This window comes from Streptomyces sp. NPDC001889 (genome assembly GCF_053594535.1).
On the sequence record NZ_JBSFER010000005.1, the window covers coordinates 185,269 to 242,347 of the forward strand.

50 protein-coding genes and 1 tRNA gene (2 of these 51 running past the window's edge) are annotated in these 57,079 nt (G+C 71.7%); 14 read left to right on the forward strand and 37 right to left on the reverse strand.

Going from position 1 to position 57,079, the window contains the following annotated elements:
- The 4 genes from ACWCRA_RS07445 to ACWCRA_RS07460 form a co-directional block, all read left to right on the forward strand.
- Positions 1-733, forward strand: the 3' portion of a protein-coding gene (locus ACWCRA_RS07445) for an ABC transporter ATP-binding protein (RefSeq protein WP_351550182.1). Its footprint begins 251 nt before the window's first position; 733 of the gene's 984 nt are visible here — the last part of the coding sequence; its start codon lies off the left edge, out of view; it ends in the stop codon at positions 731-733.
- A 3-nt stretch (positions 734-736) separates the two neighbouring features.
- A complete protein-coding gene (locus ACWCRA_RS07450; RefSeq protein WP_351550185.1) occupies positions 737-1,516 on the forward strand; it encodes an ABC transporter permease subunit in 780 nt (259 codons plus the stop codon).
- A 157-nt stretch (positions 1,517-1,673) separates the two neighbouring features.
- Positions 1,674-2,822 carry an ABC transporter ATP-binding protein gene (locus tag ACWCRA_RS07455; protein ID WP_351550188.1) on the forward strand — a complete coding sequence of 383 codons (1,149 nt, stop codon included), beginning with the start codon at positions 1,674-1,676 and terminating at the stop codon, positions 2,820-2,822.
- Entirely contained in the window at positions 2,819-3,649 is an 831-nt protein-coding gene (locus tag ACWCRA_RS07460; protein WP_351550191.1) for an ABC transporter permease subunit, read from the forward strand. Before ACWCRA_RS07455 ends, ACWCRA_RS07460 begins: the two co-directional genes overlap by 4 nt.
- Before the next feature lie 40 nt (positions 3,650-3,689).
- On the opposite strand, the gene ACWCRA_RS07465 is transcribed toward ACWCRA_RS07460, so the two are convergent.
- Positions 3,690-4,019, reverse strand: a complete 330-nt coding sequence (locus tag ACWCRA_RS07465; RefSeq protein ID WP_351550293.1) for an ATP/GTP-binding protein — start codon at positions 4,017-4,019, stop codon at positions 3,690-3,692.
- Between the two features lie 221 nt (positions 4,020-4,240).
- On the opposite strand from ACWCRA_RS07465, the gene ACWCRA_RS07470 reads away from it, so the two are divergent.
- Complete coding sequence (locus tag ACWCRA_RS07470; protein ID WP_351550193.1) at positions 4,241-5,272, forward strand: LLM class flavin-dependent oxidoreductase; 1,032 nt, start codon at positions 4,241-4,243, stop codon at positions 5,270-5,272.
- A gap of 155 nt (positions 5,273-5,427) precedes the next feature.
- Here ACWCRA_RS07470 and ACWCRA_RS07475 read toward each other — a convergent pair whose 3' ends face one another.
- A complete protein-coding gene (locus ACWCRA_RS07475) occupies positions 5,428-5,820 on the reverse strand; it encodes an SCO5389 family protein (RefSeq protein ID WP_351550196.1) in 393 nt (130 codons plus the stop codon).
- Positions 5,821-6,114: 294 nt separating this feature from the next.
- On the opposite strand from ACWCRA_RS07475, the gene nucS reads away from it, so the two are divergent.
- The gene (gene nucS, locus ACWCRA_RS07480) at positions 6,115-6,777 is read left to right on the forward strand and encodes an endonuclease NucS (protein WP_351550199.1); all 663 of its coding nucleotides are present in this window, start codon (positions 6,115-6,117) and stop codon (positions 6,775-6,777) included.
- A gap of 233 nt (positions 6,778-7,010) precedes the next feature.
- On the opposite strand, the gene ACWCRA_RS07485 is transcribed toward nucS, so the two are convergent.
- The 3 genes from ACWCRA_RS07485 to ACWCRA_RS07495 form a co-directional block, all read right to left on the reverse strand.
- Entirely contained in the window at positions 7,011-9,530 is a 2,520-nt protein-coding gene (locus tag ACWCRA_RS07485) for an ATP-binding protein (protein WP_451067011.1), read from the reverse strand.
- A 322-nt stretch (positions 9,531-9,852) separates the two neighbouring features.
- Positions 9,853-10,176 (reverse strand): STAS domain-containing protein, encoded by a 324-nt coding sequence (locus tag ACWCRA_RS07490; protein ID WP_351550205.1) that lies wholly within the window; start codon positions 10,174-10,176, stop codon positions 9,853-9,855.
- A 197-nt stretch (positions 10,177-10,373) separates the two neighbouring features.
- A complete protein-coding gene (locus ACWCRA_RS07495; protein ID WP_351550207.1) occupies positions 10,374-11,222 on the reverse strand; it encodes a 3-hydroxyacyl-CoA dehydrogenase family protein in 849 nt (282 codons plus the stop codon).
- Between the two features lie 199 nt (positions 11,223-11,421).
- On the opposite strand from ACWCRA_RS07495, the gene ACWCRA_RS07500 reads away from it, so the two are divergent.
- Positions 11,422-11,994, forward strand: coding sequence for a cob(I)yrinic acid a,c-diamide adenosyltransferase (locus tag ACWCRA_RS07500; RefSeq protein ID WP_451067012.1), 573 nt, complete (start codon positions 11,422-11,424; stop codon positions 11,992-11,994).
- Between the two features lie 27 nt (positions 11,995-12,021).
- Here ACWCRA_RS07500 and ACWCRA_RS07505 read toward each other — a convergent pair whose 3' ends face one another.
- Positions 12,022-12,621, reverse strand: coding sequence for a hypothetical protein (locus ACWCRA_RS07505; protein WP_351550213.1), 600 nt, complete (start codon positions 12,619-12,621; stop codon positions 12,022-12,024).
- A gap of 149 nt (positions 12,622-12,770) precedes the next feature.
- On the opposite strand from ACWCRA_RS07505, the gene ACWCRA_RS07510 reads away from it, so the two are divergent.
- The 3 genes from ACWCRA_RS07510 to ACWCRA_RS07520 all read left to right on the forward strand — a co-directional run bounded on the left by ACWCRA_RS07510 (position 12,771) and on the right by ACWCRA_RS07520 (position 16,729).
- On the forward strand, positions 12,771-13,976 hold the full coding sequence (locus ACWCRA_RS07510) for a sensor histidine kinase (protein WP_351550216.1): 1,206 nt from the start codon (positions 12,771-12,773) through the stop codon (positions 13,974-13,976).
- Positions 13,977-14,044: 68 nt separating this feature from the next.
- Entirely contained in the window at positions 14,045-14,689 is a 645-nt protein-coding gene (locus tag ACWCRA_RS07515) for a response regulator transcription factor (RefSeq protein ID WP_351550296.1), read from the forward strand.
- 165 nt (positions 14,690-14,854) lie between these two features.
- Entirely contained in the window at positions 14,855-16,729 is a 1,875-nt protein-coding gene (locus ACWCRA_RS07520; RefSeq protein ID WP_451067013.1) for a glycosyl hydrolase family 18 protein, read from the forward strand.
- 98 nt (positions 16,730-16,827) lie between these two features.
- Here ACWCRA_RS07520 and ACWCRA_RS07525 read toward each other — a convergent pair whose 3' ends face one another.
- From ACWCRA_RS07525 to ACWCRA_RS07650, 26 genes are all read right to left on the reverse strand, one after another.
- A complete protein-coding gene (locus ACWCRA_RS07525; RefSeq protein WP_351550302.1) occupies positions 16,828-17,295 on the reverse strand; it encodes a DUF2550 domain-containing protein in 468 nt (155 codons plus the stop codon).
- A gap of 125 nt (positions 17,296-17,420) precedes the next feature.
- On the reverse strand, positions 17,421-17,804 hold the full coding sequence (locus tag ACWCRA_RS07530) for a F0F1 ATP synthase subunit epsilon (RefSeq protein WP_351550219.1): 384 nt from the start codon (positions 17,802-17,804) through the stop codon (positions 17,421-17,423).
- 173 nt (positions 17,805-17,977) lie between these two features.
- On the reverse strand, positions 17,978-19,420 hold the full coding sequence (gene atpD / locus ACWCRA_RS07535) for a F0F1 ATP synthase subunit beta (protein ID WP_351550222.1): 1,443 nt from the start codon (positions 19,418-19,420) through the stop codon (positions 17,978-17,980).
- Positions 19,420-20,337 carry a F0F1 ATP synthase subunit gamma gene (locus ACWCRA_RS07540; RefSeq protein ID WP_351550225.1) on the reverse strand — a complete coding sequence of 306 codons (918 nt, stop codon included), beginning with the start codon at positions 20,335-20,337 and terminating at the stop codon, positions 19,420-19,422. Before ACWCRA_RS07540 ends, atpD begins: the two co-directional genes overlap by 1 nt.
- 20 nt (positions 20,338-20,357) lie before the next feature.
- On the reverse strand, positions 20,358-21,950 hold the full coding sequence (atpA, locus tag ACWCRA_RS07545; protein WP_351550228.1) for a F0F1 ATP synthase subunit alpha: 1,593 nt from the start codon (positions 21,948-21,950) through the stop codon (positions 20,358-20,360).
- A 145-nt stretch (positions 21,951-22,095) separates the two neighbouring features.
- The gene (locus ACWCRA_RS07550) at positions 22,096-22,911 is read right to left on the reverse strand and encodes a F0F1 ATP synthase subunit delta (RefSeq protein WP_351550231.1); all 816 of its coding nucleotides are present in this window, start codon (positions 22,909-22,911) and stop codon (positions 22,096-22,098) included.
- On the reverse strand, positions 22,908-23,462 hold the full coding sequence (locus ACWCRA_RS07555) for a F0F1 ATP synthase subunit B (protein ID WP_351550234.1): 555 nt from the start codon (positions 23,460-23,462) through the stop codon (positions 22,908-22,910). Before ACWCRA_RS07555 ends, ACWCRA_RS07550 begins: the two co-directional genes overlap by 4 nt.
- A gap of 41 nt (positions 23,463-23,503) precedes the next feature.
- On the reverse strand, positions 23,504-23,746 hold the full coding sequence (atpE, locus tag ACWCRA_RS07560; RefSeq protein WP_344472436.1) for an ATP synthase F0 subunit C: 243 nt from the start codon (positions 23,744-23,746) through the stop codon (positions 23,504-23,506).
- Positions 23,747-23,826: 80 nt separating this feature from the next.
- Entirely contained in the window at positions 23,827-24,639 is an 813-nt protein-coding gene (atpB, locus tag ACWCRA_RS07565; RefSeq protein WP_351550238.1) for a F0F1 ATP synthase subunit A, read from the reverse strand.
- A 228-nt stretch (positions 24,640-24,867) separates the two neighbouring features.
- Positions 24,868-25,305, reverse strand: coding sequence for a hypothetical protein (locus ACWCRA_RS07570; RefSeq protein ID WP_351550241.1), 438 nt, complete (start codon positions 25,303-25,305; stop codon positions 24,868-24,870).
- Positions 25,306-25,574: 269 nt separating this feature from the next.
- Entirely contained in the window at positions 25,575-26,975 is a 1,401-nt protein-coding gene (locus ACWCRA_RS07575; RefSeq protein ID WP_451067014.1) for an undecaprenyl/decaprenyl-phosphate alpha-N-acetylglucosaminyl 1-phosphate transferase, read from the reverse strand.
- A gap of 107 nt (positions 26,976-27,082) precedes the next feature.
- Positions 27,083-28,333 carry a serine hydroxymethyltransferase gene (locus ACWCRA_RS07580; protein WP_351550246.1) on the reverse strand — a complete coding sequence of 417 codons (1,251 nt, stop codon included), beginning with the start codon at positions 28,331-28,333 and terminating at the stop codon, positions 27,083-27,085.
- Positions 28,334-28,853: 520 nt separating this feature from the next.
- On the reverse strand, positions 28,854-29,498 hold the full coding sequence (locus ACWCRA_RS07585) for an arsenate reductase/protein-tyrosine-phosphatase family protein (RefSeq protein ID WP_351550248.1): 645 nt from the start codon (positions 29,496-29,498) through the stop codon (positions 28,854-28,856).
- Positions 29,495-30,142: an L-threonylcarbamoyladenylate synthase gene (locus ACWCRA_RS07590; protein ID WP_351550251.1), complete on the reverse strand. Its 648-nt coding sequence runs from the start codon at positions 30,140-30,142 to the stop codon at positions 29,495-29,497. The genes ACWCRA_RS07585 and ACWCRA_RS07590 overlap by 4 nt, the downstream gene beginning before the upstream one ends.
- Positions 30,143-30,176: 34 nt before the next feature.
- Positions 30,177-31,022 carry a peptide chain release factor N(5)-glutamine methyltransferase gene (prmC, locus tag ACWCRA_RS07595; RefSeq protein ID WP_351550254.1) on the reverse strand — a complete coding sequence of 282 codons (846 nt, stop codon included), beginning with the start codon at positions 31,020-31,022 and terminating at the stop codon, positions 30,177-30,179.
- A 73-nt stretch (positions 31,023-31,095) separates the two neighbouring features.
- Positions 31,096-32,175 carry a peptide chain release factor 1 gene (gene prfA, locus ACWCRA_RS07600; RefSeq protein WP_351550256.1) on the reverse strand — a complete coding sequence of 360 codons (1,080 nt, stop codon included), beginning with the start codon at positions 32,173-32,175 and terminating at the stop codon, positions 31,096-31,098.
- Positions 32,176-32,351: 176 nt separating this feature from the next.
- A complete protein-coding gene (rpmE, locus tag ACWCRA_RS07605) occupies positions 32,352-32,576 on the reverse strand; it encodes a 50S ribosomal protein L31 (protein ID WP_351550259.1) in 225 nt (74 codons plus the stop codon).
- A gap of 167 nt (positions 32,577-32,743) precedes the next feature.
- The gene (locus tag ACWCRA_RS07610; RefSeq protein WP_451067015.1) at positions 32,744-33,883 is read right to left on the reverse strand and encodes an LCP family protein; all 1,140 of its coding nucleotides are present in this window, start codon (positions 33,881-33,883) and stop codon (positions 32,744-32,746) included.
- Between the two features lie 286 nt (positions 33,884-34,169).
- Positions 34,170-35,903, reverse strand: a complete 1,734-nt coding sequence (locus ACWCRA_RS07615; protein WP_351550265.1) for a trypsin-like serine protease — start codon at positions 35,901-35,903, stop codon at positions 34,170-34,172.
- 355 nt (positions 35,904-36,258) lie between these two features.
- On the reverse strand, positions 36,259-38,319 hold the full coding sequence (rho, locus tag ACWCRA_RS07620) for a transcription termination factor Rho (RefSeq protein ID WP_451067016.1): 2,061 nt from the start codon (positions 38,317-38,319) through the stop codon (positions 36,259-36,261).
- Positions 38,320-38,787: 468 nt separating this feature from the next.
- Positions 38,788-39,741, reverse strand: a complete 954-nt coding sequence (gene thrB, locus ACWCRA_RS07625; protein WP_351550271.1) for a homoserine kinase — start codon at positions 39,739-39,741, stop codon at positions 38,788-38,790.
- A 466-nt stretch (positions 39,742-40,207) separates the two neighbouring features.
- Positions 40,208-41,278 (reverse strand): threonine synthase, encoded by a 1,071-nt coding sequence (gene thrC, locus ACWCRA_RS07630; protein ID WP_351550273.1) that lies wholly within the window; start codon positions 41,276-41,278, stop codon positions 40,208-40,210.
- A 7-nt stretch (positions 41,279-41,285) separates the two neighbouring features.
- Complete coding sequence (locus ACWCRA_RS07635; RefSeq protein WP_351550276.1) at positions 41,286-42,587, reverse strand: homoserine dehydrogenase; 1,302 nt, start codon at positions 42,585-42,587, stop codon at positions 41,286-41,288.
- 96 nt (positions 42,588-42,683) lie between these two features.
- Positions 42,684-44,075: a diaminopimelate decarboxylase gene (gene lysA / locus ACWCRA_RS07640; protein WP_351550278.1), complete on the reverse strand. Its 1,392-nt coding sequence runs from the start codon at positions 44,073-44,075 to the stop codon at positions 42,684-42,686.
- 10 nt (positions 44,076-44,085) lie between these two features.
- Positions 44,086-45,054 (reverse strand): ArgS-related anticodon-binding protein NrtL, encoded by a 969-nt coding sequence (nrtL, locus tag ACWCRA_RS07645; RefSeq protein WP_451067017.1) that lies wholly within the window; start codon positions 45,052-45,054, stop codon positions 44,086-44,088.
- Positions 45,055-45,109: 55 nt separating this feature from the next.
- Complete coding sequence (locus ACWCRA_RS07650) at positions 45,110-45,592, reverse strand: response regulator (RefSeq protein WP_351550284.1); 483 nt, start codon at positions 45,590-45,592, stop codon at positions 45,110-45,112.
- Between the two features lie 151 nt (positions 45,593-45,743).
- Between ACWCRA_RS07650 and ACWCRA_RS07655 the strand changes: the two genes are divergently transcribed.
- Both ACWCRA_RS07655 and ACWCRA_RS07660 read left to right on the forward strand, forming a co-directional pair.
- Positions 45,744-45,815 (forward strand) — tRNA-Arg (locus ACWCRA_RS07655).
- A 455-nt stretch (positions 45,816-46,270) separates the two neighbouring features.
- On the forward strand, positions 46,271-49,201 hold the full coding sequence (locus ACWCRA_RS07660; protein ID WP_451067018.1) for an NACHT domain-containing protein: 2,931 nt from the start codon (positions 46,271-46,273) through the stop codon (positions 49,199-49,201).
- Between the two features lie 68 nt (positions 49,202-49,269).
- On the opposite strand, the gene ACWCRA_RS07665 is transcribed toward ACWCRA_RS07660, so the two are convergent.
- The 4 genes from ACWCRA_RS07665 to ACWCRA_RS07680 all read right to left on the reverse strand — a co-directional run bounded on the left by ACWCRA_RS07665 (position 49,270) and on the right by ACWCRA_RS07680 (position 52,891).
- Positions 49,270-50,100, reverse strand: a complete 831-nt coding sequence (locus ACWCRA_RS07665) for a histidine kinase (protein ID WP_351558263.1) — start codon at positions 50,098-50,100, stop codon at positions 49,270-49,272.
- Between the two features lie 67 nt (positions 50,101-50,167).
- Positions 50,168-50,809: a hypothetical protein gene (locus ACWCRA_RS07670; RefSeq protein WP_351558265.1), complete on the reverse strand. Its 642-nt coding sequence runs from the start codon at positions 50,807-50,809 to the stop codon at positions 50,168-50,170.
- Between the two features lie 109 nt (positions 50,810-50,918).
- Complete coding sequence (locus tag ACWCRA_RS07675) at positions 50,919-52,400, reverse strand: hypothetical protein (protein ID WP_451067019.1); 1,482 nt, start codon at positions 52,398-52,400, stop codon at positions 50,919-50,921.
- A 65-nt stretch (positions 52,401-52,465) separates the two neighbouring features.
- Positions 52,466-52,891: a hypothetical protein gene (locus ACWCRA_RS07680; protein ID WP_351558269.1), complete on the reverse strand. Its 426-nt coding sequence runs from the start codon at positions 52,889-52,891 to the stop codon at positions 52,466-52,468.
- Between the two features lie 372 nt (positions 52,892-53,263).
- Between ACWCRA_RS07680 and ACWCRA_RS07685 the strand changes: the two genes are divergently transcribed.
- Positions 53,264-54,187, forward strand: a complete 924-nt coding sequence (locus tag ACWCRA_RS07685; RefSeq protein ID WP_351558271.1) for an LLM class flavin-dependent oxidoreductase — start codon at positions 53,264-53,266, stop codon at positions 54,185-54,187.
- Positions 54,188-54,266: 79 nt separating this feature from the next.
- Here ACWCRA_RS07685 and ACWCRA_RS07690 read toward each other — a convergent pair whose 3' ends face one another.
- Positions 54,267-55,928 (reverse strand): FAD-binding oxidoreductase, encoded by a 1,662-nt coding sequence (locus tag ACWCRA_RS07690; RefSeq protein ID WP_451067020.1) that lies wholly within the window; start codon positions 55,926-55,928, stop codon positions 54,267-54,269.
- A 185-nt stretch (positions 55,929-56,113) separates the two neighbouring features.
- On the opposite strand from ACWCRA_RS07690, the gene ACWCRA_RS07695 reads away from it, so the two are divergent.
- Positions 56,114-57,079, forward strand: the 5' portion of a protein-coding gene (locus ACWCRA_RS07695) for an NADPH:quinone reductase (RefSeq protein WP_451067021.1). Its footprint extends 12 nt past the window's final position; only the first 966 of its 978 coding nucleotides appear in the window; it begins with the start codon at positions 56,114-56,116; its stop codon lies beyond the right edge, outside the window.

Below are 57,079 nucleotides of genomic sequence, written 5' to 3' on the forward strand. Positions count from 1 at the left end.
GCACGGCGGTCGGAGCGCGTACAACAATCTCCTCTGTCTGGCGCAGGCGAACCGCATCCCCACCGCGCGGGTGTCCGAGGTGCTGGATGTCGTCGGGCTGACGGCGGTGGCGCGCAAGAAGTCGAAGGGGTTCTCGCTCGGCATGGGCCAGCGGCTGGGTATCGCCTCCGCGCTGCTGGGCGATCCGGAGATCCTGATGTTCGACGAGCCGGTGAACGGACTGGACCCCGAGGGAATCCACTGGATTCGCCATCTGATGAAGCAGCTCGCGAACGAGGGGCGGACCATCTTCGTCTCCTCGCACCTGATGAGCGAAATGGCGCTGACGGCGGATCATCTGATCGTGATCGGGCAGGGCCGGCTGCTGGCGGACACCTCGATGGCGACCTTCATCCAGGAGAACTCGCGCAGCTACGCCCGGCTGCGCTCACCGGAGCCGGAGCGGCTGCGCGACGTCCTGCACACGGCGGGGTTCACGGCGGTGGGCGCCGAGGGCGGCGCCCTGGAGATCGACGGGGTGTCGACCGAGCGGCTGGGCGAGCTGGCCGCCGAGCACGGGATCGTGCTCCATGAGCTCAGTGCCCAGCGGGCCTCGCTGGAGGAGGCGTTCATGCAGATGACGGCGGGTGTGGTGGAGTACCACGCACACGGTACGAGCGAGGGGCCGCCGCGGGCGGCGGTGCCCGGGCCCCAGTGGGGCCGGCGCCAGGAGAGCGGTAAGGGAGGAGTCTGACCCATGGCCTCGGTACCCGCGGTGCTCCGCTCGGAGTGGACCAAGATCCGTTCGGTCTCGTCCACGACCTGGACGCTGGTGAGCGCGTTCGTGGTGACGGTGGCGATGAGCGCCGCTCTCTGCGCGCTCTTCAACGCGACCTTCGACAATCTCTCCACCCGGGAGCAGCTCACCTTCGACCCGGTGCTGGTGAGCTTCTCGGGGATGACGCTCGGGCAGCTGGCGATGGTGGTCTTCGGGGTGCTGGTGGTCGGCACGGAGTACAGCTCCGGCATGATCCGCACCTCGCTGGCCGCGGTGCCGCAGCGCGGGACCTTCCTCTTCAGCAAGCTGGCGGTGGCCACGGGCCTGGCACTGGCCGTGGGCTTGGCGACGAGCTTCGCCTCCTTCTTCCTGGGGCAGGCGCTCCTGGGTGATCTGCGGACGTCGATCGGCGCGGACAATGTGCTGCGCGCGGTGATCGGCGGCGGGCTCTACATGGGGCTGATCGCGCTGTTCTCGATGGCGGTGGCGACGATGCTGCGCAGCTCGATGCTGGCGCTCGGCATCCTGATGCCGTTCTTCTTCCTGGTCTCCCAGATCCTGGCGTCGGTGCCGAAGGCCAAGACGGTCGCGCGGTACTTCCCCGACCAGGCGGGTTCCAGGATCATGCAGGTGGTTCCCGAGGCGCTGGGCAGCGACAAGGCTCCGTACGGGCCCTGGGGCGGACTCGGGATCATGCTGCTCTGGGTGGTGGTGGCGGTGGCCGGGGGGTACGCGGTGCTGAAGAAGCGGGACGCCTGACCCGCACGCCGGGCCCGCCCGTACCACCGGCAGGATCGTGACCCATCCGTTACCGCTTGGCCGGAACTGCCGGAGGATGGATATCCTCCTCACTCTTACGGGGGTGTGCGGCCTGGTGGCCTGTGCCCCGATGACCGAAAGTCGATGGGGCTGGAGAATGATCGAGGCAGTCGGCCTGACGAAGCGCTACGGCGCCAAGACGGCCGTGTACAACCTTTCCTTTCAGGTGAGGCCCGGTGCGGTGACCGGATTCCTCGGCCCCAACGGCGCCGGCAAGTCCACCACCATGCGCATGATCCTCGGGTTGGACACCCCGACCGAGGGCAGTGTGACGATCGGGGGCCGCCCCTTCCGGCAGACCCCCAACGCGCCCCGCCAGGTCGGCGCGCTGCTCGACGCCAAGGCCGTGCACGGCGGGCGCAGCGCCCGCAACCACCTGCTGTCGCTGGCGCAGCTCTCCGGCATCCCGGCCCGCCGGGTGGACGAGGTCCTCGGTGTCGTCGGCCTCCACGAGGTGGCCAAGCGGCGCTCCAAGGGCTTCTCGCTCGGCATGGGCCAGCGGCTCGGCATAGCGGCGGCCCTTCTCGGCGACCCCCAGGTGCTCCTCTTCGACGAGCCGGTGAACGGTCTGGACCCCGAGGGCATCCTGTGGGTCCGCAATCTGATGAAGCAGCTCGCGTCCGAGGGCCGTACGGTCTTCGTCTCCTCGCACCTGATGAGCGAGATGGCGCTGACCGCCGACCATCTGATCGTGATCGGCCGGGGACAGCTGCTGTCGGACATGAGCGTCGGCGAGTTCATCTCGGCGAACTCCGCCGACTTCGCCCGGGTGCGCACCCCCGACACCGAGCCCCCGCTGCGCGAGAAGCTGTCCTCCGCGCTGACCGGGGCCGGCGGCCAGGTCATGACCGAGCCGGACGGCGCCCTGCGGGTCATGGGACTCCCGCTGCCGAGGATCAGCGAGCTGGCGCACGGCTGTGACGTACGGCTGTGGGAGCTGTCGCCGCACCAGGCCTCGCTGGAGGAGGCGTACATGCGGATGACCCAGGGCGCGGTCGACTACCGCTCGTCCGCCGACGAGAAGGCCGGGCTGATGCAGCAGCCGCAGCCCGGTTTCGGTCCGCCGCCGCCCCAGCAGCAGATCCCCGAGGTCCCGCAGCAGGGCTGGTACGCCCCGCCGCCGCCCCAGCCGGGGAGCAATCCGTACGCCGGCGATCCGGGCCCGAGCGCTCAGGGAGCCGCCGCCCCGGCCGCTCCCCCGGCCGCCGTGCCCGCCGATCCGTCCAAGCCCGAGGACCCCCGATGACCACCCCCTACCAGCAGCAGGGCGCGCCCGTCGCCTCCTACTCCTCGCCGATCCCGGTCCGCAAGGCCCATCTCGGCGACGCCCTCGCCTCCGAGTGGACCAAGATACGGTCCGTGCGGTCCACGATCTGGACGCTGGGTGTGCTGGCGCTCCTGGTCGTCGGCATCGGTCTGCTGGTCGCGGTGGCCATCAGCGGGAGCGAGACCGATCTGGCCGGCCAGTCGGTGCTCTCGCTCGGCTTCTTCGGCGTCCTGCTCGGCTCCCTCTGTGTGATCACGCTCGGGGTGCTGACGATCGCCTCGGAGTACGGCACCGGGATGATCCGGACCACGCTGACCGCCTGCCCCTCCCGGAGCCGGGTGCTGGCCGCGAAGGCGATCGTCTACTTCCTGCTGGTGCTCACCGTCCATCTGGTGCTCACCCTGGTCGTGGGCGCGCTCCAGACGTCGATGATCGGCAGCGGCTCCGCACCCACGAGCGAGGAGTGGTTCCGCGCCACCTTCGGTGTCAGCTTCTACGTCGCCTGCCTGGGCCTGCTGGCGATGGCCGTCGGCTCGCTGATCCGCCACTCGGCCGGCGCGATCACGATCATGCTCGGGGTGCTGCTGCTCCCGCTCGTGGTCGGGATGTTCATGTACGGGGAGTCGCTGCGCGAGATCCAGACCGCGCTGCTGGAGTACTCGATCCCCAACCAGCTCGGGGTGCTCTACGACAACACGGTGACGGAGTCGGGACCGCAGGGCTGGGAGCCGCTGTGGATCGCGATCGGTGTCACCGCCGCCGCGCTGACCGCCGCCTTCGTGGCCCTGAACAAGCGCGACGTCTGACCCGGCCCGGCGGGCGGTGACGCCCGGACCGGCCGGCCGTTCAGCGCCTGGGCGCGTTGCGGGACCGCTGCACCCTCGTGGTGCGGCGGTCCTTCGCGTTCCAGCACGCCTTGTGCCAGTGGCGCCGGTCGTCCACCCCGCCGTGCTCGGGCCACGCCACCACGTGCGGCACACCGGACGGGATCTCCTGGTCGCAGCCGGGGCAGCGGTAGCGCTTGCCGAGGGCGCTCGCGCCGGCGACATGGCGCACCGACCACTCCTCGCCCTGCCAGGACTCGGTACGGCCGAAGCCGCCGTACCGGTCGCCCGGTTCACCGGTCGGTGCGGAGAGCTTGTCGCCACCCTTGGGGTGGTTGCGGCGCGGGGACACGTTGTACACCTCACGGGGCAAGTGGGGACGATTCCTGACGCGTCCAGCCTACGGGCCGCGCCACCGGGTACACGTACGGTGCGCCCCACAAGGCGCCGCCCCCACCGGGGGTGTTACCGGAAAATCGCAAGAATTTTACGAGCGGCCGTGCCCATGGCACGTGTCAGACGTTAGTGCGGACAGGGGGAGTGACGCGTCGGGCCGCAAGGAGGCAGAAGTCGATGCGCGTGGGTACGTTTGTCCTGGCCGCTCAGTTCCCGGGTCAGGGGCAGGGGGAGGCACTGCACCGGGCGGTGCGCTCCGCCGAGGTCGCGGAGGAGTCCGGGCTCGATTCGGTCTGGCTGGCCGAACATCACTTCGTCCCGTACGGGGTCTGTCCCTCGGCGGTGACACTCGCCGCCCTGCTGCTCGGCCGCACCCGGAGGATACGGGTGGGGACCGCCGTGAGCGTGCTGCCCAGCGCGCATCCGGTGGCCCTCGGCGAGCAGGCCGCACTGCTCCATCTCACCAGCGGGGGCAGATTCTCGCTGGGGGTGGGCCGGGGCGGGCCCTGGGTCGATCTGGAAGTCTTCGGAGCGGGCCTCGCGGCATATGAAACGGGGTTCCCCGACTCCCTGGACCTGCTGCTGCGCTGGCTGCGCGAGCCCGCCGTGGGCTCCGCGTCGGAGCGGTTCCCCTTCCGCGAGGTGCCGGTGGTGCCCCGGCCCGACGAGCTGATCGGCGGCCCGCCCCGGGGGCCCGAGGTCATAGTCGCCTGCACCTCGCCGGGGAGTGTGCGGCTGGCCGCCGAGCGCGGGCTGCCGATGCTCCTCGGCATGCACTGCGGCGACGAGGAGAAGGCGGAGATGGTCGCCCTCTGGCGGCGCCACGCCCTGGAGGCGGGCCGGCCGGCGGACGAGGTCGCGGGGGCCGCCCATGTGTCGGCGGGCGTGGTCCAGCTCGCCGACAGCGCGGCCGAGGCCGGTGAGACCCTGCTCAAGTCGATGCCGGGCTGGCTGAAGCAGGGACTGGACGCGCACACCACCGTGGACGGCCGGGCCCGCGCGATGCGCGATCCCGTGGCGTACACGGAACTGCTCTGCCGGCTCCATCCCGTGGGCCCGCCCCGGCTGGCCGCCGACCGGCTGGCGGCGACCTCGGAGCGCACCGGCATCAGCCGTTTCGCACTGCTCGTGGAGGGTTCGGGCGATCTCTCGGCGACGGAGGAGAACGTACGGCGGCTGGGTGAGGACGTACTGCCCCTGCTGAGCTGAGCACGGGGCCTCCCCCGGTCCCCCGGAGGAGACGCCCGGGCCGGGCGCGAGGGCGGGGCCCGGCGGGGCCGAGCCCCGCCCGGCTCGCCCTGACCGGCCCACTGCCGCTCCCCGTCGACCGCACCTGCCGCGACGTGGAGCGGCAGCTCACGATCTCAGCAGTCGCGCAGTGTCGGCGACTGATTGAGCAGCTGCCCCCGGATGGAGGTGAAGCGGGCCAGCCGCTCGTCGGCCGAGGGGTCCAGCGGGAACACCGCGACGCGGTGGCAGTTCTGGAAGGCCAGGCGCACGCCGAAGTGCCGTTGCAGCGCACCACGGATCGCATCACTCGCGAGCGCGCGCAGCAGCTGGCCGCGTGCCTGCTCGTCCGGGGGCGGCGTCTGGTTGTCGGCGAACTGGCCGCCGTCCACCTTCAGCTGGGCCACCAGGGAACTGACCATCTCCCAGGCATAGGGCAGGGAGGTCCGGACGCAGTCGACGAAGGCTGCTTCGTCGACCTCGCCTCGCTCGGCCTGTTCCAACAGAGCCGGTGAGACGTCGAGCGACATGGGTTCTCCTCTCGCGACCCCGGAACCGGGGCCTTGGGCAGGGAAGAAGGCACCGAAAAGTAACGTCATGCGCATGACGCATGACAACACAGAGTACGCGCTCGGCGACCTCCCGCATCAACGGTAAGTGCGGGCTGCGTGCCGCACCAGGAGAGGGGGAGGACAACCGGCCAGAATCCCGCGGGGTGGGCGGAGGTGTCCCGAGCGGTCTGCGCCAGGCGCGGTGGGCCCGCGCGGCGGGGGTGCGTAGGGGGAATCGCGCGCGGGGGTCCGCGTCGAGTAGCGTTGCCGACCATGCGTCTTGTCATCGCCCGCTGCTCCGTGGACTACGCGGGCCGGCTCACCGCCCATCTTCCCTCCGCCCCTCGTCTGATCCTCATCAAGGCGGACGGCAGCGTCTCCATCCACGCGGATGACCGGGCGTACAAACCACTGAACTGGATGTCCCCTCCGTGCACGCTGAAGGAGGGCGACGGCAGCGTCTGGACGGTCGTCAACAAGGCGGGCGAGAAACTGATCATCACCATGGAGGAGGTCCTCCACGACTCGTCCCATGAGCTGGGGGTGGACCCCGGGCTCATCAAGGACGGTGTGGAGGCGCATCTCCAGGAGCTGCTGGCCGACCGGATCGAGACACTCGGCGCGGGGTACAGCCTGATCCGCCGGGAGTACCCGACGGCGATCGGTCCGGTGGACATCCTCTGCCGGGACTCCGACGGCGGGACGGTCGCGGTGGAGATCAAGCGGCGCGGCGAGATCGACGGGGTGGAGCAGCTGACGCGCTATCTGGAGCTGCTGAACCGCGATCCCCGTCTCGCGCCGGTGAAGGGCGTCTTCGCGGCCCAGGAGATCAAGCCGCAGGCACGGGTGCTGGCGACCGACCGGGGCATCGGCTGCGTGGTGCTGGACTACAACGCGATGCGGGGCATCGAGGACGACAAGCTCAGGCTGTTCTGACGGTACGCCGGAACAGCGGGACGGCCCCGGGGGCAGCGCCCCCGGGGCCGTACGCGTGTCCGGGGCCGTACGCGTGTCCCGGGTCCGGGCCGTCCCTTCCGGGTCCCGCCGGGCTCGCTCGCGAGCCCCGGCACCGCGCCCCGCCGCGTTGTCGTCCGTCGCCGACTCCGCGTGGACCCCATCCGCCGCCTCGCGATCCACGGCACCGGGCCCCGCCCACCGACCCGGCCCGATCAGGTCACCGGCGGGGGCGCCGACGGCGAGGCGTCCGGGCCGACCGGGGCGCTGCCGGTGATCTCGGGCCCGCCGCCGCCGGGTTTGGCGGGAGTGCTGGCGGACGGGGTCGGCCTGGTGGCCGTGGCCGACGGGGTCGGCGCGGTGCTCGGGGTGGACGGCACGGTGGAGGGTCGGGGCGGGCTCGGGGGCCTGCTGCTGGGGGCGGTGGTCTCCGACGGGGTGCCGGGGTCCGTGGAGGACGGCGGCGGGGAGACCGGCGCGCTCTCCCCCGGCTCCGCCGAGCCGGTGGACGCGGTGCCGCTGGGGGTGGTGGACGGGCCCGGTGCCGACGAGCCGGCGCTGCCGCTCGGGGCCGCCGATGACGAGGAGCGGCCGGGGACGGTGCCGGGGACACCGGTCGCCGGGCCGGCGGGGCCGGCCGTGGAGTCCGTCGGGTCGTCGGTGGGGCCGAGCCCGTCGTCGTCCGCGCTCGCGGACCGGCCGCTGCCGACCCGGTCGCCCGGCGGGTCCTCCGCGTCGGACGCCGGGCCGATGGCCAGTACGGTGCCGAGGACCACGGCGAGCAGCGCGCCGGCGCCCGTCGCGATCAGATTGCGGCGGGTGCCGAGGAGCCCGCGGGCGGCGCGGCCCCGGCGGGCGAGCGCGCTCCGCCCGGGCGGCGGCTGGTACGAGACCAGGGTCGGGGGCACCGAGAGGGTCCCGGAGACCAGCGGCAGCGGCCGGGTGCCCGGTCCGTCGGGGCTGTTCGGTGCGGCGGCCCCGGCACCCGGCGGCAGGGCCAGCGGCGCCCGGCGGGAGTCCTCGGGGCGGGTGACGACCGGTTCGGCCGTGGGCACCCGTCCGTTCTCCCGGTCGTCGACGAGGGTCAGCGCGCGGCGCCCGGCGACGGTGCCGCTCCTGTCGGCGAGCGCGCCGCGCATCCCGATCGATGTCTCCAGCTCGGCGCGCGCCCGGTCGAGGCGGTCCGTGCAGAGCGCGACGATGCCCAGCTCATGGTGGAAGTAGGCCTCCTGGGCGACCTCGCCCGCCTTGCGGGCGGCCTCCGAGCCGGTGCGCAGGGCGCGCTCCCAGGCACCCCAGTGGAGTCCGGCGGCGAAGGCGGGCGCGGCACTGCGGGCGAGCAGTACGGCGGCGCTGGGGTGCCCGGCCTCCGGGCTCGCCACCAGGGCGGTCAGCGCGGCCACGATGGCGTCCGCCTCGGCCACGGCCCGCTCGGGGGTGACGGAGGGGTGGCCGGTCCACCAGGTGTAGTGCTGGGCCGCGGTGTGGGCGAGGGCGGGCGCCTCGTCCGCGTACCCCTTCTCCTTGAGCTGGGCGAGGACACCGGCGGCCAGCCGGTAGCGCGCGCCGACCCGGGAGAGCAGTCCGCAGTCCAGCAGTTCGCCGATCGCGGCGTCGGCGTGGGTGTCGCCGATGAGGGCCGGAAGGTGGGCCTGGTGGGGTACCTCGCCGCCGAGGGCGACGGCGAAGCGCAGGGTCCTGCGGGCGGACTCGCCGAGCCGGGAGGCGAGCAGCGGCGCGGGGGCGGCGCCCTGGCCCAGGGTGGGGAGGGCGACCTCGGTGCCCTCGACGCCCTCCGGGGGCGCGAAGGCCTCGAAGGCCTCGGGGTCCTCGCGGAGCAGCTCGCGCAGTTCGTCGCACTGCCGCAGCAGCGCGCCGGCCTGGACGAAGCGCAGCGGCAGCCCCTCGGACTCGAACCAGAGGTCGCCGGCCCAGTTGGTCTCGTCCTCGGCCAGCGGCCGGTCCACGGTGCGCTGGAGCAGCTCCACGGAGACGGCGCGGCCCAGTCCGGTGAGGACCACCTCTTCGAGCGGGGAGTCGGCGGCCGGCTCCGGGGTCTCGGGGGTGGCGGTCATGACGAAGGCGCACTCGGGCGCCGCGTCCAGCAGTTCGGTGAGCGCGGCCCCGCCGAACTCCAGATCGTCGAGGGCGACGACGGCGCCGATCCCGGCGACCTGGCGGAGCAGTCCGGCCCGGTCGGGGCGGTGGCGCGGGGCGGTGTGGACGGCCGCGAAGAGGTCGTACAGCAGATCGGCGGGGGTGCGGTGCCGGCCGTTGAGCCGGACGACCCCGTCGGGGGCGAGTTCCGCGCAGTCCTCGGCGACGGCGTCGAGGAGGGCGGTGCGCCCGGAGCCGGCCGGGCCGGTGATCCGCAGCGAACGGCCGCGCTCCAGCAGCCCGGTGACGCGCTCGCGCTCCTCGGCGCGCTCCAGCAGCGGCGGCCGGGGGGCGGCCGGTCCGGCGGGAGCGGGCGGGTGGGCGGCGCGCTCGTGCTCGGCGCGCTCCTCGGCGGTGCGGCGGACGGGGCCCGCCGGGTGGTCCGGTGTCCCGGGGCCGCCCGGCGGGCAGGGTTCTATCTCGCTGCCGTCCACCGGGTTGACGGTGAGCAGGAAGTCACCGGCGACGACCCGTACGGTGCGGGCGGGCGCCGACCCGGACGGCGTGAACTCGGGTGTGCCGGGGTCGCGTGATGGGCGCTTCGGGCCCGTGCCCTCGCCGAAACTGTCGTTCTCCATGGTCCAAGCCCCCAGATGCGGTTCGCATAGGTTCGTCCCCGCCCTGGCTCGGTGACGAGTCCGTGGCGGAGCCACGCGCGAGTGCCCGTCCCGGTCTCCCCGCGCCCCCGGCCGTCGTTGCGGTCCGGTGCTCCTGCCGCGTGGGTCACGCGACGCGGCGTGTCCGGTTTCGCACATCGGCAGGCGAACGAACCCTAGACGCTGGCAGCGTATCCCTGATCAGGCGGGGTGCGACCCCGTCCGCGTCGTCACGGCTTCATGAGAATTGTGAGCCTCGGCTCATCGGCGCCGAACGGTCGCGGGGCCGGCCGGGGCCCGGGGCTCAGACCCGGGGCAGCGACTCGGCGGCGAGGCCGCCCTCGATCGCGAGGATGCGGTGCAGCCGGGTGGCCACCAGCAGCCGCTGCATCTGGGGTGGCACCCCGCGCAGCACGAGCCGTCTGCCGCACCGGCCGGCCCGGCGGTGGGCGCCCATGATGACCCCGAGTCCGGTGGCGTCCCAGGAGTCGAGTCCGGTCAGGTCGAGCACCAGGTCGCCGGCTCCGTCGTCGACGGCCGAGTGCAGGACCGTACGGGCGTCCGCCGCGCTGCGGACGTCGAGGCGGCCCCCGACGACCAGCTCGGCGTGGTCGCCCCTGATGTGCATATGCGCTCCCCGAGAGTGCTCGCGTCGTGTCCAGTCGCACCTGCCGGTGCAGGCTGCTCCACTTCTTCTTGCCTCAACTGACTGCCCAGGGGGCACTCCAGTTGCTGGTCGTAAGCGAACCGATACCGAAATCACCCCGCAGGGTGATACCGGCGGGCGACGGCGCGCTATCGGCGGTCGCCCGGTGGGTCGGTGGCTCAGTAGGTGTAGAAACCCTGCCCGCTCTTGCGGCCGATGTCACCGGCGTCCACCATCCGGCGCATCAGCTCCGGCGGGGCGAACTTCTCGTCCTGGGATTCGGTGTAGATGTTGCCGGTGGCGTGGAGCAGGATGTCCACCCCGGTCAGATCGGCGGTGGCGAGCGGGCCCATGGCGTGCCCGAACCCCAGCCTGCAGGCCAGATCGATGTCCTCGGCGGTGGCGACGCCCGACTCGCAGAGCTTCGCGGCCTCCACCACCAGGGCCGAGATGAGCCGGGTGGTGACGAAGCCGGCGACGTCGCGGTTGACGACGACGCAGGTCTTGCCGACGGACTCGGCGAACTCGCGCGCGGTGGCGAGCGTTTCGTCACTGGTCTTGTAGCCGCGGACCAGCTCGCAGAGCTGCATCATCGGCACGGGCGAGAAGAAGTGGGTGCCCACGACCCGCTCCGGACGGTCCGTCACCGCGGCGATCTTGGTGATCGGGATGGCGGAGGTGTTGGAGGCGAGCACGGCGTCCGCGCGGCAGATCCGGTCGAGCGCGCGGAAGATCTCGTGCTTGACCTCCAGCTTCTCGAAGACGGCCTCGACCACGAGATCGGCGTCGGCGACGGCGTCCAGATCGGTGGTGGTGGTGATCCGGGCCAACGCGGCGTCCGCGTCGGCGGCTTCCATCGCGCCCTTGGCGACGAACCGGTCCCAGGAGCTTCTGATGCCGTCGGTGCCGCGCGTCAGGGCCTCGTCGGTGACATCGCGCAGGACGACCTCCCAGCCCGCCCGGGCCGAGACCTGAGCGATTCCGGAACCCATGAGTCCGGCTCCGATGACGGCGAGCTTCCTGGCCACTGCGACACCCCTTAACGACTGTTTACTTTTCGCCTCTCGGGCGGAGGTTAGCGGGCGCGGGGGGCCAAGTGGCGGATAGGAGATGCGCGTCACGCCCCACATGACGGACGTCACACCCCCAGGGGCCCGGCGGGGCGCCCGGGGCCCCTTCCGGCACGGGGTGCGCGCCCCCGGGGCGAGGCGAAACTACTCTGGTGCCATGGTCAATCTGACACGCATCTACACCCGGACCGGCGACGGGGGCACCACGGCCCTCGGCGACATGAGCCGGACCGCCAAGACCGATCCCCGGATCTCCGCGTACGCCGACACCAACGAGGCCAACGCGGCCCTCGGTACGGCGGTCGCGCTGGGCGCTCTCCCCGAGGAGGTCGCCTCGGTGGTGGTCCGGGTCCAGAACGATCTCTTCGACGTGGGCGCCGATCTCTGCACCCCGATCGTCGCGGACCCCGAGTACCCGCCGCTGCGGGTGGAGCAGTTCTACATCGACCGGCTGGAGGCCGACTGCGACCGGTTCCTGGAGGAGCTGGAGAAGCTCCGCAGCTTCATCCTCCCGGGCGGCACACCGGGGGCCGCCCTGCTGCACCAGGCGTGCACGGTCGTGCGGCGGGCCGAGCGCTCCACCTGGGCGGCCCTGGAGGCGCACGGCGAGACGATGAACCCGCTGACGGCCACCTATCTCAACCGCCTCTCCGACCTGCTGTTCATCCTCGCGAGGACGGCGAACAAGGAGGTCGGGGACGTCCTCTGGGTGCCGGGCGGGGAGCGCTGACCGCATCCGCCCGGGGCACCGGGGCGCTCAGCGGCGCTCGACCCGGACCGGCGCGCGGTCGCCGTCCCCGGCGCCGGACCCGCCGTCCTCGGCTCCCGGGCCGGAGCCCGGCCAGAGGAGATGGGCCAGCGCGATGACGCCGTGGATGCCGGCGATCTTCCACGACTGGTACATCCAGGCCTGGAGCGAGTCGGGGCTGCCGGCGTCGCCCACGTACCAGATGGCGAGCTGGAGCAGCACGGTCGCCACGGCGGCGGCCACCAGGGTGCCGCCCCAGATCCTCATCTCGTGGATGCCGCGCGCCCTGCCGTACCTCGGCGGCTTGACCGGCGGCGGCGCGCCGCCGAAGCGGTGGGCCGCGTGGCCGTCGAGCCACTTCACGGTGCGGTGGCCGTGGCCGACGGTGAAGCCGATGTACAGGGCCGCCAGACCGTGGGTCCAGTTGGGTTCGGCGCCGTTCCTGAGGTCGATCGCGGTGGCGATCAGCAGCACGACCTCCAGGAGCGGTTCGCACAGCAGCAGGGCGGCGCCCAGCCGGGGCATCCTCAGCAGATACCGCACCGCGAGCCCGGCGGCCAGCAGCACCCAGAAGCCGACCTCACAGATGATGATCAGCGTGACGATCACGGCTCTCTCCCTTCACCTCCTCCAGCCTCCCGTCCCCGGGGCGGCCCGGCGTCGTCGCCAGTGAGGAACCCGCACTGCATCCTTCGATGTAGTCGCAGCTCAGCCCTGTCGGGGAGCCCGGAGGGCCGGGGGCCGTGTTGGATGGAGAGGTGAGCGTTCCCCGTCCCCCGCGCGCCGATGTGCTCCTCGCCGTGACGGCCTTCCTCGGCGGTCTGCTGCTGTGGTCGCTGGATCTGTACACCCAGCCGAACCGGAGCGGTCTGCCGGCCTGGGCGGCCCTGGTGCCGCTGGCCGTGATCAGCGCGCAGTCGCTGCTGCGCCGGTCGATGCCGCTGCTGACCCTGTCCGTGGACACGGTGGCGCTGGTCGGCGACCAGTTCACGGTGGGCAGCCTCGTCACCGTGCTGCTCTTCACCGACGGGGTGTACGTGGCGGTGGTGTACGGCTCGCCCGCCGCCGCCCGGCGGGTCCCGGTCACCACCGGGCTGATCACCATCGCCTCCACCATCGGGCTGCTGGCGGTGCTCCGCTCCCCGGAGGGGCTCTTCCTCGGGGTGGTCGTCGGCCTGGTCACCTTCGGTCCCGCGATCACCGGGGCGATCATCCGCAACCACCGGGACGCCGCCGACGCGGCCCGGCTGCGCGCCGAGCAGACCGCGCTGCTGGCCGAGATGGACCGGGCGCAGGCGGTGACGGCCGAGCGCGGGCGGATGGCCCGGGAGCTGCACGACATGGTCGCCAACCATCTCTCCGCCATCGCCATCCACTCCACGGCCGCGCTCTCCCTGGACGACCCGGCGACCTCCCGGGACGCCCTGGGGGTGATCCGGGAGAACAGCGTCGCCGGACTGGCCGAGATGCGCCGTCTGATCGGGCTGCTGAGAGACCGGAGCGAGGACGGCGCGCCGGCCGCCGCGCCCACCCTCGCCGGGCTGGCGGCCCTGGTCGGGCAGGCCCGTACCAACGGCGCCGCGAGCGGGCTCGGGTTCGTCCTCGACGACCGGCGCGGCGAGGGGCTCGTGCTGCCCGCGCCGGTGGAGCTGGCGGCCTACCGGATCGTGCAGGAGTGTCTGACCAACGCCCTCAAGCACGCCCGGCCGGGCGAGGTCCGGGTGGTGCTCGCCCACCGTGCGGGCGAGTCCCTCACCGTGACGGTGACCAGCCCGTTCGGCAACCGCTCGGGGCCCCGCGCGCCCGGCTCGGGGGCCGGTCTGGTGGGGATGCGGGAGCGGGTGGCCCTGCTCTCCGGCGAGATCGAGGCGGGGCCGGCCGACGGCCCGCCGGGCGGCGCGGAGAAGATCTGGCGCGTACGGGCAGTACTGCCCGTCCAGGACGAGAAGGAGCCCACGCCATGACCGGAGCGACGAGGCCGGAGGCGGAGGCGGGGGCGGGACCCGGGGAGCGGCCGGGCGGGGCGGAGCACATCCGGGTGCTGGTCGCCGAGGACCAGAGCGCGGTACGGGCGGGGCTGGTCCTCATCCTGCGCAGCGCACCGGAGATCGAGGTGGTCGGCGAGGCCGCCGACGGTGAGGAGGCGGTGCGCCTGGCCCGGGAGCTCCGCCCGCACCTGGTGCTGATGGACCTCCAGATGCCGCTGCTGGACGGGGTGTCGGCGACCCGGCTGATCGTCTCGGAGGGGCTGGCCGATGTGCTCGTGCTGACCACGTTCGATCTGGACGAGTACATCTTCGGGGCGCTGCGGGCGGGCGCCTCGGGGTTTCTGCTGAAGAACACCGAGGCGCGGGACCTGCTGGCGGCGGTGCGCACGGTGGCGCGCGGCGAGGGGCTGATCTCCCCGGCCGTCACCCGCCGGCTGATCGCGGAGTTCGCCGCCCCGCACCCGGTCCGCTCCCCCGGCGCGCCCGATCCCTCCGTGCTGGACGCGCTCACCCGGCGGGAGCGCGAGGTGCTCTGCTGTGTCGGCGAGGGGCTGTCCAACGCGGAGATCGCGGTACGGCTGCACATGGCCGAGGCGACGGTGAAGACCCATGTCAGCAGGGTGCTGGGGAAGCTGGAGCTGCGCAGCCGGGTGCAAGCGGCGGTGCTGGCGCAGGAGTTGGGACTCTGACGGAACGTTTCACGCCAGTGGGCGGCTACCCGCCGCCTTTGGTCTGGACCTATTGACGATTGGTCCAGACCTTCCTACTCTCACCGCTACACACGCTGCGGTGAGCCACGCAGAGTGCGCAGTGCACGGTCCACCCCACTGTCCGGACCTCCACAAGGAGCACCCGTGAGCACTCAACCCCCACCACTGCACGGCCTCAGAAAGCGTCTTACCCCTCCCGAGCGGCTCTCCACCCGCTCCAGGATCGTCGCGGCGCTCACCGCGCTGATCCTCCCGCTCGCGGCACTGGTCGTGATCGCCACCCCCGCCCAGGCGGCCACCTCCGCGACCGCCACGTACGCCAAGGGCTCCGACTGGGGCAATGGCTTCGAGGGCAAGTGGACCATCAAGAACACCGGCACCACGACCATCAGCTCCTGGACGGTCGAGTGGGACTTCCCGGCCGGCACCCGGGTCACCTCCGCCTGGGACGCGGACGTGACCAACACCGGCAACCGGTGGACGGCCAAGAACAAGTCCTGGGCCGGCTCGCTGGCACCGGGGGCCACCACCACCTTCGGCTTCAACGGCACCGGCACGGGCTCCCCGTCCAACTGCTCGCTCAACGGCGGCTCCTGTGACGGCGGCACGGTCCCGGGCGACAACCCCCCGTCCGCGCCCGGCACCCCCACCTCCAGCAGTGTCACCGAGACCTCGGCGGCGCTGGCGTGGACCGCGGCCACCGACGACAAGGGTGTCAAGAACTACGACATCTACCGCGACGGCGCCAAGGTCGGCACGGTCACCGGTCTGACGTTCACGGACACCGGTCTGACCAAGGCCACGGACTACTCCTACACCGTCCAGGCGCGGGACACGGCCGACCAGCTCGGCGCGTTCAGCGGTGCCCACCAGCTCCGCACGCCCGGCACCGTCAACCCCGGCTCCAAGATCAAGATGGCCTACTTCACGCAGTGGGGCGTCTACGGGCGCAACTTCCACGTGAAGAACCTGGACACCTCCGGCACCGCCGCGAAGATCACCCACATCAACTACGCGTTCGGCAATGTGCAGAACGGCCGGTGCACCATCGGTGACTCCTACGCCGACTACGAGAAGGCGTACACCGCCGACCAGTCCGTCGACGGCGTCGCCGACACCTGGGACCAGCCGCTGCGCGGCAATTTCAACCAGCTCCGCGAGCTGAAGAAGAAGCACCCGCACATCAAGGTGCTGTTCTCGTTCGGCGGCTGGACCTGGTCCGGCGGCTTCACCCAGGCCATGCAGAACCCGGCCGCCTTCGCCGAGTCCTGCTACAACCTGGTCGAGGACCCGCGGTGGGCCGATGTGTTCGACGGCATCGACCTGGACTGGGAGTACCCCAACGCCTGCGGTCTGACCTGCGACAGCAGCGGCCCCGCGGTCATCAAGACCATGGCGCAGGCGTTCCGTGCCAAGGTCGGCAACAACTACCTGCTCACCGCTGCGATCACCGCCGACGCCTCCAACGGCGGCAAGATCGACAAGGCTGACTACGCGGGCGCCGCACCGTTCTTCAACTGGTACAACGTGATGACGTACGACTTCTTCGGCGCCTGGGCGGCCCAGGGTCCGACGGCCCCGCACTCGCCCCTCACCTCCTACCCCGGCATCCCGCAGGAGGGCTTCAACTCGGCGGCGGCGATCGCCAAGCTGAAGGCGAAGGGCGTGGCGTCCGAGAAGCTGCTCCTCGGCGTGGGCTTCTACGGCCGCGGCTGGACGGGCGTCACCCAGGCGACCCCGGGCGGCACCGCGACCGGACCGGCCGCGGGCACCTACGAGCCCGGCTTCGAGGACTACAAGGTCCTCAAGAACACCTGCCCCGCCACCGGGACCATCGGCGGCACCGCCTACGCCAAGTGCGGCAACAACTGGTGGAGCTACGACACCCCGGCGACCCTCACCAGCAAGATGAGCTGGGTCAAGAGCCAGAACCTCGGCGGTTCCTTCGCCTGGGACCTGAGCGGCGACACCAGCAACGGTGAGCTGATCACCGCGATGGACAACGGCCTCAAGCCGTAGCGGTCCACTGATACACACCGGGCTCGGAACAGCCGGTGGCAGAGAGAAGGGGCCGGGGCGATCCCCCGGCCCCTTCGTACGGCCCGCCCGCGGAGGGCTCAGGCCACATTCACCCGCTGGCCGGGGGGAGCGGCCTCCAGCCAGGCGAGAAAGCCGGTGAGCGCGTCCTCGCTCATCGCCAGCTCCAGCCGGACCCCGCGGTGCAGACAGCCCAGCACGACGGCGTCGGAGAGCAGCGCCAGCTCCTCCTCGCCCTCCGGGGTGCGGCGGGCGACGACCTCGATGGCCGAGCGCTCCAGGACACGGCGCGGACGGGGCGCGTACGAGAATACCCGGAACCACATGATCCGGTCACCGCTGTAGCGGGCGACGCCGTAGACCCAGCCCTTGCCGGAGGGCGCGCCCGAGGGGCCGGTACCGGGCTCCTCGGGGAGGTTCCACCGCAGCGAGCAGTCGAACGTACCTCCGGAGCGCTGGATCAGCCGCCGGCGCAGCCCGAAGACGAACAGCCCGATCCCCACCAGGGCGACCAGCGCCAGAATGCTCACCAGCACCGCGAGGAACAATTCCACCGACCTCCTCGCATCGTCCCCAACGCCATCCATGACGCACCTGCATTGCCTCAGCCGCGGTCCGGTCTGGAGGTCTCCAGTCCGGGCCGCGGCTGAGGGTAACGACTGTCGGCGGGGTGCTAGCGCACCGCCACCGCACGCAGCCGGACATCGGCACGGCGCTCGGCGGCGGCGTCCTCGTCCGACTTGGCGCGCTCCAGCGCACGCTCGGCGCGCTGGGCATCGATCTCATCCGCCAGCTCGGCGATCTCCGCCACCAGCGACAGCTTGTTGTCGGCGAAGGAGATGAAACCGCCGTGCACAGCGACGACCACCGTGCCGGCTCCCTCGGGGGAACTGGTACGGATGGTCACCGGGCCCGACTCCAGCACACCGAGAAGCGGCTGGTGACCGGGCATGACACCGATGTCGCCGGACGCGGTGCGCGCGACGACCAGCGTGGCCTCACCGGACCAGACCTGCCGGTCCGCGGCGACCAGCTCGACATGCAGCTCAGCAGCCAAGGGTGGCTCCTCGGGTCACCACCCGGCGATGATGCCGGGTGTTGGGTCAAAGTCTAATGGGGCTCCGGGCGCCGAAGCGCCCGGGCCCCTTTCCCCGGCATTTCACGGCCGGGTACGAGGGCGAGAACCCCGGGGGGCGGGACGAGTCCCGCCCCCCGGGAGAGTCCGTCGACTCAGGAGACGCCCAGCTCCTTGGCGTTGGCCTTGAGGTCCTCAATGCCACCGCACATGAAGAACGCCTGCTCGGGGAAGTGGTCGTACTCTCCGTCGCAGATCGCGTTGAACGCGGCGATCGACTCGTCGAGCGGCACGTCCGAGCCGTCCACGCCGGTGAACTGCTTGGCGACGTGGGTGTTCTGGGACAGGAAGCGCTCCACGCGACGGGCACGGTGGACAGCGATCTTGTCCTCCTCGCCCAGCTCGTCGATACCGAGAATCGCGATGATGTCCTGGAGGTCCTTGTACTTCTGCAGGATTCCCTTGACGCGCGTGGCGGCGTCGTAGTGCTCCTGCGCGATGTAGCGCGGGTCCAGGATGCGGGACGTGGAGTCCAGCGGGTCCACGGCCGGGTAGATGCCCTTCTCGGAGATCGGACGGGAGAGAACCGTCGTCGCGTCGAGGTGGGCGAAGGTGGTGGCCGGGGCCGGGTCGGTCAGGTCGTCCGCGGGGACGTAGATCGCCTGCATCGAGGTGATCGAGTGACCGCGGGTCGAGGTGATGCGCTCCTGGAGGAGACCCATCTCGTCCGCCAGGTTCGGCTGGTAACCCACCGCGGACGGCATACGGCCGAGCAGGGTGGACACCTCGGAACCGGCCTGGGTGTACCGGAAGATGTTGTCGATGAAGAAGAGCACGTCCTGCTTCTGCACATCGCGGAAGTACTCCGCCATGGTCAGACCGGCCAGGGCGACGCGCAGACGGGTGCCCGGGGGCTCGTCCATCTGGCCGAAGACGAGCGCCGTCTTGTCGATGACGCCCGACTCGCTCATCTCGTCGATGAGGTCGTTGCCCTCACGGGTGCGCTCACCGACGCCGGCGAAGACCGACACACCGTCGTGGTTGTTGGCGACGCGGTAGATCATCTCCTGGATCAGCACGGTCTTGCCGACACCGGCACCACCGAACAGGCCGATCTTTCCACCCTTGACGTACGGGGTGAGAAGGTCGATGACCTTGATCCCGGTCTCGAACATCTCGGTCTTGGACTCGAGCTGGTCGAAGCTGGGCGCCTTGCGGTGGATGGGCCACCGCTCGGTGATGTCCTTGTTCGCCTCGGGGACGTTCAGCACCTCACCGAGGGTGTTGAACACCTTGCCCTTGGTGAAGTCACCCACGGGGACGGTGATGCCCTCGCCGGTGTTGGTCACCGGGGCCTGGCGGACCAGACCGTCGGTGGGCTGCATCGAGATCGCGCGGATCACGCCTTCACCGAGGTGCTGGGCGACCTCCAGCGTCAGCTTCTTGAGCTTGCCGTCCTCGGCCGGGTCGGCCACCTCGACGGTCAGCGCGTTGTAGATCTCCGGCATCGCGTCGACGGGGAACTCCACGTCGACGACCGGGCCGATGACCCGGGCGACGCGGCCCGTGGCAACGGCCGTCTCAACTGTCGTCGTCATTACTTGTCACTCCCCGCGGTCGCGTCGGCAAGGGCACTGGCTCCACCGACGATCTCGCTGATTTCCTGGGTGATTTCGGCCTGGCGGGCCGCGTTGGCAAGCCGGGAGAGAGACTTGATCAGCTCTCCGGCATTGTCGGTCGCCGACTTCATCGCGCGGCGGGTGGCGGCGTGCTTGGAGGCAGCGGCCTGGAGCAGCGCGTTGTAGATCCGGCTCTCGACATAGCGCGGCAGCAGGGCGTCGAGGACGTCCTCCGCCGACGGCTCGAAGTCGAACAGGGGCAGGATCTCGCCCTTGCCCGTGCTCTCATCGGCCGCGTTCTCCAGGCTGAGGGGCAGCAGCCGGTTCTGCACCGGCGTCTGCGTCAGCATCGAGATGAACTCGGTGAAGACGATGTGGAGCTCGTCCACGCCGCCCTCGGCCGTGTCCTGCTGGACCGCCGCGATCAGCGGACCCGCGACCTTCTTGGCGTCCGCGTAGGTCGGGTTGTCGGTGAACCCGGTCCACGACTCCATGACCTTGCGCTCACGGAAGCCGTAGTACGAGACACCCTTGCGGCCGACGATGTAGCTGTCGACCTCCTTGCCCTCGCCCCGGAGCCGCTCGGTGAGCGCGTCCGCCGCCTTGATGGCGTTGGCCGAGTAGCCGCCGGCCAGACCGCGGTCGCTCGTGATGAGCAGGACCGCGGCGCGGACCGGCGCCTCCACCTCGGTGGTGAGCGGGTGCTTGGTGTTCGACCCGGTCGCCACCGCCGTCACCGCGCGGGTGAGCTCGGTCGCGTACGGGGTGGAGGCCACCACCTGGCGCTGCGCCTTGACGATGCGCGAGGCGGCGATCATCTCCATCGCCTTGGTGATCTTCTTGGTCGCGGTGACGGATTTGATGCGACGCTTGTAGACCCGGAGCTGGGCTCCCATGAGTCAGGTCCCTTCCGTCGTCACTTGCTGGTGCTGACCGGAGCGTCTTCGCCCAGAAGCTTGCCGTCCGAGGTCTCGAACTGGCGCTTGAAGGCGGCGATCGCGTCACCGACCGCGGTCAGGGTGTCGTCCGACATCTTCCCGCCCTCGGCGATGCTGGTGAGCAGGGACTTGCGCTCGCGGCGCAGGTGCTCCAGCAGCTCGGACTCGAAGCGGCGGATGTCCTCGACCGGGACGTCGTCCATCTTGCCGGTGGTACCGGCCCAGACGGAGACGACCTGCTCCTCGACGGGCATCGGCTGGTACTGGCCCTGCTTGAGCAGCTCGACCATGCGCTTGCCGCGCTCCATCTGCGCCTTGGAGGCCGCGTCCAGGTCGGAACCGAAGGCGGCGAACGCCTCCAGCTCACGGAACTGGGCGAGGTCCACGCGGAGACGGCCGGAGACCTGCTTCATGGCCTTGTGCTGCGCGGAGCCACCGACTCGGGAGACCGAGATACCGACGTTCAGGGCCGGGCGCTGACCGGCGTTGAACAGGTCGGACTCCAGGAAGCACTGGCCGTCGGTGATGGAGATGACGTTGGTCGGGATGAACGCCGAGACGTCGTTGGCCTTGGTCTCGACGATCGGCAGACCGGTCATCGAGCCGGCGCCCAGGTCGTCGGAGAGCTTGGCGCAGCGCTCCAGCAGACGCGAGTGCAGGTAGAAGACGTCACCCGGGTAGGCCTCACGGCCCGGCGGGCGGCGCAGCAGCAGCGACACGGCACGGTAGGCGTCGGCCTGCTTCGACAGGTCGTCGAAGATGATCAGGACGTGCTTGCCCTGGTACATCCAGTGCTGGCCGATGGCCGAGCCGGTGTAGGGCGCCAGGTACTTGAAGCCGGCCGGGTCGGACGCCGGGGCGGCGACGATGGTCGTGTACTCCAGGGCACCGGCCTCCTCCAGCGCGCCGCGCACGGACGCGATGGTGGAGCCCTTCTGGCCGATGGCGACGTAGATGCAGCGGACCTGCTTGTTCACGTCGCCGGAGCGCCAGTTGTCACGCTGGTTGATGATCGTGTCGACGGCCAGGGCGGTCTTGCCGGTCTGGCGGTCACCGATGATCAGCTGACGCTGACCGCGGCCGATCGGCACCATGGCGTCGACGGCCTTGTAGCCGGTCTGCATCGGCTCATGAACCGACTTGCGGATCATGACGCCGGGGGCCTGCAGTTCGAGGGCGCGGCGTCCCTCGGTCTCGATCTCGCCGAGGCCGTCGATCGGGTTGCCGAGCGGGTCGACGACGCGACCCAGGTAGCCCTCGCCGACGGCTACGGACAGGACCTCGCCGGTACGGGTGACCGGCTGACCCTCCTCGATACCGCTGAACTCGCCGAGGACGATCGCACCGATCTCCCGCTCCTCAAGGTTGAGGGCGAGGCCGAGGGTTCCGTCCTCGAACTTCAGCAGCTCGTTCGCCATGGCCGAGGGAAGTCCCTCCACCTTGGCGATACCGTCGCCGGCCACGCTGACCGTACCGACCTCCTCGCGCGAGGCCGCGTCCGGCTTGTACGACTGGACAAAGTTCTCCAGCGCGTCCCGGATCTCCTCCGGCCGGATCGTGAGCTCCGCCATCTGGGTTCCCTGCTCTCCTTGTTGGGCCCGAAGTTTCTTAAGGGGGTCTGGGGGCCGACCCCCAGGAATCTTCTGCAATCTCTGCACGGCCCAACCGGGCCGCTGGTACTGCTCGTATGCCGTGATGTTCAGTTGGTGGCGGCTGTCAGCCGGCCATACGGCGAGTCGCCTCGCCGAGACGGTCCGCGATCGTGCCGTCGATGATCTCCTCGCCGACCCGCACCGAGATCCCGCCGAGGACCTCGGGGTCCACGTCCAGGTTCAGGTGCATCTGCCGGCCGTAGACCCTCGCGAGCACGGCGCCGAGGCGCTCCCGCTGCTGGTCACTGAGGGGCACCGCCGAGGTGACGACGGCGACCATCCGGTCCCGGCGCGCCGCGGCGAGCTTGGACAGGGAGTCGAGTCCCGCCTCCAGGCTACGTCCACGGGGCTTGGTGACGAGCCGGACGACCAGACGCTCGGTGACCGGGTTGGCCCTGCCGCCCAGCAGGCTGCGCAGCAGCTCGGCCTTGGCGGCGACGGTGGCCGAGCGGTCGGTGAGCGCGGACCGCAGTCCGCCGTTCGAGTCGAGAATCCGGCCGAACCGGAACAGCTCGTCCTCGACGTCGTCGAGCTTGCCCGCCTGCTGGGCGGCGGTGAGGTCGGCGGTGGCCGCCAGCTCCTCAAGACCGTCGACCAGGTCGCGGGAGCGCGACCAGCGGGCACGGACCATGCCGGAGACCAGGTCGGCGGCTTCGCCGCCCACCTGTCCGCCCAGCAGGCGGCCCGCCAGCTCGGCCTTGGCCTCGCCGGACTGCGCCGGGTCGGTCAGGACCCGACGCAGCGAGACCTCGCGGTCGAGCAGGGCGGTGACGGCAGCCAGCTCCTCGGCGAGCTTCGCCGCGTCGACGGACGTGTTGTCCGTCAGCGCGTCGAGGGACTCGCGTGCGGCAGCCAGTGCCTCCCGGCTCGCTCCGTTCATCGGGTTGCCTCGGCCTTCGATGCGCCGTCCTCGAGCTCGTCGAGGAAGCGGTCGATGGTGCGGCTCTGGCGGGCGTGGTCCTCCAGGGACTCACCGACGAGCTTGCCGGCCAGGTCGGTGGCGAGCTTGCCCACGTCCTGGCGGAGCGCGGCCGCCGCAGCCTTGCGGTCGGCCTCGATCTGGGCGTGACCGGCCGCGATGATCTCCTCACGCTGCCGCTGGCCCTCGGCCTTCATCTCCGCGATGATCGCGGTGCCCTGCTCGGTCGCCTCCTGGCGCAGTCGAGCGGCCTCGTGACGAGCCTCGGCGAGCTGGGCCTTGTACTGCTCCAGTACGCTCTCGGCCTCGGTCTTCGCCTCGTCGGCCTTCTCGATGCCGCCCTCGATGGCTTCCCGACGCTCTTCCAGAACCTTGTTGATGTTCGGGAGGAGCTTCTTGGCGAGGAAGAAGAAGACGATGGCGAACGCGATCAGGCCGATGATGAGCTCGTCGAGATGCGGGATGAGCGGAGGCTGCTCCTCCACCGCCGCAAGATTGAACTGAGCGATCACATCAGTGCCTTCCGTGAAAAGAGATTGGGCTGTCGGTCGGCTTACTTGAAGACGAAGCCCATGACGATGCCGATGAGGGCAAGCGCCTCACAGAAGGCGAAACCCATGATCTGGTTGGTACGGATCAGACCAGCGGCCTCGGGCTGACGGGCGAGGGCCTGGGTGCCGTTACCGAAGATGATGCCGACGCCGATGCCGGGGCCAATCGCGGCGAGGCCGTAGCCGACAGCGTTGACGTTGCCGGAGACGGCGTTCTCGGCGGCGAGGGTCTGGAGAGCGGACATGCCGGTTCTTCCTTCTCTTTCAATGTCCCGGTGGGGGTTGGCCACCGGACGACTGCTGGTCTGGAGGGGTGGGAGCTGGCTCAGTGGTGCTCGGAGATGGCGCCCTGGATGTAGCTGGAGGCCAGAAGCACGAAGACGTACGCCTGGACCGCCTGGATGAAGAGCTCGAAGACGATCATCGCCAGGACCATGACGAAGGACGCGCCGGCGTAGACGAAGCCGAAGCCGTTCATCAGGTAGTAGGTCGCCAGGGTGAACATCACGATCAGCATGTGGCCGGCGAACATGTTCGCGAAGAGCCGGACCGCGTGCGTGAACGGGCGGATGATCATGTTGGAGAAGAACTCCAGGACCATCACCAGGGGCAGGATCGCTCCCAGGTTCTTGTCGTAGCCCAGGATGTTCTTCCAACCGCCCGCGAAACCGTGCTTCTTGAAGGTCAGGCTGACCCAGAGCACGTACACGATCAGCGCGAGACCCGCCGGGAAGGCGATCAGCGAGGTGACCGGGAACTGGGCGAACGGAATGATGGACCAGAGATTCATGATCCATACGACGAAGAACAGCGACACCATCAGCGGGACGTACTTCTCGCCGTCCTTCTTGCCGATGATCTCGTAGACGACGCCGCGGCGGACGAAGTCGTACCCGGCCTCACCGATCATCTGGAGCTTTCCGGGCACGAGCTTCGGCTTGCTGAAAGCGGCCCAGAAGAAACCGATGATCAGGAAAGAGCCGATGAAAGCGAGCAGCATCGGCTTGGTGAACTCAAAGCCCGACACCGTGAAGATGGGCTCGTACATGAACGTGTGCAGGCCCGGCGCTGGGAACCCGCACCCGGAGAAGATCTGACAGTTCGGGTCGAAGGCGAGCATCTGGGGGTCAGCACTCACCGCGGGCTCCTTCAGCGTGGCGCATGGGTACGGCAACCTCGTTGTGTCGGCGCGGCGCGCAGCCGCGGTTCGGCACTGGACTGGTGTTACGGATGTGAGGGCGGCTGGCGGGCATGGAGCCTCGCGAATGAGCAGGCGTCAGCTCAGATGCCCGCGCCCGCTGTGCCGCAGTAGTTGGCACCGGACGATAGCAGGATCGCGAACGGCTCTTTATACCGGCCCTACCCTTCACGACGGCGACCCCGTTTTCTGGGTCGTCTCGCCCTTCGAGGACTCAGGTTCGACATAGACGATCTTGGCCTTCATGAAGTAGCGGGCCTGGGCCGCGACCCAGACGATGGTCGCCGCGAGCAGCGAGAAGGCGAAGGCCTTGAAATCGAACGCCGTGGTGTCCTTGAGCAGGGCCATCAGCATGAAGAGCAGCAGCAGCTGCGCCATGTAGAGCATCAGTCCCATGGCCTGGAACAGGTGCGGGAGTGACTTGGCCGTCCGCTGGAGGACCACCATGCCGATCCCCATGAAACCGATGACCACCAGGGTGCCGATGATCGCGCCGAGAGCCCCCTTGCCGCCGGCCACCACAGCGCTGACCACGGCGGCGATGACGCCGGTGGCGGCTGGGGGTACGGCGATCTGGAGGAATGTGCGGGCGTCGTTGGACGGCATGGCGGCAGCTCCGCTTCCTGGGGGGAATGGCAGTGGTGTGTCGTCATGGACGAGCGTAATCCGGATCCGAGTCGGGTCCTCGGGGCCAAAGGACCGTCGCACCACGGTCCTTCGGCGCTGTCGCCGGTTCTCGTGAACCGTATCACAAACTATTTGATGAGGTCTTTACCCAGGCGTGTGCCAGCTATCACACATGAGAGGTAATGCGCCCGTGTGTGCACAGAATGGGTATGGACTTCTGTGCTATTGCCCACAAAAGGACGGAAACGTCAGCCGCGCGTTCCGGCCTTCCGCCGGTGGGGAGCGCGGGAGCGGGCACCCAGGGCGGTCGCCCCGTTGACACCCGCCGGCACGGGAGGCCGCTCCGGCCGCTCACCCGCTCCCCCGGGGGCCGTGCCGCCCTCCGCGTCCGCCGCCCCGGCGGAGCCCTCCACGGGCGCCCCGGGGGCCCCGGAGCCGTCCCCCGGCTCGGGTGAAGTCGCCGTCCCCGCAGGGAACTTGCGGCGCCGGTAGCGCGGCGGGACGAAGGACTGGGCCCACCGGGGGGCGCGCGGGGTGAAGCGCGGCATCAGCAGCAGGACCAGGCCCACCGCGCTCAGCCCGACGACCACCATCACGATCCACAGGGACGCCGAGTGCACGGAGTAGCCGACCACCCCGAAGGCGATCAGCGCCGACCAGAAGTACATGATCAGCACCGCCCTGCTGTGGGAGTGCCCGATCTCCAGCAGCCGGTGGTGCAGATGGCCCCGGTCGGCGGCGAACGGGGACTGGCCGTTCCAGGTGCGGCGGACAATCGCCAGCACCAGGTCGGCCAGCGGGATCGCGATGATCGTCAGCGGCAGCAGCAGCGGGATGAAGACCGGCAGCGCGGCGTGGGTGACATCACGGTCGCTGCCGCCCTCGAAGAGCCTCAGGGCGTCCATGTCGACCTGGCCGGTCAGCGAGATCGCGGCACCGGCCAGCACCAGGCCGATCAGCATCGAGCCCGAGTCGCCCATGAAGATCCGCGCGGGGTGCATGTTGTGCGGCAGGAAGCCCAGGCACATGCCCATGAGGATCGCGGTGAAGAGGGTCGCGGGGGCGGCGGCCTCGATGCCGTAGCTGTACCAGATCCGGTACGCGTAGAGGAAGAACGCGGCGGCGGCGATGCAGACCATGCCGGCGGCGAGACCGTCGAGGCCGTCCACGAAGTTCACCGCGTTGATGGTGACCACCACCAGCGCCACGGTGAGCAGGGTGCCCTGCCAGTCGGTCAGCGAGACCATGCCCGCGCCGGGGACGGGAATCCACAGGATCGTCAGACCCTGCATCACCATCACACCGGCGGCGATCATCTGGCCGCCGAGCTTGATCAGGGCGTCGATCTCGAACTTGTCGTCCAGGACACCGATGATCCAGATCAGGGCGGCGCCCGAGAGCAGGGCCCGGGACTCGTTGGACAGCTCGAAGACGCTGTTCAGGTTCTGGAGGTGGTCGGCGACCAGCAGTCCGGCGCAGAGGCCGAAGAACATGGCGATGCCGCCGAGCCGCGGAGTCGGTTCTCGGTGGACGTCTCGGGCACGGATCTCCGGCATCGCCCCGGTCGCGATGGCGAACTTCCGCACCGGACCGGTGAGCAGATAGGTCACCGCGGCCGTGACACAGAGCGTCAGCAGGTAATCACGCACGGGCTGCCCCACAGGAATCGCTGGCCATCTCAGCCCCACACCCTAGCTGTGGTGGCCACATGGTCGAGGACATACGGGTGCCGGGGAACGGTTCCACAGGACTGCGGCTACCCCTGATAGGGCGGAAATCTACCCGCAAGCTCGCGGACCTGCGCACGTACCCTCGGCGACGGGCCGTCCGCGGAGCGCACCGCGCGGGTGAGCAGGGCGGCGATTTCGGCCATCTCGGGCTCCCCCATGCCCTGGGTGGTGAGGGCGGCGGTGCCCAGCCGGATGCCGCGTCCGTCGCCCGCCGGCAGGGCGCAGGTGTCCAGGACCAGACCGGCCGCGGTGAGCCTGGCCCGGGCGGTCCTGCCGTCCGTGCCGAGCGGGGAGGGGTCCAGGCCGATCAGATGGGTGTCGGTGCCGCCGGTGAGGAGGCCGAAGCCCTCGGCCTCCAGGGCGGCGGCGAGGACCCGGGCGTTGGCGACCACCTGGTGGGCGTAGGCCGTGAAGGCCGGGGTCGCCGCCTCGCCGAAGGCGACGGCCTTCGCGGCGACGGTGTGCATCTGGGCGCCGCCCTGGGTGAACGGGAACACCGCGCGGTCGACGCGCTCGGCCAGATCCTCCCCGCAGAGGATCATCCCGCCGCGCGGGCCGCGCAGGACCTTGTGGGTGGTGGCGCAGACCACATCCGCGTACGGGACGGGGCTGGGGGCGGCACCCCCCGCGATCAGGCCCATCGGGTGGGCGGAATCGGCGATCAGATACGCGCCGGTCTCGTCCGCGATCTCCCGGAAGAGGGCGTAGTCGGGGTGGCGGGGGTAGGAGATCGAGCCACAGACGATCGCCCGGGGGCGGTGCTCGCGGGCGAGGGCGCGGACCCGCGGGTAGTCGATCAGGCCGGTCACGGGGTCGACGCCGTAGCCGACGAAGTCGAACCAGCGCCCGGAGACGTTCGCCGGGGAGCCGTGGGTGAGGTGGCCGCCGTGCGCCAGCGCCGTGGCGAGGACGGTGTCACCGGGGCTGAGCAGGGCCGCGTACGCCGCCAGGACGGCCGAGGAGCCGGAGTGCGGCTGTACGTTCGCGTGCGCGGCTCCGAAGAGCGCGGTGGCCCGCTCACGGGCGATCCGCTCGGCGGTGTCGACCAGGGCGCAGCCGCCGTGGTGACGGGCGCCCGGGTAGCCCTCGGCGTACTTGTTCGCCAGGGGGGAGCCGAGGGCGGCGAGCACGGCCGGGGAGGTGAAGTTCTCGGCGGCGATCAGCTGGAGGGTGGTGGCCTGGCGGGCGGCCTCGGCGAGGATGATGTCGGCGATCTCGGGGTCCTGGTGGTGCAGGGTGGGGAGGTCGGCGAAGGGGGGTGCGGTGCTGGCGGTCATGGTGTGCTCCATGCCGAGCGGTGTGTCTCGTTCCGCCTCCAATGTATGCCCGCCCCACTCCTGGGGCCCCCGGACGGGACAGCGGTGGCCCTCCGGGCCCGGGCGGGCCGGGTTCGCTGCGGCTCTCCCGTGGCGCGGGGTCCGTCCTCAATCGCCGGACGGGCTGAGAATGCTCGGGCCACCCCTGACGCCGGGGCCGCCCTCACACGCCGGACAGGCTGAGAATGCTCGGGCCACCCCTGACGCCGGGGCCGTCCTCACACGCCGGACAGGCTGAAATCGTCCGGGTTGCCGTCCTCGGGTGGGGCGGTGGAGACGGCGGGGCAGCGCGCCCGAGCCCCGTCGGCGATGGAGGCGCGAGGGCCCCGGGAGGGTGGGGGGCTTTCGGATCGGGTCGGGTCGATGAGCGGGGGCCGGGGTCCTGGGTCGCGAGGCGGAGGACGGAGCCCACGCCCCGGCGCCGGCGACCGCGAGGCGCGTGCCAGGGCCCGCGAGCCCGGCCCGAGCCGAAAGGGACGGCCTAGCGGCAGGTGGGAGCCGGGATGCCCGTGAGGGCCGTGACCACCGGGTCCAGGGCCTGGTTGATCTCGTCCCCGATCGAGCGGAAGAAGGTGATCGGCGCCCCGTACGGGTCGTACACCTCATCCGCGTCCGGGCTCGGAGCCAACAACCACCCCCGCAGCGCCGCCGCCGCCCTCACCAGCGCCCTCGCCCTCTCCACCACCCCTTCGTCGCGCGCGTCCGGCAGCGTCGCCGGATCGATCGCCCGCACCAGCCGGGTGAACTCCTTCAGCGTGAAGGTCCGCAGCCCCGCCGAGTGCCCCATCGAGATCACCTGCGCCCGGTGGTCCCGGGTCGCCGTGAGCACCAGATCCGCCCGGATCACATGCTCGTCCAGCAGCTCCCGCCCCACGAACCCGCTCGCGTCCGCCCCGAAATCGGCGAGCACGATCTCCGCGTTGGCCTCCATCGGGGCCCCCTCGTGCCCCCAGGTCCCCGCGCTCTCCACCACGAGCCCGCTGCTCACCAGGGAGCCCAGGCGGTCGCTCAGGGCATGCCTGGTCAGCCGCTCGGTGATCGGCGAGCGGCAGACATTGCCGGTGCTGACGTGGAGGATGCGGAAGCAGTGCTCCGTGCCTATGCCACGCCCCTCGGGGACGATCAAGGGGCCACCTCGAGGTCGGGTACGACTTTGCGCAGCTCGTCCGCGTCGAGCGCGCCGGCCCGCAGCAGGACCGGGAGCTCGCCGGTGACATCGACGATCGAGGACGGGACGATCCCGGGGGTCGGGCCGCCGTCGAGGTAGACGGAGACCGAGTCGCCGAGCATCTCCTGCGCGGCGTCGCAGTCCTCCGGCGACCGGTGCCCGGTGAGGTTGGCGGAGGAGACCGCCATCGGCCCGGTCTCGGTGAGCAGCTCGATCGCGACCGGGTGCAGCGGCATCCGGATCGCGACGGTGCCCCGGGTGTCCCCCAGATCCCACTGGAGCGACGGCTGGTGCCGGGCGACCAGGGTGAGCGCCCCCGGCCAGAAGGCGTCGACCAGCTCCCAGGCCTGCTCGGAGAAGTCCGTGACCAGCCCGTGGAGGGTGTTCGGGGAGCCGATGAGAACCGGCGTCGGCATATTCCGGCCGCGCCCCTTGGCGGCGAGCAGATCGGCCACCGCCTCCGAGCCGAAGGCGTCCGCGCCGACGCCGTAGACGGTGTCGGTGGGCAGCACGACCAGCTCACCGCGGCGTACCGCCGACACGGCCTCGCGCAGGCCGGTCGCGCGGTCGCTCGCGTCGTTGCAGTCGTATCGCCGAGCCATCAGGGGGCCTCCTCGTACACGTACACGGTCGTCGTCACGGCATCGCCTTGCGGGCGGTGGCGAAGCGCGGGCGCTTGTTGAGATCGGGGTGGTCGGCCGCGTCCGCCCAGCCGGATTCCTCGCTGAAGATCCACGGCACCTGGCCGCCCTGGGTGTCGGCGTGCTCGATGACGACGAGGCCGCCGGGGCGCAGCAGCCGGTGGGCGGTGCGCTCGATGCCGCGGATGGTGTCGAGGCCGTCCTCGCCGGAGAACAGGGCCATCTCCGGGTCGTGGTCGCGGGCCTCGGGGGCGACGTACTCCCACTCGGTGAGCGGGATGTACGGCGGGTTGGAGATCACCAGGTCGACCTGGCCGTCCAGTTCGGGCAGGGCGGTGAGCGCGTTGCCCTGGTGGACGGTGACCCGGGAGCCGTCGGCGTTCTTGCGGGCCCAGCCGAGCGCGTCGTCGGAGAGTTCGACGGCGTGCACCCGGGAGCGCGGGACCTCCTGCGCCATGGCCAGGGCGATGGCCCCGGAGCCCGTACAGAGGTCGACGATGAGCGGTTCGACGACGTCCATCGCGCGTACCGCGTCTATGGCCCAGCCCACGACCGACTCGGTCTCGGGCCGGGGCACGAAGACACCGGGGCCGACCTGGAGCTCCAGATAGCGGAAGAAGGCGCGCCCGGTGATGTGCTGGAGCGGTTCGCGCGCCTCGCGGCGGGCGACGGTCTCCCAGTAGCGGGCGTCGAAGTCGGCGTCCTTGACGGTGTGCAGCTCGCCCCGCTTCACTCCGTGGACGAACGCGGCCAGCTCCTCCGCGTCGAAGCGCGGGGACGGCACGCCGGCGTCGGCCAGCCGCTGGGTGGCCTGGGCCACCTCGGCAAGCAGCAGGTTCACTGGTCCTCCACCCGGTTCGTACGGGAGCGTTCTGGGGCTACTGCGCGGTCGTGGGTACTCGCGGTCGTGGGTACTACTGCGCGGCGGCGAGCTTGGCGGCGGAATCGGCGTCCACGCAGGCCTGGATCACGGCGTCGAGCTCTCCGTCGAGCACCTGGTCCAAGTTGTACGCCTTGAAGCCGACGCGGTGGTCCGAAATGCGGTTCTCCGGGAAGTTGTACGTACGGATCTTCTCGGAGCGGTCCACGGTGCGGACCTGGCTGCGGCGCGCGTCCGCGGCCTTGCTCTCGGCCTCCTCCTGGGCCGCGGCGAGCAGCCTGGAGCGCAGGATACGCATGGCCTGCTCCTTGTTCTGGAGCTGGCTCTTCTCGTTCTGGCAGGAGGCGACGACACCGGTGGGCAGATGGGTGATGCGCACGGCGGAGTCGGTGGTGTTGACGGACTGGCCGCCGGGCCCGGAGGAGCGGTAGACGTCGATCCGCAGGTCGTTGGCGTTGATCTCGACGTCGATCTCCTCGGCCTCGGGTGTGACCAGCACACCGGCGGCGGAGGTGTGGATGCGGCCCTGGGACTCGGTGGCGGGCACGCGCTGGACGCGGTGCACCCCGCCCTCGTACTTGAGCCGGGCCCAGACGCCCTGGCCGGGCTCGGTGGCGCCCTGGCCGCCCTTGGTCTTCACGGCGACCTGGACGTCCTTGTAGCCGCCCAGCTCGGACTCGGTGGAGTCGATGATCTCGGTCTTCCAGCCGACGCGCTCGGCGTAGCGCAGATACATCCGCAGCAGATCGCCGGCGAAGAGGGCGGACTCGTCGCCTCCGGCACCGGCCTTGACCTCCAGGATGACGTCCTTGTCGTCGCTGGGGTCGCGGGGCACCAGCAGCAGCCGGAGCTTCTCGGTGAGCTGCTCGCGCTGCTTCTCCAGCTCCTTGACCTCGGCGGCGAAGTCGGGGTCGTCGGCGGCGAACTCCCGGGCGGTCTCGATGTCCTCGCCGGTCCGCTTCCAGGAGCGGTAGGTGCCGACGATCGGGGTCAGCTCCGCGTACCGCTTGTTGAGCTTGCGCGCGTTGGCCTGGTCCGCGTGGACGGACGGGTCGGCAAGCTTCTTCTCAAGGTCGGCGTGCTCGCCGATCAGTTCCTCGACCGCCTCGAACATCGATGGCTCCTGGTGTCGTACGACGATTCCCGCGGGACGGCACTGCGCATACCCGGGCTGTCAGCGGCTGGTGCCGCGGGGTCCCGGCGGCGGTGCGGACCACCGTGTGCGGGACGGCAAAGCGCCGGTCCCGGCCGCCCGTGTGGGGGCGGCCGGAAACCGGCGCTGTTGGCTCGCTACTTCTTGGCGGAGCCGGCAGCCTTGCCGAAGCGGGCCTCGAAGCGGGCCACGCGGCCACCGGTGTCGAGGATCTTCTGCTTGCCCGTGTAGAACGGGTGGCACTCGGAGCAGACCTCGGCGCGGATGGCGCCGGTGTCGAGGGTGCTGCGAGTGGTGAACGAGGCGCCACAGGTACAGCTGACCTGGGTCTCGATGTACTCGGGGTGGATGTCGCGCTTCAAGGTGTCTCCTAGTTTCGGGAGGGCGCCGGGTCGCCCGGGCGGATTGCCCGTGCGTGAACCGGGGCCGACGTACCAGTCTGCCAGGACTGGGCGTATCTCCCAAAACCGGGGTGGGCGCCCCACTATTCCCGGGGCCCCGCGGAGGGCCGTCTCCCCAGGGAGGGGGCTCAGGGGGCGGCTTCCTGGGTGCGGCGCGGAGGGCTGTCCTGTACGAGGGTGCCCGCGTCGCCCTTGTCGCCCGCGGAGTCCTTCAGGGCGGCGGCGGGGATGGGCCGGTCGAGCCCGAGGGCGGTCCAGACCTGCTGGGCGGCGCCCCTGAGCGGGATCACCCGGTTGGGGTTCACCGGGTCGTACTCCACCGGCAGGGTCACCATGTCGACGTCCGAGGGGCTGAGGCCGCTGAGCCCCCGCGCGAAGCTCATCAGCTCGGGTACGGAGTCCAGCTCCGAGTCGGGGGTGATGGCCTGGGTGGCGGTGTTGGCGATGTCCAGCAGCCTGGTGGGGTCGGAGACCACGCCCACGTCCTTGACCTGGGCGAGGAAGGCCTTCATGAAGGCCTGCTGGAGCTGGATGCGGCCGAGGTCGCTGCCGTCGCCGACGCTCTTGCGGGTCCGTACGAGGCCGAGGGACTGCTCCCCGTCGAGGGTGTGGGTGCCGGCGGCGAGGTCGAGACGGCTCTTCGGGTCCCTGATCGGTTCGCTGGTGGTGATGCGCACCCCGCCCAGCTCGTCGATGAGCTTCTTGAAGCCGGAGAAATCGACCTCGATGTAGTGGTCCATCCGGATGCCGGACATGCGTTCGACCGTCTTCACGGCGCAGGCGGGCCCGCCGACCTCGTAGGCCGTGTTGAACATCGCCCGGTTCTCGGCGGGGACGGTTCCGCCGTCGTCGTCGGTGCACGCGGGGCGGGTGATGAGGGTGTCGCGCGGGATGGAGACCACGCTCGCCTTCTCGCGGCCGTCGTGCAGGTGCACCACCATCGCGGTGTCGGAGCGGGCGCCGCCCTCGTCGCCGCCGTACCGCGCGTTGGAGCCGGAGCGGGAGTCGGAGCCGAGGACGAGGATGTCCAGGGAGCCGTTGTCGATGTCCTCCGGGCGGTCGGTGCCGAGCCGGGCGTTGATGTCGATGCCCTCGATGTTGCCGTCGAGCGTGACATACACATAGCCCGCGCCCGCGCCGCCGGCGAGGAGCAGCCCGGCCAGCGCCCAGACGGTGAGGCGCCCGGCCCGGCGCCCGGCTGAGCCGGTTCCGCGGCCCCGCCCGGCACGGCCGCCTATCCGGCCTCCGCTGCCGCTCTGCTCGCCCATGGGCCTCCTTCGGCTCCTGCTCCTCAGCTGCCCCCTGGCGGGCCGGCCACGCCCGGCGGGTGCGTGCTGTCAATTCTTGCTCCGCCACCGGGGAGACCGCTCGGGGAGGGAAAGGGTTGCACGGGCGGCTGAGAACAGGGTGAGAAAACGGCCCCGGAGCGGAGCCGGGGGGAAACGGACCGTGCCCACCGCGCGGGGAGCGCGGGGAGCGCGGTGGGCACGGTGGGCACGGGGGTACGGACGCGGCGCCGTACGGATCAGTGCCGCACGGGCCGGTCCGTGCGGATCAGCCGAAGAGGTTGTAGCCGGAGAGACCGCTCGCGACCTCGGAACGCTTGCCGAGGATCGCGGAGGACGTGCCGCTGCCCGGGTAGAGCCAGAGCTTGCCCTTCATGTCGCGGGCGAGCAGATCGGCGTGGCCGTCGGCGTTGACGTCACCGGTGGTGGCCAGCGCGTTGAGACCACTGTGGGTGCCCATCTGGACACGGCCCGAGAACGGCTTTTTGGCGTCGCCGGTTCCCTTGTGGACGTAGATCTTGCCGCCGTGGACATGGCCGAGGACATCGGCCTTGCCGTCGCCGGTGAAGTCGCCGCGGCCCCGGACCATGCTGTATTCGTTCCAGCCGGTGCCGACCTTGACGGAGGTGCCGAAGGTGCCGTTGCCCTTGCCCGGGTACATCCAGGCGCTGCCCGAGGTGGTGACGACCACGACGTCCGCGATCTCGTCGCCGGTGAGGTCACCGGGGACCAGGATCTGCTTGTGGCTGCGCCAGTGGGTGGTCACGAGCTTGGGCTGGGCGGAGCCGTTGGCCCAGTACACGTCGCCGCCCGCGGAGGAGCGGTAGAGCAGCTCCTGCCGGCCGTCGCGGTTCAGGTCGGCCTGGACCATCAGGTTCACGCCGCTGAAGTCGCCGAGGTTCGCGCCCCGGGCGAGGGTCTTGCCGCTCTTGGTGTTCCAGGCGTACAGCGTCTTGCCGGTGCGGGCCAGCAGGTCCGCGTACTGGTCGCCGCTCCAGTTGGTGTCGGCGGCCCGGGCGCGGAACTGCGCCTGGTAGGCGCTGACCTTGGCGTAGACGCCGTACTTGCCCTTGGCGGAGCAGTTGAGGTCGCCCCAGGAGACGATGCCGACGAGCCGGCCGCCGGCCACCAGCGGGCCGCCGGAGTCGCCGTTGCAGCTGGTCTCGGAGGTGCTGTCCTTGCCGGTGGGCGCGCGGCCGGCACAGTACATCGTGCCCGCCTTGAAGTTCGATCCGTACGCCTTCTTGCAGTTGGCGTCGGACTGGGCGTCGGCGTCGGCGACCTTCAGCCGGTCGGAGCCCTGGGCGCCCGGGCCGGAGCCGGTGAGGCCCCAGCCGTACACCTTGCCGTCGGTGCCGGCCTTGTAGAGCCCGGTGTCGCCCGACTTCATGATGGGCAGCGGCTTGGCCTTGACGGGCGCGGCCAGGGTCAGCACGGCGACGTCGTTGTTGAGCGACCAGTCGTCGTACTTCGCGTGCTGCCACTGGCGCTGTACGGAGCTGAGCTGCCCGCCGTGCAGATTCAGGCCGCTGCCGGACTCGGTGGGCACCCGGTCGGCGCCGGTGACGATCGCGCCGTCGCGCTTCCAGTTGATGCCGTCGACGCAGTGCGCGGCGGTGACGACCTTGGTGGGGGCGATCACGGCGCCACCGCAGGAGTAGGAGTCGCCCCAGGCGTCCGTGAAGTAGAGCTGGGCCATCCACGGCGCGGAGGCGATCGAGGCGTGCTTGCCGCCGATGATGCGGGCGCTGGGGCCGGACGCGGGCTGCTGCTTGGCGGCCCGCGGGCTCGGCCGGGTGGCGGGCCGGTCGGCGGAGCGGAGGACCTTCAGGGTGTCGGCCACCCGCTCGGTCAGCTCCCGCGGCGACGGCGCGCCGGTCTGCTGCGGTGCCGCGGCGGGGGTCGGCGCGGGGACGGGCTCGGCCGCCTGGGCGCCGGAGGCCAGCAGACCGGTGCCGGCCAGGGCCAGCACGGTCGCGACCGCGGGTATCTCATGTCTCATCCGGCGCTGCGGCCGGCCGGCACGTGAGCGGTTGGGCACTCGGTGACCACCTCGGGGTGTCGGGTCGGTGGGGCGCGAGTGCCCCACCGGGAGAGGGTGGTGGCGGGGCGCGAAGAGTGTCGGGCAGTCCGGGCGGCGGCGCGGGCCTCATGGGCGCGGCGATCCACCCCGGCGCTGCGGAAATCCCCCAGGAATCCCCCTGGAACCCCCCACCTGGATTGATCGATCGTATGTGCCCCTATGAGGCGTTGGCCAGCCGGATACGCCTTTTCCCGGGAAATCCCCCGGAAATCCCCGGGAAATGAGACCGCCCCGTCACCTGAGCGGTGACGGGGCGGTCCGGCGCTGACGTGCGTCAGTCGTTGTTGTTGCCCGACGACGGGGTCGTCTTCTGGATCTGGAGCAGGAACTCCGCGTTGGACTTCGTCTGCTTCATCTTGTCGAGCAGCAGCTCGATCGCCTGCTGCTGGTCGAGCGCGTGCAGCACCCGGCGCAGCTTCCAGACGATGCCCAGCTCCTCGCTGCCGAGGAGGATCTCCTCCTTGCGGGTGCTGGACGCGTCCACGTCCACCGCGGGGAAGATCCGCTTGTCCGAGAGCTTCCGGTCGAGCTTGAGCTCCATGTTGCCGGTGCCCTTGAACTCCTCGAAGATCACCTCGTCCATGCGCGAGCCGGTGTCGACCAGCGCGGTGGCCAGGATGGTCAGCGAGCCGCCGTCCTCGATGTTGCGCGCGGCGCCGAAGAAGCGCTTCGGCGGGTAGAGCGCGGTCGAGTCGACACCACCGGAGAGGATGCGTCCGGAGGCGGGGGCCGCGAGGTTGTACGCACGGCCCAGGCGGGTGATGGAGTCCAGCAGGACGACCACGTCGTGCCCCAGCTCCACCAGGCGCTTGGCGCGCTCGATGGCCAGTTCGGCGACGGTGGTGTGGTCCTCGGCCGGGCGGTCGAAGGTCGAGGAGATGACCTCGCCCTTCACCGACCGCTGCATGTCGGTGACCTCTTCCGGGCGCTCGTCGACGAGGACGACCATCAGATGGCACTCGGGGCTGTTGACCGTGATGGCGTTGGCGATGGCCTGGAGGATCATGGTCTTGCCGGTCTTCGGCGGGGCCACGATCAGACCTCGCTGGCCCTTGCCGATCGGCGACACCAGGTCGATGATCCGCGTGGTCAGCACGCCCGGGTCGGTCTCCAGCCGGAGCCGGTCCTGCGGGTAGAGCGGGGTGAGCTTGTTGAACTCCGGGCGGCCGCGGCCGGATTCGGCCGCCATGCCGTTGGCCGAGTCCAGCCGGACGAGCGCGTTGAACTTCTCGCGGCGCTCGCCGTCCTTGGGCTGGCGGACCGCGCCGGTGACGTGGTCGCCCTTGCGCAGACCGTTCTTGCGGACCTGGGCGAGGGAGACGTAGACGTCGTTGGGGCCCGGGAGGTAGCCCGACGTACGGATGAACGCGTAGTTGTCGAGGATGTCCAGGATGCCCGCGACGGGGATCAGGACGTCGTCCTCGGAGACCTGCGGCTCACTCGTGAACTCGTCACGGCCACGACGGCCGCGGCGGTCGCGGTAACGGCCCCGGCGGCCGCGGCGGCCGCCCTCGAAGTCGTCATCGTCCTGCTGCTGCTGGGCGGCGCTGCCGCCACCAGGCTGCTGCTGGCGCTGGCCGCCCTGCTGCTGGCGCTGGCCGCTCTGCTGCTGGTCGTCGCTCTTGCCGCCGCGGCGGTCGCGCTGGCGCTCACGGCGGTCGCCGCGCTCGCCCCGGTCACCACGGTCGCCGCGGTCACCGCGCTGGCCGCGCTCGCGCCGGCCCTCGCCGTCCTGGGCGGAGGCGGAGACGGCGGCGTCCGCCTTGGCGTCCGGCTGGGCGCCGTCCTTCTCCTTGACGTCGACAGCGGCGGTCTCGGTCCGGGCCTCGGCCTGGACCTCCGGGCTGCCCGCCTGCGCGGTGGCGCGTCGGCGGCGGCGCTCGCCGGCCGGCTGGTCGTCGCTGGCGGGCTGGCCGGGAATGTCGATCTGCTGCTGGGCGGCGGCCTTCTCGGCGGCGGCCGGGGCGGGCTCGGCGGCGGCGGCCGTGTCACCCGTACGCGCCTTGGAGGTGGCGCGGCGCTTCGGCTTGGTCTCGGTCTCGGCGCTCTTGGCGCTCTTGGCGGCCGAGTCCCCCGAGGCCGTGGCCTTGGCGGCTCCGCCGCCGGCCTGCGCCTCCTTGATGACCTCGATCAGCTGGCTCTTGCGCATACGCGCGGTGCCCCTGATGCCGAGGCCGGACGCGACCTGCTGCAGCTCGGCCAGGACCATGCCCTCAAGGCCGGTGCCGGAACGGCGGCGCCGTGAGGTGGTGCCGGAGGCAGCACCTGCGGCGGGCGCGGAGGTGTCGACGGTGTTGTCGGCGCTCACGCCCATCAGATCGGTGGTGTCGCTCACGAAGGGTCCTTCCCTGGAGCGGACGTCGGCCTTCTGGCTCGGCGACCGGTTGTGCTGTCCGACGGCGGTCTCTCTGAGCGGACCGTGCCGGGGCGGTGGTCCCCGCCGGATGTGGTGCGGCGGAGAGTCAGATACATGCAAGTCCGGCCCGAGGTCCCCCTGCTCGGCCCACTTGTGGCGGAGCGGGAGGTGTCGTGCCGGTTCCGGAGCGTGCTCGAAACTGCTCAGGCAGGCTGCTCAGGCAGTTGGGGAGGCTCCCGGAAGAATTGGCGGTCCCGAATCGGGACACGAAGCTCCGAGCCGCAAAGGCTTCGGGTGCAGACTTGAGGTTAACACTACCGGCTCCAACAAACATTCCCCCTCTCCACCACCGGCAATCTCGTGTCACGCTGAATCACCGCGCATCACTGCGCATCGGTACGTATCGACGGGCCTTATCGGCCACTGTCGGCCGGTGGTCGCGCATGACTACGCGGGGATCTCGCCGCCGGACGAGGCGGCGCCGGCCGGGGTGAGCGGCAGTACGCTCGCCCCCGCGGTGTCGAAGGCGAGCCGGTTGGCCGCCCATCCCTCACCGGCGAGTCGCGCGACCTTGTCGGCCGCGCTCTCCTCGGCCAGCGCGAGCACGGTGGGGCCCGCGCCGGAGATGACCGCGGGGACGCCGTCGGCGCGCAGTCGGTTGACCAGGTCGACGCTCTGCGGCATCGCCGGGGCGCGGTACTCCTGGTGGAGCCGGTCCTCCGTGGCGGGCAGCAGAAGCTCGGGACGCCTGGTCAGAGCCTCGACGAGCAAGGCCGCGCGACCGGCGTTCGCGGCGGCGTCCACATGCGGGACGGTCCGCGGGAGCAGTCCGCGGGCCGTCTCGGTGAGCACCGGCTTCTCGGGCACGAAAACCACCGGAACGACGGAATCGGCGGGCTCCATCCTGATGGCGCGCGCGGCTCCGGAGTCGGTCCAGGCGAGGGTGAAGCCGCCCAGCAGACAGGCGGCGACGTTGTCGGGATGCCCCTCGATCTCGGTGGCGAGTTCCAGCAGGGCGGTTTCGTCCAGTCGGGTGTCGCCTCCTATGGTCACCGCGCGGGCGGCGACGATTCCGGCGCAGATGGCGGCCGACGAGGACCCCAGTCCGCGGCCGTGCGGGATGCGGTTGGCGCAGACGACCTCCAGCCCGCGCGGCTGCCCGCCGAGCAGGTCGAAGGCCGTACGGAGCGACCGTACGAGCAGATGGTTCTCATCGCGGGGCAGCGTGGCCGCGCCCTCACCGGCGATGTCGATGTGCAGACCGGAGTCCGCGACCCGGACGACGACATCGTCGTAGAGCCCCAGGGACAGCCCGAGGGCGTCGAAGCCCGGGCCGAGATTGGCACTGGTGGCGGGCACGCGCACTCGGACGGCGGCGGCGCGGAACGCTGGACCGGCCATCGCTCGTGACACTCCTTGGTTCTGACTGCGAGACGTTCTGATGTTCTGTGTTCTGACGTTTGGCCACAAGGCGTTTACGGCCTGCGGGACGTTCCGGCTCCGTGGCTGCGGGCTCCGGGGGATTCGGTCTGCGGGGTGCTGCTGGATGTCAGGGGTGCTGCTGGATTCGGGGGAACGCGTACCCGGGGGCCATCACGGCGACTGCACCGCGGCATATGCGGCGGGGCGGGTTGGGTACAGCCTATCGAAGGAAGGTTCTGCGGCGACATAGGGCGCACAGCAGGCGCACGATGCGTGTCGCAAGCCTCCTGTGCCTCTACGTGCGCCGTTGCCCCGCTTGGCGCGGATTCCGCCGGGGTAGGGCTTTCCTTCGCCCTCGATTCGGTACGGGGCCTCGGCGCGGGAGCCGCCCGGGGGCGGCTCCCGCCCGGGTTCCGGCCCGGAACCCGGGCGGACGGCCCGAGCGCTACGCCAGTCCGAGCCGCTCGGCCGCCGCGACGGCGTCGACCGGCACGGTGACCGGCTGCGGGGCGCCGGCGACGGCCCAGTCCGGGTCCTTCAGGCCGTTCCCGGTGACGGTGCAGACGATCCGCTGCCCCGGGTCCACCTTCCCGGCCTCGGCGGCCTTGAGCAGACCGGCCACCGAGGCGGCCGACGCGGGCTCGACGAAAACGCCCTCCCGCGAGGCCAACAGCCGGTAGGCGCGCAGGATCTCACGGTCCGTCACCTCGTCGATGAACCCGCCCGACTCGTCCCGCGCGGCCAGCGCCTGCTGCCAGGAGGCCGGGTTGCCGATCCGGATCGCGGTGGCGATGGTCGACGGCTCCTTGACGATCTCCCCGCGCACGATGGGCGCGGAGCCGGAGGCCTGGAACCCCCACATGCGCGGCGTGCGGGTGGAGAGGCCGTCGGCGGCGTACTCGCGGTAACCCCTCCAGTACGCGGTGATGTTTCCGGCGTTCCCCACCGGGAGCACATGGATGTCGGGGGCGTCGCCGAGCGCGTCCACGATCTCGAAGGAGGCGGTCTTCTGCCCCTCGATCCGGTACGGGTTCACCGAGTTGACCAGCGCCACCGGATAGTTCTCGGAGAGGCTCCTGGCCAGATTCAGACAGTCGTCGAAGTTCCCGTCCACCTGGAGGATCTTCGAGCCGTAGACCAGCGCCTGGCCCATCTTGCCGAGCGCGATCTTGCCCTGCGGGACCAGGACCGCGCAGACCATCCCGGCGCGCACCGCGTAGGCGGCGGCCGACGCGGAGGTGTTGCCGGTGGAGGCGCAGATGACCGCCTGGGCCCCCTCCTCCTTCGCCCGGGTGATCGCCATGGTCATGCCGCGGTCCTTGAAGGACCCGGTGGGGTTGGCCCCCTCGACCTTCAGATGCACCTCGCAGCCGGTGCGCTCGGAGAGGACCTGAGCGGGGACGAGCGGCGTACCACCCTCACGGAGCGTGACGACCGGCGTTGTGTCCGTGACCGGAAGACGGTCCCGGTACTCCTCGATGATGCCGCGCCACTGGTGGGTGCCCTTGCTGGTCATGGGTCCTTTACTCCCCTTCAACACGCATGATGCTGGCGACACCGCGCACGGTGTCGAGCTCGCGCAGCGCCTCGACGGTCCCCGAGAGGGCGGCGTCGAGCGCGCGGTGGGTGACGACGACGAGCGATGCCTCGCCACCGCCATCTGGTCGGCTCTGCTGGCGCACGGTGTCGATGGAGACACCGTGCTCGGCGAAGACCGTCGCGACCTGGGCGAGAACGCCAGGCTTGTCGGCCACGTCGAGACTGATGTGGTAGCGGGTGACCACCTCGCCCATGGGGCTCACGGGCAGCCGGCTGTACGCGGACTCGCCCGGACCGGTGGACCCGGCGAGCCGGTTCCGGCAGACGGCGACCAGGTCGCCGAGGACGGCGGACGCGGTCGGCGAGCCGCCCGCCCCGGGGCCGTAGAACATCAGCTGCCCGGCGGCCTCCGCCTCGACGAAGACCGCGTTGTACGCCTCGCGGACGGAGGCGAGCGGATGGCTGAGCGGGATCATCGCGGGGTGCACCCGCGCGGTGACGGACCGGCCGTCGGCGGCGCGCTCGCAGATGGCGAGCAGCTTGACGGTGCAGCCCATGCGCCGGGCCGACGCCATGTCGGCGGCGGTGACCTCGGTCAGGCCCTCGCGGTACACGTCGTCGAGGCGTACGCGGGTGTGGAAGGCGATCCCGGCGAGGATGGCGGCCTTGGCGGCGGCGTCGAAGCCCTCGACATCGGCGGTGGGGTCGGCCTCGGCGTAGCCGAGCGCGGTGGCCTCGTCGAGCGCCTCGGAGTAGCCGGCGCCGGAGTTGTCCATCCGGTCGAGGATGAAGTTGGTGGTGCCGTTGACGATGCCGAGGACCCGGTTGACCTTGTCGCCGGCGAGGGATTCGCGCAGCGGCCTGATCAGCGGGATGGCGCCGGCGACGGCGGCCTCGAAGTAGAGGTCCCGGCCGTGCTGCTCGGCGGCGGCGTAGAGGGTGGTGCCGTCCTCGGCGAGCAGGGCCTTGTTGGCGGAGACCACGGAGGCGCCGTGCTCGAAGGCGGTGGTGATCAGGGTGCGGGCGGGCTCGATGCCGCCGATGACCTCGATGACCACGTCGATGTCGCCGCGTTTGACCAGCGCGGTGGCGTCCGTGGTGATCAGCTCCGGGGAGATCCCCTCGCGCACCTTGGACGGCCGGCGCACGGCCACCCCGGCGAGCTCCACCGGCGCGCCGATGCGCGCGGCGAGGTCGTCGGCGTGCGTCGTCATGATGCGCGCCACCTCTGAGCCGACCACTCCACAGCCCAGCAGCGCCACCTTCAGCGGACGCGTACGCATCATCCGACCTCGCTTCTCATTACTTCCAGGATTGGACCAGTCTCACCTACCGGACGAGAGTTTCTATCCCCCGTCCGGCATGCGAGACATCTATCTCAATTAACCGACGTCGAGACGCAGGAGATCTTCCTCCGTCTCGCGCCGGACGATCACCCGCGCCGCGCCGTCCCCGACGGCCACGACCGGCGGTCGCAGCGCGTGGTTGTAGTTGCTGGCCATGGAGCGGCAGTACGCGCCGGTCGCGGGCACGGCGATCAGGTCGCCCGGCGCGAGGTCGGCCGGCAGGAAAGCGTCCTTCACCACGATGTCACCGCTCTCGCAGTGCTTGCCGACGACACGGGAGAGCATGGGCGCGGCCTCGGAGACCCGGGAGACCAGGGCGACCGAGTACTCGGCGTCGTACAGCGCGGTGCGGATGTTGTCCGACATGCCGCCGTCGACGCTGACATAGGTGCGCAGGCCCGCCAGCGGCTTGATGGTGCCGACCTCGTACAGCGTGAAGGCGGAGGGGCCGACGATGGCCCGGCCGGGCTCGACGGAGATGCGCGGGGTGCGCAGTCCGGCGGCCTCGCACTCGCGGGTGACGATCTCCCGGAGCGCCTTGGCGATGTGATGCGGTTCACGCGGGTCGTCGTCGGGGGTGTACGCGATGCCGAGGCCGCCGCCGAGGTCGATCTCGGGCAGCTCGACGCCGTGCTCGTCCCGGATCTCCTTCAGCAGTCCGATCACACGGTGGGCGGCGACCTCGAAGCCGGAGGTGTCGAAGATCTGCGAGCCGATGTGCGAGTGGAGGCCGACGACCTCCAGCGCGTCGAGGGTGAGGGCGCGGCGCACGGCCTCGGCGGCCTGGCCGCCGGCGAGCGGGATGCCGAACTTCTGGTCCTCGTGCGCGGTGGCGATGAACTCGTGGGTGTGGGCCTCGACGCCGACCGTCACCCGGATCTGGACGCGCTGGCGGCGGCCGAGGCCCTGGGCGATGTGGGCGACCCGGACGATCTCCTGGAAGGAGTCGAGCACGATCCGCCCGACGCCGGCGCGGATGGCGCGCTCGATCTCCTCGGGCGACTTGTTGTTGCCGTGGTACGCGATGTTCTCCGCGGGCATCCCGGCGTCGAGCGCGGTGGCCAGCTCGCCGCCGGAGCACACATCGAGGTTGAGGCCCTCCTCGTGGAGCCAGCGCACCACGGCGCGGCTGAGGAACGCCTTGCCCGCGTAGAAGACATCGGCGTCCGGTCCGAAGGCCTCGGCCCAGGCGCGGCAGCGGGAGCGGAAGTCGGACTCGTCCAGGATGTACGCGGGGGTGCCGAACTCCTCGGCCAGGGCGGTGACTTCGAGGCCGCCGACGGTGGCGACACCCTCGTCGGTGCGGCCGACGGAGCGGGCCCAGACCTTGGGGTCGAGACGGTTCAGGTCGGCGGGCGGCGCGGAGTAGTGGCCCTCGGGGAGCACATCGGCGTAGCGGGGCCCGGCGGGGTGTGCGGAACGGCTCATGGTGTCTCTCTCACAGATGTTCGGGTGCGCTGACGCCGAGCAGGGACAGGCCGCCGGCCAGCACCGTCCCGGCGGCCTCGGCGAGGGCGAGCCGGGAGCGGTGGGCGGCCATGGGTTTCTCGTCGCCCGAGGGCAGCACCGTGTGCTGGAAGGCGAGCAGGGCGTCAGCGGTGGTTTCCAGGTGCCGAACGAGCCGGTCGGGCGCGTGGAGGCGGGCCGCGGAGGCGAGGACGCCGGGGTAGTCCGCGATGAGTCCGGCGAGCCGGGCGGCGGGCGCCCCGGAGGACTCCCCCGGCTCGGAGGTGAAGCCGAGCCGCCCGGCCGCGCGGGTGAGGGCGCGGGCGCGGGAGTGGGCGTACCGGACGGTGAAGAGAGGGTTGCTCTCGTGCTGCCGCAGCAGCGGTGCCCCGAGCCTCGGCCGGTCGTGGGCGGCGGCGGCGAGCAGCCCCCAGCGCACGGCGTCGCTCCCGAGCCCGGGGTCGTGGGCGGGCGCGGGGACGGGGAGGGCAGGCGGCCGGCCGGCGGGAGCGAGGCCCTGGGTGCGGCGGAGCCGGTCGGTGGTCTGCCGCCAGAGGCGGGCGCGGGTCTCGTCGTCCGTGACGGCGGCCTCCGGCTCCGCCGGCTCCGCCCGCCGGCGCAGGTGTCCGTACTCCCGTCCCTGCTCCAGCACACGCCGGACGAGGTCGCGCTGCGACCCCTCCCCCAGGGTGATGTTGAGGAACCCGGGTCCGGTGATCTCGACGGAGGCGATGGCCGGATCGAGGGCGATCCGCTCCCGCAGGGTCTCGGCGACGGCGCGCGGCGGGAGCCCGGCCGCGCGGGCGAGCCGCAGCGCGACATTGGTGACGTAGTCCCCGCACCCGCCGGGCCGGGGGCGCTCCACGCCGATGTGCTCCGGCACGGGCACCGCCAGAGCACCGTCCTCCACCGCGCGGCACACGGCGTGCAGCACGGTACGGGACAGCTCGGCGGGGGTCACGGGACAAGCCTAGGGGAGGGAGGGGGGCGCTGAGCGAACCGGTTTCGCCATGCGGTCAACCGCGCGTGCTCCCGGCCCGCCCCGCCCCATGCCTGCCGTCCACGGACGGCGGGCCCTCCCGGCGCATCAACTGCCGTACGAGAAGGACCAGCGCGGCGGGCTCGAAGGGTTTGGCGAGAAAGGCGTCGACCCCGGCGGCCATCCCGCTCTCGACCTCGTACTGCGTGCACGCGCTGATGATCGCGACGGGCAGATGGCTGGTGAGCGGATCGGCGCGGAGCCGGGCCGCGGTACGGAGACCGTCGAGCCGCGGCATGACCACGTCCAGCGTGACCACATCGGGCTGGACCTGCCGCACGACCTCCAGGCACTCGGCACCATCGGCCGCGGTCACGACCTCGAAGCCCTCCAGCTCAAGGTTGACCCTGATCAATTGCCGGATGACCCGGTTGTCATCGACAACGAGCACACGGCCGGACGCGCCTGACACATGTCGAGAGTAGGACCCCCGGCGGGGCTGCGTCCGGGTTTTGCCCACTTCCACCCCGTGCGGGCGACCCGCCCCTCCCCTCCCACACCCCGCCGCCCCGCCCGTCCCGGCCCCGAAATACCTGTTCACAGGCACCCTGTGGGAGCTGGTAGTGTTCTACCCGTCACCGCGCAGGGCGCAAGCCCGGCGAGGACAGCGCGCCCCCGTAGCTCAGGGGATAGAGCAACGGCCTCCGGAGCCGTGTGCGCAGGTTCGAATCCTGCCGGGGGCACTCGCCATCACTCAGCGGTCGTCAGTCGCTGAGCGGTGCGGATGCCGATACGAGAGAGCGGGAACCAGTCTCACTGGTTCCCGCTCTCTCGCGTTCTCGTTCCTGTTCGCCTCACGCCGGTCGCGACAGATCCGCAGCGGGCACGGTCACCACCCGTGTCACGGCCGGGACGGCGAGTCGTCCAGCCGCTCCGGGGCGGGCGCATGGGCAGTTCCTCAGCCGTGCGCCGCCGCGCGAATCCCCTCTCGACACCCACTCGCGCGGCGGCGAGCCTCACCCCGGTGGAGCGGTGGCCGCGGCACGCGGATTCGCGCCCGTCGCGCGTGGGGTACCGCCCCGCCGGTCGTGTACCTCCCCGTGTGCTTCCGCGCGCCTCCCCCGGGCGCGCCACCCGGCCGCCCGGCGGGTCGTTCACCCCGGGGACGGGGAGAACGCGGACAGGGGAGCGCGGCGGTATGCGCGGGGCACTTCGGCAGGCGGGTGTGCAGCGGCGGGTCGGGCTCTGGGTGGTGGCCGGGGGGCTGGTCGCGCTGGGGTTCGCGCTCGTGGCCCGGGGCGAGAACGGCATCGACGCCACCTCCATGTGGCTCTCGGCCGTCTCCGCGGTCGTCGCGGTCTGCGCCTTCGCGAGCGATCTGCTGCGCGAGCCGGCCGAGCCCCCGGCCGGGCGCGACACCCGGCGGCAGGCGGCCGACGGCCTGGCCGAGGCCGTGGACATCCAGTGGGCCAATGAGGCCCGGCTGCGGCGGTTGCAGGACCCCGCGCCGCTCGATGTCGGGCTGCGCCGGGTCGGCCCGCCGCTCGCCGACCACCGCCGGAACATCGACCGCGGACGGCCGCTGCCCGCGCCCCGCGACGCCGACCAGCGGCTGGAGCGCATCGTCGAGATCTTCGGGTCGCTGCCCGCCGGCCGGCTGGTGGTGCTGGGCGAGCCGGGGGCGGGGAAGACCATCCTCGCCGTGCAGTTCGTCCGGGGCGTCCTGGCCGCGCGCCGGCCCGGCGGCCCGGTGCCGGTGCTCTTCACCCTGGCGAGCTGGGACCCCCGGTCCACCTCCCTCCAGAGCTGGCTGGCGGAGCGGCTGGCGGTGGAGTACCGGCCGCTCGCCGCCGTCCGGGGGGAGCGCACCCTCGCCAGGGAACTGGTGGACGAGGGTCTGGTGCTGCCCGTGCTCGACGGCTTCGACGAACTCCCGGCGAGCGTGCGCCGGGACGCGCTGCGGCGGCTGAACGCCGGGCTGGACGAGCGGCTCCCGGTCCTGCTCACCTGCCGCACCGCCGACTGGGCCCGCGCGATGGACGGCGGCGATGTGCTGACCGCCGCCGAGGTCGTCCGGCTGCGCCCGCTGGACCCGGCCGGCGCGGGCGCGTATCTGGAGAGCACGGCGCGGGCGGACCACCGGGGCGCCACGGTGTGGACGCCGGTCCTCGCCGCGCCCTCCGCGCCCCTGGCCGAGGTGCTCGCCTCGCCCCTGATGGTCGCGCTGGCGCGCACGGTCTACGGCGACACCTCCAGGGACCCCGCCGAACTCGCGGACACCGAACGCTTCCCGACGGCGGGGAGCATCGAGAGACATCTGCTGGACGCCTTCGTCCCGGCGGCCTTCGCGGACGCGGAGGGCACGGAGGGCGTCTGGCGGCCGGAGGCGGCCCACCGCTGGCTCCGGTGCCTGGCCCGGGAGCGGGCGCTCCACGGCACCGGAGCCGGCGGCACCTGGCAGCTCGCCTGGTGGGAGCTGCCGGCGGCGATGCCGAGGGCGCTGCGGGTGATCGGACCCGCGCTTCTGGCGCTCATCGCCACGGCGTCGGCGCTGGTCCCGCTCGCGGTGTACGGAGGCGGTGTGGTCGGCAACTGGGACAGCCCGCTCTCCGCCCTGTTCAACTTCGCGGGCGATCTGGCAGGGCTGGCCTTCGGGCTCGCTCTCCTGCTGCCCGCCACGTCCGCGTCACGGCAGGGGCCGCGCCAGTTGGCCCGGATGGCCCTGACGCTGACCGCCGCCGCCCTGGTCGTCGCGGTGGCGCTCGGCCGGTTCGCGCCGCCCCTGATCAGCTTCCGCCTCGGCGGTGCGATCACCCCCCGGGCCTCCTGGTTCCTCAACGGGTGCTGTTTCGGGCTGCTGCTGGCGATGATGTTCGCGGTCGCCGGGCTGCCGCGCCGGCCGCTGCCGCTGGGGCTGCCGTGGGCGGGCAGTCCGACCGGTCCGCGCGCCGTGCGCGCGCTCGGCGGTCTGATGGTCTTCACCGGACTCGCGATCTACGGTTACTGGGCGGAGGCGGTCCCGGCCCTCACCTGCCTGGTGGCCGGCTCGCTGCTCTGTCTCGCCGGTCAGCGGCGCGGGGAGCGGGTGATGGGGCAGTACACCGGCCCCGCCGCCGTGGTGCGCGGCTTCGGGAGGGGGCTGCTGCGGGGCTTCGCCGCCTGTCTGCTGATCGGCGTCTCCGCCTCGGCCGCCGTCGGCGGGGTCACCGGCGCTTTCGCGGCGTACGAGATCCACTCGGCTCCCGACCGGCGGGACGGCGAGGTGCTCGACGCGTGGCGGCTGAACAGGACGGACGGGGGCGGCCGCTCCGTCAGCTCGACCGGGCCGCGCGAGCTTCTCCTGGTGCGGCGGGCGGGGCTGGAGCGGCCGTTCGCCGTGCCGAAGGGCGCCCCGATGTCCTGGGACGGCGCGGTCGACGCGTACGAGGGAAGGGTGGAGCTGCGGCAGCGCGGCGGCCAGTGGGTGCTCGACTGGAGGGGTGACGACCCCGGCTGGCGGGGGCGGCCGGTGGACGCCCACAACGTGGTGAGCATGCTGCCTGATCCCGTTCTGCGCTGGGTGGTGCACCGTCCGGTCGCCGGTGTCGTGAAGGACGCGATGCTTCCGCTCCTGGGGTTCGGGGTGCTCCTCGGCACGATCGGCGGCTGCGCCTCCGGTGTCTACCGCGCCCTGAACATCCCCTCCGACACGATCCGCGCCACCAGCCCGCAGAGCACCCTGCGCACCGACCGGGCCGCCACGCTCGCCCGCAGCGCGATCGCCGCCGTGCTCGCGGGCGGTGTCTGTCTGGTGCTGATCTCGGCGCTGCGGCGGGGCAGCACGCTGGGCACCATGCACACCGAGCTGTGGGTGCCGGTCGGCACATCCGCGCTGGCGCTGAGCGCCTGGGGGCGGCTGGGCGCGGCCAGGATCTGGCTGGCCCTGACCGGCCGGGCGCCCTGGCGGCTGATGCGCTTCCTGGAGGAGGCGCACCGCAGGGGTGTGCTGCGCCAGTCGGGCGCGCGGTACGAGTTCCGCCATCTGCGGCTCCAGCAGCGCCTGGCCGCCGGTCCCGGCGCCCCGCCGGCGGCCCCCGACCGGGCGGGGGCCCCGGCGGACGGGGCGGCCCGGGGAGCCGACGTGGTCTGAAGGGCCGGCCGGTACGGACGAGTGGCGGTCCGGGGGGCCGGTCCGGACGGGAGGTCCGGACGGGAGGTCTAGAGGGCCGGGGGGCCGGTGATCCCGGCGGTGTCGGGGAGGAGGCCGGCGATCATCTGCCAGATCTCCTTGGGCAGGACCCGGGTGAGCCGCAGCGGCACGGCGGGGCCGGTGGCGTCCTCCATGACGGGTTCGGCCGGCAGCGCGCGGTGCCAGTGGCCGAGGGGGCCGCAGTCCCAGACGGCGAAACCTCGGGCGGTGACCCCGGGGGCGGTGCCGTCGTGGCCGGGCCAGGCGGCGGTCATGCGCCAGCTGCAGCGCAGGTGGACGATGAGTTCGGTGAGCCGGGACAGCTCCGGGTCGTGCACACCGCCCGCCGAGGCCAGGGCGGCGCGGACGGCGGCGGGCTCGTCGGCGGGGGTGGCGGCCCAGCCCTGCGCGGCCAGCGCCGCGTCCAGGGCTCCGAGGGTGGCGTCGACGGTGGCGAGCCCGGTGAGCGGGACCTCGGGGCGCTGGAGGTTCACCATCCGGGCCAGTTCCCAGACGACCATGTCGCGGTCGACCCGGACGTACTCCGACTCGCTCTCCCCGGGCCACGACTCGTGCGAGAAGACGTCCTCGGCGCCGACGAGCAGGCCGTGCGCCAGCCCGCCCTGGCGGCCGGCGGTCTCCACGCCGACGATGGCCGAGGGGCCGAGCAGCGCGTTGAGCAGCGGAAGCAGCGCCTCGGCGAGCTGTCCGTCCGGCCAGATCAGCCCGGCCTCGCGCAGCCCGGCGACCGCCGGGGCGAGTTGCTCGGGCACGGGCTCCCCGGTCGCGATCAGCGCGAGGGCGGCGAGGTCGTCGTCGCCGAGGCGGAAGCGGTACCGGGAGAGGTCGAAGGAGGGCATGCGGGGGGCTCGTTTCGCTGGGGCGGGTGGGTGCTGCGTGCTGCGTGCTGCGTGCTGCGACGGGCGGTCAGAGGCCGGTGCCGAGTTCCACGGCCTGGTCACGGCCCCGGGCGAAGAGCGCCCGGACGGAGCCCCCGGGGGTGAGATTGGCGCGGTCGACTCCCGCGAACATGGCCGCGAGGGCGATATCGGTGGGCTCGGCGGGCCCTTCGACGGTGAAGGCGAGGGTGAGCCGTCCGCTCTTCATGGCCCGGACCCCGGCCTTGCCGGACTGCTCGACCCTGACGGTGACCGCGGGACGCTCCCCGGACGCCTTCCGGGCCAGGGCGTAGCGCAGATCGCTGACGGCCCAGAGCCGGTACTCGTCCTCCCCGTGGGTGAGATGGAGCGCACGGCCCTGGTCGGTGACGCCCAGCCGGTTGCGGCTCATGGCGACCTCCCGCTCCCCCACCCGCAGGACTCCGCGGTTCAGCGTGGGCATGCGCAGCCCCGCCGACACATGCATGCCCTTGGTGTCGTAGAGGACGGTCGGAATCCGCTCGCCCCTGACGATCGAGCGCATCTCGTCCTCGCCGCTCATGAACGGGTAGGTGACCGAGATCTCCCCCAGCTCCGGGGAGGTCCCGCGCCAGCCCTCGAAGCCGGCCCGCTGCTCGAAGGGGTCGTTCCGGAAGCAGTTCAGCCGGAAGGGTGTGGTGACGGTCTGCATCTGTACTCCCTGCTCGGACGCGAGGACGCGGTGCGGATGGCCGGCCCCGGGTGGCCAGGACCCGGGGCGGGACCCGGGACCCCGGGGCGGGACCCCGGGGCGGGGCGGATCAGTCGAAGGGGTTGTTGAAGATCTTCTTCGCTCCGCTCGCGATGCCGTCGCCGACCTTGTCGAGGCCCTTCGACACCCCGTCCCCGATCTTCTCAGCCGTCTTCCCGGTCCACTCCGCCGCGTCGCCCACCGCGTCGCCGATGGCCTCGCGGTTCTCCCAGGCCGTGGCACCGAGATAGGCCACACCGGTACCGATGGCCAGACCGGCGGTGACCGGGTTGGGCGCCACCGTCAGGGCCGTCATCGAAGCGCTGAACGCCGTGCTCGTCAGATCGGTGGCGAACTTGTCGGGGTTGGCCTTGATCATGTCGGTGTTGTACGTGGCCAGATTCGCCACGCCGTAGACCGTCGCGGCGGCGCCTCCGACGACCCCCGCGCCGCGCACCCAGCCGGCGGCCCTGGCCGCCTGGCCCAGTCCGCCGTTCTTGGCGACCGTGGCCAGATTCGCCTGGTGCGCCTTGGGGATGAAGTAGTCGCCGCGCCGCATGTGCGCGCCGAACTCGGCGGCGAGATCGGAGCCGTACAGGAACCGCGCCGCGCCCGGCGGCACCTTGCTCAGCAGACTTCCCGGCTGGGCCGCCGCCAGCCGGGTGTTGACGAACTTGCCGACCATGGTGCCGGGCGCGTTCATCGGGTCCGGGCGGCGGAGGTACTTGGCGAGCTTGAAGCTCCACATCCCGGAGGTGTAGAGGGCCTGGGCGACCATTCCCGCCTTCGCCGTCCCCGCGAGGTACGCGGTGATGACCCTGCCGAGCTGTTCGCTGCCGGTGAGCCGGGTGATGCCCTCGCGCTGGAGCCGCTTCAGATAGTCGTCGAGGGTCTCGTTGTCCTTCATCTCGATGGCGGAGGCGAGTTCGGTCCGGACCCTCCTCGCCTGGTCGTCGGCGGCGGCCACCTTGGCCGCGTCGCCGTTGAAGCCGCCCGCGGTGGCGTCCCTCCTGTCGCCGCCCGTGTCCTTGACCACCGCCTCCAGATCCTTCTTGAGGTCCTTGTCCGCCTCGTCGACGGCCTTGACCCGCTCCTTCAGATGGTCCTGCCAGCTCTGGACGGCGGTCTGGATCTCCTTGGCGTGACCGGGGTGGTTCATCGCCGTACCGCGCTCCTGGGCGCTGAGCCGGTCGTAGTCGTAGGAGACATGGCCCTGCTCGGACACCTTCATCCCGGCCTTGACGGCGTCGGCCCGGCTGGACTCCAGCTGCTTCCGCAACTCGGTCAGCTCGGTGTGCGCGTTGCGCAGCAGGGTCGCCGTGGCCTTCGCCTGGGTCTGGGCCGCCTCGTACTCGTAGCGGGTGGCGGCGAAGTTGGCGCGGGCCGCGTTGGCGCTCTCGCCCAGCCAGGCCCGCTCCATGGTGATCTTCTCGACGCTGTCCCGGTAGCGCTTCTCCACCTTGGCGAACTCTCTCGCCGTCTCCTGCCACTTCTCCGCGGCGGCGGAGAGGCCGCCGAAATCGGCCGTCATGACATCGTGGTACGTCAGCATGGTGATCCCCCTGGGAGCGGCCGGCGCCCCCGTGCGGCCGGGGACGGTCCGGGGCCGCGGCGGTTCTAGTACGTGGAGAGGTTGGACGGGACGGAGCCGATACGGCTCCCGCGCACCCCGTCGGTGCTCTGGAGGGTGCCCGCGGTCGCGCGCAGCGCCCCCTTCTCCCCGGCCAGCCGTCCCAGCAGGGTCTTGACCTGCCGGTCCCAGGTCTCCTGAACCGTCTTCATCCCGGCGGCGGTGGCCCAGCCGTTGAGGCCGCTGACGACCTTGCCGCTGGCGTCGTCGGGCCAGTCACCCGCCTTCCGGGTGCCCGGCTCCAGCTCCGACTCGATGGTGGACGCGGCGGCCCGCTTGACCGCGGGCGTCGACGCCAGATCCGGCGCGCCCCCGCCCCCGCCCGCGGCCGGCGACGGCTCCGGCGGAACCCCGTTGAGCTGTACGGACTGCGCCCCGGCCGCGCCGGGCGCGGCCCTGTCCACGAACACCATGCTGTGATCCCCGTTGCTCTTGCCTTCCACCGCCCGCGAGGCGACCGGTGTCCCGTTCCCACATCTGCGTTTGGCTGATTATAGGAATGGTTACGGGGGCATGCCATGGCGATCAAGCGGAGGTTGGGTGACGGAGAGCTGTCCGCCACCGCGGCCGGCCCCGGGGCACGGACCGGACACGGGGCGGACACGGGGCCGACACGGACCGGGCACGGCCACCTGACACAGTGCGGGCGGCCCGCGCGCCCCGGGTCGCGCGGAGCGGCATCGTCGGAGGCGTTCAGGAAGGCGGCCGGGGCGCTGCCTGTAGGTTGAACTCGCCGCCGGGACGCCGGAGTTCGCCGGGCTCCCGCATCTGACACGGAGGATGACGTGCCTGCTATAGAGATCGGTGTCTCCCTGCCCTCCTACGGCGACCTGGCCCCCGGTGGGTTCCCCGGGGTGGTCGAGGGGGCCCGGCACGCCGAGGAGGCGGGGCTCGATTCCGTCTCCGTGTGCGACTTCATCATGGGCAATGGGGTGCCGGCGCTCGATGCTCCGCTGCTGCTCGCCGCCGCCGCCGGGGTGACCGAGCGCGTGGGGCTGCGGTTCAGTGTGCTGACGCTGCCCGTGCGGGACATCACCTGGGTGGCGCAGCAGGTGGGGACGCTCCAGCAGTTGTCCGGGGGGCGGGTGGTGCTCGGAGTGGGTACGGGCGGTGCGCCCGGGACGCCGTTCTGGGAGGCGGTCGGGGCCTCGGGCGAGGAGCGGGGGCGGCGGTTCGAGGAGGGACTCGCGCTGCTGCCGCGGCTGCTGAGCGGACGGGAGACGGCGCTGCCGCACCGGCCCGGGGAGGCGGCGGTGACCCTGTCGCCCCCGGCGGAGGTGCCGCCGGTGCTCGTCGGGGGCGCGTCGGAGCGGGCGATCCGGCGGGCCGGGGCGCTGGCCGACGGGTGGCTGCCGTCGATGGTCTCGCCGGCGACGGTCGCCCGGGGAACCGCCCGGCTGCGGGAGATCGCCGCCGAGCACGGCCGGCCCGCGCCCGCCACCAGTGTGTGGCTGCACGCCGGCCTCGGTGACGGGGAGTCCGTCACCAGCGCCCGGGCCGCGTTCCTGGAGAGCCTGGTCAAGCAGTTCGGACTCGCGGCCGACGAGGCGGCGGAGGTGCCGATCGGCGGCACCCCCGAGGAGGCCGCCGAGCGGTTCACCGCCTACGCCGAGGCCGGTGCCACCCATCTCGACCTGGTGGTCGACGGCGGCGACTGGCGGCGTCAGGTCGAGCTGATCGCCGAGGCGCGGGCCCTGCTGGGGAAGTAGGGGCGGCGAGCGAGCCGGTCCGGCCGGCGCGCCGGACCGGCCCCGGCTCCCGGACCGGCCCCGGCCCCCGGACCGGCGCTCACTCCCGGCCGGGGAGCGCGATCGACTGGCGGTGGCGGAAGAAGTTCGTCGGGTCGTACCGGGCCTTCACCCGCTGGAGCCTCGGGTAGTTCCCCTTGTAGTACAGCTCGTGCCAGGGGCTCGCGGAGCGGTTGAACGCCGGGTCGCTCAGATCGCGGTCGGCGTAGTTGACATAGCACCCGTCGGTGACCCCGTTCGGTACGGGTACGCCGCCGGTGTCCGCGTACATGTCCTGGTACACCTCGCGCACCCAGCGGATGTTGCGCTCGTCGTCCTCCGGTCTGCGCCAGTAGCACTCGTAGTAGACGGCGAAGAGCGCATCGCGGTGCGGTGACGCCGTCGCGTCCGGCGCCGGCGCGTTGATCCGGGCACCGGCGGAGCTGAGGATCACATAGCTGAAGAGGTTGCTGTAGTCCTCGCGGGTGAGATGGCGGTGGAGCGCGTCGATCTGGCGCTCCGGGAAGCCGTCGCTCATGAACGCCGACTTGTGCGAGGTGCGCAGGCTGGGGTTGGTGAGGGTCTCGCCGCCCATGGTGCTGTGGGTGGTGGCCTTGAGGAAGGGCAGGTGCTGGATGTCGAGCGAGTCCGGCTCGGCGCCCATGGCCCGGCTGAGGAAGCCGACGAACTCCTCCATCAGCCGCCGGGCGTCCGGGGTGCCCGCGTCGATCTGCGCGACCAGGAAGAGATTCCCGGCCGTGATGTGGTTGAGGAAGAGGAGATGGCCCATGCCCGCGTAGGGCGAGCCGGGGTCGTCGTGCCGCCTGGACCACTTCCCGTACTCCCGCAGCAGATTCCCGAAGCCCGCTTCGGTGATCCGCTCCCACGGCCAGGTGGCCTGGGTGTAGTGGACGGTCGCGGGCGGGGCGGGCAGCAGCTCCGAGGGCTCTCCGGTCGCGCCGCGCGTGCGCAGCCAGTACCGCGTCACCACGCCGAAGTTGCCTCCGCCGCCACCGGCGAGCGCCCAGAGGAGGTCGCGGTGGGGGTCGTTCCGGTCACGGGTGACGGTGAGCGCGCGGACCTCGCCGCGCCGGTCGACGGTGACCACCTCGGCGGCCTCGATGTGATCGCAGACGAGGCCGTGCCGGCGGGAGAGCATGCCGTAGCCGCCGCCGGCGAAGTGGCCGCCGGCGCCGATGCTGTGGCAGGCGCCGCCGGGCACGGTGACGCCCCAGCCGGTGTAGAGGGTCTCGTAGACCTGGAGCAGGGTGGCGCCCGGTTCGACGAAGAACGCCCCGCGCCGCTCGTCGTAGCCGACGCGGTTGAGCAGCCGCAGATCGAGCAGGATCTCGGCCTCCTTGTTGAAGACGAAGTCCCCGAATCCGTGGCCGCCGCCGCGGATCACCAGATACTTCCCCCGGCGCGCCGCCTCGCGGACGATCCGGACCACCTGCCCGGTCGAGGCGGGGAGCCGGATCTCCTCGGGGGCGGCGGAGAAGCGGCCGTTCATCCCGGAGACGAGGTCGGCGTAGCGGGCGTCCGAGGGGGTGACCGTCGCGACGGAGGCGGAGGCTGAGGCTGAGACGGAGGCGGGTGCGGGTGCGGGTGCGGGTGCGGGTGGAGCGGCGGCGGGTCCGGCCGCCGCCGGGGCGGCGGTGGCGGCCGAGGTCGCGATCGCCGCGCCCGTACCGGTGATGAACCGCCGTCTGTTCAACCCGTCCATGCGAACTCCCCCGTTCGAGATCCCTGTCCCTTCGCTGTCCAGGGTGTGCTGATTCGTCCGTCTCGACATGCCCCGGCGTCCGTCTTTGTCAGGTGCGGGGAGGCCGGGCGGCGGGGTGGCCGCCGAGGTGACACAGTCCCCCGGCACCAGGGTCCAAGGGCTCCCGGCCTCGGAAGGATCAGGCCATGCGTGCTGCCTTCATCGAGCGGTTCGGGCCGCCGGACGTGATCCGGTACGGCGAGCTGCCGCCTCCGCGACCAGGACCGAACGACGTGCTCGTGGACGTCGAGGTCACCGCCGTCAACCACGTGGACACCTTTGTGCGGTCGGGTGCCTGGCGCACCCCCGTCCCCCTGCCCCTGGTGATCGGCCGGGACCTGGTGGGGACGGTGGCCGCCGCCGGGCCGGGCGCGGTGGGTTTCTCCCCCGGCGACCGGGTCTGGTGCAACAGCCTGGGGTACGCGGGGCGGCAGGGCGCCGCCGCCGAGCAGGCGGTGGTGCCGGCCGAGCGGCTCTACCGGCTGCCCCCGGGGGTGCCGGCGGCCGACGCGGTCGCCGTGGCGCACCCGGCGGCCACCGCCCATCTGGCGCTGTTCACCCATGGCCGGCTGCGGCCGGGCGAGACGGTGGCCGTCATCGGCGCCGGCGGGAATGTGGGCAGCGCTCTCGTCCTGATGGCGGCCCGGGCCGGGGCCCGGGTGATCGGGGTGGCGAGCGCGCGCGACGCCGAGCGGGTACGGGCGCTGGGCGCCACCGCCACCGTCGACTACCGGGACCCCGATGTGAACGCCCGGATCGCGGAGTCGGCCCCGGACGGTGTGGACATCCATCTGGACACCTCGGCGGGGAACGATCTGACCGGCGCGGTGGGGCTGCTGGCGCGGCGGGGCCGGATCATGCTGCTGGCCGGTCTGCTGACCCGGCCGGAGCTGCCGGTCGGGCCGCTGTACGTCAAGGACTGCTCCCTGGTGGGCTTCGCCATCTCGCAGGCGAGCACGGATGAGCTGGCCTCGGCGGCGGCGGGGATCAACCGGCTGCTGGCGGACGGAAGTCTGCGCCCGCAGGCCGTGGAGCCGCTCCCGCTCGCCTCGGCGGCGGAGGGGCACCGGCTGGTGGAGGAGGGGAAGGTCACCGGCAAGGTGGTCCTCCAC

Coding starts and splice junctions, on each gene's coding strand:
- ACWCRA_RS07485 (WP_451067011.1), bottom strand. CDS start 9,530: ATGGAGAACGACAGTTTCGGCGAGGGCACGGGCCCGAAGCGCCCATCA.
- ACWCRA_RS07590 (WP_351550251.1), bottom strand. CDS start 30,142: ATGGCTCGGCGATACGACTGCAACGACGCGAGCGACCGCGCGACCGGC.
- ACWCRA_RS07550 (WP_351550231.1), bottom strand. CDS start 22,911: ATGAACGGAGCGAGCCGGGAGGCACTGGCTGCCGCACGCGAGTCCCTC.
- ACWCRA_RS07675 (WP_451067019.1), bottom strand. CDS start 52,400: ATGCTGACGTACCACGATGTCATGACGGCCGATTTCGGCGGCCTCTCC.
- ACWCRA_RS07670 (WP_351558265.1), bottom strand. CDS start 50,809: ATGCAGACCGTCACCACACCCTTCCGGCTGAACTGCTTCCGGAACGAC.
- ACWCRA_RS07470 (WP_351550193.1), top strand. CDS start 4,241: ATGCGCGTGGGTACGTTTGTCCTGGCCGCTCAGTTCCCGGGTCAGGGG.
- thrC (WP_351550273.1), bottom strand. CDS start 41,278: ATGACCAGCAAGGGCACCCACCAGTGGCGCGGCATCATCGAGGAGTAC.
- ACWCRA_RS07455 (WP_351550188.1), top strand. CDS start 1,674: ATGATCGAGGCAGTCGGCCTGACGAAGCGCTACGGCGCCAAGACGGCC.
- ACWCRA_RS07580 (WP_351550246.1), bottom strand. CDS start 28,333: ATGACCGCCAGCACCGCACCCCCCTTCGCCGACCTCCCCACCCTGCAC.
- lysA (WP_351550278.1), bottom strand. CDS start 44,075: ATGAGCCGTTCCGCACACCCCGCCGGGCCCCGCTACGCCGATGTGCTC.
- ACWCRA_RS07570 (WP_351550241.1), bottom strand. CDS start 25,305: ATGCCGTCCAACGACGCCCGCACATTCCTCCAGATCGCCGTACCCCCA.
- ACWCRA_RS07450 (WP_351550185.1), top strand. CDS start 737: ATGGCCTCGGTACCCGCGGTGCTCCGCTCGGAGTGGACCAAGATCCGT.
- thrB (WP_351550271.1), bottom strand. CDS start 39,741: ATGGCCGGTCCAGCGTTCCGCGCCGCCGCCGTCCGAGTGCGCGTGCCC.
- ACWCRA_RS07665 (WP_351558263.1), bottom strand. CDS start 50,100: ATGCCCTCCTTCGACCTCTCCCGGTACCGCTTCCGCCTCGGCGACGAC.
- ACWCRA_RS07610 (WP_451067015.1), bottom strand. CDS start 33,883: ATGGGCGAGCAGAGCGGCAGCGGAGGCCGGATAGGCGGCCGTGCCGGG.
- ACWCRA_RS07500 (WP_451067012.1), top strand. CDS start 11,422: ATGGTCAATCTGACACGCATCTACACCCGGACCGGCGACGGGGGCACC.
- ACWCRA_RS07540 (WP_351550225.1), bottom strand. CDS start 20,337: ATGGGAGCCCAGCTCCGGGTCTACAAGCGTCGCATCAAATCCGTCACC.
- ACWCRA_RS07615 (WP_351550265.1), bottom strand. CDS start 35,903: ATGAGACATGAGATACCCGCGGTCGCGACCGTGCTGGCCCTGGCCGGC.
- ACWCRA_RS07460 (WP_351550191.1), top strand. CDS start 2,819: ATGACCACCCCCTACCAGCAGCAGGGCGCGCCCGTCGCCTCCTACTCC.
- atpE (WP_344472436.1), bottom strand. CDS start 23,746: ATGTCCGCTCTCCAGACCCTCGCCGCCGAGAACGCCGTCTCCGGCAAC.
- ACWCRA_RS07680 (WP_351558269.1), bottom strand. CDS start 52,891: ATGGTGTTCGTGGACAGGGCCGCGCCCGGCGCGGCCGGGGCGCAGTCC.
- ACWCRA_RS07475 (WP_351550196.1), bottom strand. CDS start 5,820: ATGTCGCTCGACGTCTCACCGGCTCTGTTGGAACAGGCCGAGCGAGGC.
- atpD (WP_351550222.1), bottom strand. CDS start 19,420: ATGACGACGACAGTTGAGACGGCCGTTGCCACGGGCCGCGTCGCCCGG.
- nucS (WP_351550199.1), top strand. CDS start 6,115: ATGCGTCTTGTCATCGCCCGCTGCTCCGTGGACTACGCGGGCCGGCTC.
- ACWCRA_RS07690 (WP_451067020.1), bottom strand. CDS start 55,928: ATGGACGGGTTGAACAGACGGCGGTTCATCACCGGTACGGGCGCGGCG.
- atpA (WP_351550228.1), bottom strand. CDS start 21,950: ATGGCGGAGCTCACGATCCGGCCGGAGGAGATCCGGGACGCGCTGGAG.
- ACWCRA_RS07660 (WP_451067018.1), top strand. CDS start 46,271: ATGCGCGGGGCACTTCGGCAGGCGGGTGTGCAGCGGCGGGTCGGGCTC.
- ACWCRA_RS07490 (WP_351550205.1), bottom strand. CDS start 10,176: ATGCACATCAGGGGCGACCACGCCGAGCTGGTCGTCGGGGGCCGCCTC.
- ACWCRA_RS07635 (WP_351550276.1), bottom strand. CDS start 42,587: ATGATGCGTACGCGTCCGCTGAAGGTGGCGCTGCTGGGCTGTGGAGTG.
- prfA (WP_351550256.1), bottom strand. CDS start 32,175: ATGTTCGAGGCGGTCGAGGAACTGATCGGCGAGCACGCCGACCTTGAG.